Origin of the sequence: Burkholderia sp. BCC1996 (assembly GCF_905339955.1) — a bacterium.
GTDB lineage: Bacteria > Pseudomonadota > Gammaproteobacteria > Burkholderiales > Burkholderiaceae > Burkholderia.
In genome coordinates, this window is record NZ_CAJPHM010000027.1 from 1 (window position 1) to 54959 (window position 54959).

At 65.4% G+C, this 54959-nt stretch carries 54 protein-coding genes, 2 tRNA genes and 1 pseudogene; 31 read left to right on the top strand and 26 right to left on the bottom strand.

Going from position 1 to position 54959, the window contains the following annotated elements:
- Positions 1-235 (bottom strand): annotated as a pseudogene (locus U4Z64_RS30140) (MFS transporter); the annotation flags it as partial.
- 540 nt (positions 236-775) lie between these two features.
- Between U4Z64_RS30140 and U4Z64_RS30145 the strand changes: the two are divergent.
- Positions 776-1108 carry a YnfA family protein gene (locus U4Z64_RS30145; RefSeq protein ID WP_321821878.1) on the top strand — a complete coding sequence of 111 codons (333 nt, stop codon included), beginning with the start codon at positions 776-778 and terminating at the stop codon, positions 1106-1108.
- 40 nt (positions 1109-1148) lie between these two features.
- Here U4Z64_RS30145 and dnaQ read toward each other — a convergent pair whose 3' ends face one another.
- Genes dnaQ through U4Z64_RS30160 form a run of 3 tightly spaced genes read right to left on the bottom strand, consistent with a single transcriptional unit; the run spans position 1149 to position 3174 of the window.
- Positions 1149-1883 (bottom strand): DNA polymerase III subunit epsilon, encoded by a 735-nt coding sequence (dnaQ, locus tag U4Z64_RS30150; protein WP_321801422.1) that lies wholly within the window; start codon positions 1881-1883, stop codon positions 1149-1151.
- A gap of 38 nt (positions 1884-1921) precedes the next feature.
- On the bottom strand, positions 1922-2365 hold the full coding sequence (gene rnhA, locus U4Z64_RS30155) for a ribonuclease HI (protein ID WP_044844905.1): 444 nt from the start codon (positions 2363-2365) through the stop codon (positions 1922-1924).
- Positions 2362-3174, bottom strand: coding sequence for a class I SAM-dependent methyltransferase (locus tag U4Z64_RS30160; RefSeq protein WP_044844904.1), 813 nt, complete (start codon positions 3172-3174; stop codon positions 2362-2364). Before U4Z64_RS30160 ends, rnhA begins: the two co-directional genes overlap by 4 nt.
- Before the next feature lie 18 nt (positions 3175-3192).
- Here U4Z64_RS30160 and gloB point away from each other — a divergent pair, with 18 nt between their 5' ends.
- The 8 genes from gloB (at position 3193) to U4Z64_RS30200 (ending at position 13693) form a co-directional block, all read left to right on the top strand.
- Entirely contained in the window at positions 3193-3999 is an 807-nt protein-coding gene (gene gloB, locus U4Z64_RS30165; protein WP_321821879.1) for a hydroxyacylglutathione hydrolase, read from the top strand.
- Positions 4000-4150: 151 nt separating this feature from the next.
- Positions 4151-5719, top strand: coding sequence for a transglycosylase SLT domain-containing protein (locus tag U4Z64_RS30170; protein WP_124487579.1), 1569 nt, complete (start codon positions 4151-4153; stop codon positions 5717-5719).
- Positions 5720-5878: 159 nt separating this feature from the next.
- Positions 5879-7111, top strand: coding sequence for an MFS transporter (locus tag U4Z64_RS30175; protein WP_124523552.1), 1233 nt, complete (start codon positions 5879-5881; stop codon positions 7109-7111).
- A gap of 356 nt (positions 7112-7467) precedes the next feature.
- Positions 7468-8613 (top strand): glutamine-hydrolyzing carbamoyl-phosphate synthase small subunit, encoded by a 1146-nt coding sequence (gene carA / locus U4Z64_RS30180; RefSeq protein WP_044844900.1) that lies wholly within the window; start codon positions 7468-7470, stop codon positions 8611-8613.
- A 37-nt stretch (positions 8614-8650) separates the two neighbouring features.
- On the top strand, positions 8651-9310 hold the full coding sequence (gene leuE, locus U4Z64_RS30185; protein ID WP_321801431.1) for a leucine efflux protein LeuE: 660 nt from the start codon (positions 8651-8653) through the stop codon (positions 9308-9310).
- A 60-nt stretch (positions 9311-9370) separates the two neighbouring features.
- A complete protein-coding gene (gene carB, locus U4Z64_RS30190) occupies positions 9371-12625 on the top strand; it encodes a carbamoyl-phosphate synthase large subunit (protein ID WP_321821880.1) in 3255 nt (1084 codons plus the stop codon).
- Between the two features lie 118 nt (positions 12626-12743).
- Entirely contained in the window at positions 12744-13220 is a 477-nt protein-coding gene (greA, locus tag U4Z64_RS30195; RefSeq protein WP_021163362.1) for a transcription elongation factor GreA, read from the top strand.
- A 14-nt stretch (positions 13221-13234) separates the two neighbouring features.
- Positions 13235-13693: a DUF4149 domain-containing protein gene (locus tag U4Z64_RS30200; RefSeq protein WP_044844897.1), complete on the top strand. Its 459-nt coding sequence runs from the start codon at positions 13235-13237 to the stop codon at positions 13691-13693.
- 58 nt (positions 13694-13751) lie between these two features.
- Here U4Z64_RS30200 and U4Z64_RS30205 read toward each other — a convergent pair whose 3' ends face one another.
- Positions 13752-14279: a YhbY family RNA-binding protein gene (locus tag U4Z64_RS30205; RefSeq protein WP_044844896.1), complete on the bottom strand. Its 528-nt coding sequence runs from the start codon at positions 14277-14279 to the stop codon at positions 13752-13754.
- 193 nt (positions 14280-14472) lie between these two features.
- Between U4Z64_RS30205 and U4Z64_RS30210 the strand changes: the two genes are divergently transcribed.
- The 11 genes from U4Z64_RS30210 to phoR all read left to right on the top strand — a co-directional run bounded on the left by U4Z64_RS30210 (position 14473) and on the right by phoR (position 26711).
- Positions 14473-15135, top strand: a complete 663-nt coding sequence (locus tag U4Z64_RS30210) for an RlmE family RNA methyltransferase (RefSeq protein ID WP_124487584.1) — start codon at positions 14473-14475, stop codon at positions 15133-15135.
- 166 nt (positions 15136-15301) lie between these two features.
- Positions 15302-17197, top strand: coding sequence for an ATP-dependent zinc metalloprotease FtsH (gene ftsH, locus U4Z64_RS30215; protein WP_044844894.1), 1896 nt, complete (start codon positions 15302-15304; stop codon positions 17195-17197).
- Positions 17198-17225: 28 nt separating this feature from the next.
- The gene (gene folP, locus U4Z64_RS30220) at positions 17226-18167 is read left to right on the top strand and encodes a dihydropteroate synthase (protein ID WP_321821881.1); all 942 of its coding nucleotides are present in this window, start codon (positions 17226-17228) and stop codon (positions 18165-18167) included.
- Positions 18168-18203: 36 nt separating this feature from the next.
- The gene (gene glmM, locus U4Z64_RS30225; protein ID WP_044844892.1) at positions 18204-19559 is read left to right on the top strand and encodes a phosphoglucosamine mutase; all 1356 of its coding nucleotides are present in this window, start codon (positions 18204-18206) and stop codon (positions 19557-19559) included.
- Positions 19560-20011: 452 nt separating this feature from the next.
- Entirely contained in the window at positions 20012-21046 is a 1035-nt protein-coding gene (gene pstS, locus U4Z64_RS30230; RefSeq protein ID WP_124487586.1) for a phosphate ABC transporter substrate-binding protein PstS, read from the top strand.
- Between the two features lie 94 nt (positions 21047-21140).
- Positions 21141-22124 carry a phosphate ABC transporter permease PstC gene (pstC, locus tag U4Z64_RS30235; protein ID WP_044844890.1) on the top strand — a complete coding sequence of 328 codons (984 nt, stop codon included), beginning with the start codon at positions 21141-21143 and terminating at the stop codon, positions 22122-22124.
- Positions 22121-23014: a phosphate ABC transporter permease PstA gene (pstA, locus tag U4Z64_RS30240; RefSeq protein ID WP_321801445.1), complete on the top strand. Its 894-nt coding sequence runs from the start codon at positions 22121-22123 to the stop codon at positions 23012-23014. The genes pstC and pstA overlap by 4 nt, the downstream gene beginning before the upstream one ends.
- A gap of 15 nt (positions 23015-23029) precedes the next feature.
- Positions 23030-23878 carry a phosphate ABC transporter ATP-binding protein PstB gene (gene pstB / locus U4Z64_RS30245; protein WP_321821882.1) on the top strand — a complete coding sequence of 283 codons (849 nt, stop codon included), beginning with the start codon at positions 23030-23032 and terminating at the stop codon, positions 23876-23878.
- Positions 23879-23896: 18 nt separating this feature from the next.
- A complete protein-coding gene (phoU, locus tag U4Z64_RS30250; protein ID WP_044844888.1) occupies positions 23897-24601 on the top strand; it encodes a phosphate signaling complex protein PhoU in 705 nt (234 codons plus the stop codon).
- Positions 24602-24632: 31 nt separating this feature from the next.
- Positions 24633-25334, top strand: coding sequence for a phosphate regulon transcriptional regulator PhoB (gene phoB / locus U4Z64_RS30255; RefSeq protein WP_006750313.1), 702 nt, complete (start codon positions 24633-24635; stop codon positions 25332-25334).
- A gap of 57 nt (positions 25335-25391) precedes the next feature.
- Positions 25392-26711: a phosphate regulon sensor histidine kinase PhoR gene (gene phoR / locus U4Z64_RS30260; protein ID WP_257775172.1), complete on the top strand. Its 1320-nt coding sequence runs from the start codon at positions 25392-25394 to the stop codon at positions 26709-26711.
- Positions 26712-26826: 115 nt separating this feature from the next.
- Here phoR and ppk1 read toward each other — a convergent pair whose 3' ends face one another.
- Positions 26827-28890 carry a polyphosphate kinase 1 gene (gene ppk1 / locus U4Z64_RS30265; RefSeq protein WP_044844886.1) on the bottom strand — a complete coding sequence of 688 codons (2064 nt, stop codon included), beginning with the start codon at positions 28888-28890 and terminating at the stop codon, positions 26827-26829.
- Positions 28891-29169: 279 nt separating this feature from the next.
- On the opposite strand from ppk1, the gene ppx reads away from it, so the two are divergent.
- A complete protein-coding gene (gene ppx / locus U4Z64_RS30270; RefSeq protein WP_044844885.1) occupies positions 29170-30687 on the top strand; it encodes an exopolyphosphatase in 1518 nt (505 codons plus the stop codon).
- A 52-nt stretch (positions 30688-30739) separates the two neighbouring features.
- Here the strand turns inward: ppx and U4Z64_RS30275 are convergent, their stop codons facing one another.
- Positions 30740-31189, bottom strand: coding sequence for a hypothetical protein (locus U4Z64_RS30275; protein ID WP_321821883.1), 450 nt, complete (start codon positions 31187-31189; stop codon positions 30740-30742).
- 154 nt (positions 31190-31343) lie between these two features.
- A tRNA-Pro gene (locus U4Z64_RS30280) sits at positions 31344-31420 on the bottom strand.
- A gap of 163 nt (positions 31421-31583) precedes the next feature.
- Between U4Z64_RS30280 and sixA the strand changes: the two genes are divergently transcribed.
- Together sixA and U4Z64_RS30290 are read left to right on the top strand one after the other, a co-directional pair.
- Positions 31584-32045: a phosphohistidine phosphatase SixA gene (sixA, locus tag U4Z64_RS30285; RefSeq protein WP_044844883.1), complete on the top strand. Its 462-nt coding sequence runs from the start codon at positions 31584-31586 to the stop codon at positions 32043-32045.
- Positions 32046-32204: 159 nt separating this feature from the next.
- Entirely contained in the window at positions 32205-33011 is an 807-nt protein-coding gene (locus U4Z64_RS30290) for a GNAT family N-acetyltransferase (RefSeq protein ID WP_044844882.1), read from the top strand.
- Between the two features lie 208 nt (positions 33012-33219).
- On the opposite strand, the gene U4Z64_RS30295 is transcribed toward U4Z64_RS30290, so the two are convergent.
- Positions 33220-33390 (bottom strand): hypothetical protein, encoded by a 171-nt coding sequence (locus U4Z64_RS30295; RefSeq protein WP_014897413.1) that lies wholly within the window; start codon positions 33388-33390, stop codon positions 33220-33222.
- A 135-nt stretch (positions 33391-33525) separates the two neighbouring features.
- Between U4Z64_RS30295 and U4Z64_RS30300 the strand changes: the two genes are divergently transcribed.
- Entirely contained in the window at positions 33526-33711 is a 186-nt protein-coding gene (locus U4Z64_RS30300) for a hypothetical protein (protein ID WP_044844881.1), read from the top strand.
- Between the two features lie 25 nt (positions 33712-33736).
- On the opposite strand, the gene U4Z64_RS30305 is transcribed toward U4Z64_RS30300, so the two are convergent.
- From U4Z64_RS30305 to U4Z64_RS30325, 5 genes are all read right to left on the bottom strand, one after another.
- A complete protein-coding gene (locus U4Z64_RS30305; protein WP_321821884.1) occupies positions 33737-35107 on the bottom strand; it encodes an MATE family efflux transporter in 1371 nt (456 codons plus the stop codon).
- Between the two features lie 10 nt (positions 35108-35117).
- Positions 35118-35444, bottom strand: a complete 327-nt coding sequence (locus tag U4Z64_RS30310; protein WP_012363583.1) for a DUF2288 domain-containing protein — start codon at positions 35442-35444, stop codon at positions 35118-35120.
- 83 nt (positions 35445-35527) lie between these two features.
- On the bottom strand, positions 35528-37147 hold the full coding sequence (locus U4Z64_RS30315) for an acyl-CoA synthetase (RefSeq protein ID WP_321821885.1): 1620 nt from the start codon (positions 37145-37147) through the stop codon (positions 35528-35530).
- Between the two features lie 384 nt (positions 37148-37531).
- Positions 37532-38224: a peptidoglycan DD-metalloendopeptidase family protein gene (locus tag U4Z64_RS30320; RefSeq protein ID WP_257775166.1), complete on the bottom strand. Its 693-nt coding sequence runs from the start codon at positions 38222-38224 to the stop codon at positions 37532-37534.
- A gap of 133 nt (positions 38225-38357) precedes the next feature.
- The gene (locus U4Z64_RS30325; protein ID WP_321821886.1) at positions 38358-39269 is read right to left on the bottom strand and encodes an aldose epimerase; all 912 of its coding nucleotides are present in this window, start codon (positions 39267-39269) and stop codon (positions 38358-38360) included.
- A gap of 486 nt (positions 39270-39755) precedes the next feature.
- Between U4Z64_RS30325 and U4Z64_RS30330 the strand changes: the two genes are divergently transcribed.
- Both U4Z64_RS30330 and U4Z64_RS30335 read left to right on the top strand, forming a co-directional pair.
- On the top strand, positions 39756-40586 hold the full coding sequence (locus U4Z64_RS30330) for an undecaprenyl-diphosphate phosphatase (RefSeq protein ID WP_124487597.1): 831 nt from the start codon (positions 39756-39758) through the stop codon (positions 40584-40586).
- A 191-nt stretch (positions 40587-40777) separates the two neighbouring features.
- Positions 40778-40854: transfer RNA gene (locus U4Z64_RS30335), tRNA-Arg, on the top strand.
- Between the two features lie 83 nt (positions 40855-40937).
- Here the strand turns inward: U4Z64_RS30335 and U4Z64_RS30340 are convergent.
- Positions 40938-41402 carry a phage terminase small subunit P27 family gene (locus U4Z64_RS30340; protein ID WP_321821887.1) on the bottom strand — a complete coding sequence of 155 codons (465 nt, stop codon included), beginning with the start codon at positions 41400-41402 and terminating at the stop codon, positions 40938-40940.
- A 324-nt stretch (positions 41403-41726) separates the two neighbouring features.
- On the opposite strand from U4Z64_RS30340, the gene U4Z64_RS30345 reads away from it, so the two are divergent.
- Complete coding sequence (locus U4Z64_RS30345) at positions 41727-42353, top strand: homing endonuclease associated repeat-containing protein (protein WP_321821888.1); 627 nt, start codon at positions 41727-41729, stop codon at positions 42351-42353.
- A 67-nt stretch (positions 42354-42420) separates the two neighbouring features.
- Here the strand turns inward: U4Z64_RS30345 and U4Z64_RS30350 are convergent, their stop codons facing one another.
- The 10 genes from U4Z64_RS30350 to U4Z64_RS30395 form a co-directional block, all read right to left on the bottom strand.
- Positions 42421-43122: a hypothetical protein gene (locus U4Z64_RS30350; protein WP_321821889.1), complete on the bottom strand. Its 702-nt coding sequence runs from the start codon at positions 43120-43122 to the stop codon at positions 42421-42423.
- Positions 43123-43144: 22 nt separating this feature from the next.
- Positions 43145-43330 carry a hypothetical protein gene (locus U4Z64_RS30355; RefSeq protein WP_321821890.1) on the bottom strand — a complete coding sequence of 62 codons (186 nt, stop codon included), beginning with the start codon at positions 43328-43330 and terminating at the stop codon, positions 43145-43147.
- A gap of 57 nt (positions 43331-43387) precedes the next feature.
- Positions 43388-43819, bottom strand: coding sequence for a single-stranded DNA-binding protein (locus U4Z64_RS30360; protein WP_321821891.1), 432 nt, complete (start codon positions 43817-43819; stop codon positions 43388-43390).
- Positions 43812-44285 carry a hypothetical protein gene (locus tag U4Z64_RS30365; RefSeq protein ID WP_321821892.1) on the bottom strand — a complete coding sequence of 158 codons (474 nt, stop codon included), beginning with the start codon at positions 44283-44285 and terminating at the stop codon, positions 43812-43814. Before U4Z64_RS30365 ends, U4Z64_RS30360 begins: the two co-directional genes overlap by 8 nt.
- Before the next feature lie 154 nt (positions 44286-44439).
- Positions 44440-45582, bottom strand: a complete 1143-nt coding sequence (locus U4Z64_RS30370; RefSeq protein WP_321821893.1) for a helicase RepA family protein — start codon at positions 45580-45582, stop codon at positions 44440-44442.
- A complete protein-coding gene (locus U4Z64_RS30375; protein WP_060258679.1) occupies positions 45582-45761 on the bottom strand; it encodes a hypothetical protein in 180 nt (59 codons plus the stop codon). Before U4Z64_RS30375 ends, U4Z64_RS30370 begins: the two co-directional genes overlap by 1 nt.
- The gene (locus U4Z64_RS30380) at positions 45761-46081 is read right to left on the bottom strand and encodes a hypothetical protein (protein WP_321821894.1); all 321 of its coding nucleotides are present in this window, start codon (positions 46079-46081) and stop codon (positions 45761-45763) included. The genes U4Z64_RS30375 and U4Z64_RS30380 overlap by 1 nt, the downstream gene beginning before the upstream one ends.
- Entirely contained in the window at positions 46081-46287 is a 207-nt protein-coding gene (locus tag U4Z64_RS30385; RefSeq protein ID WP_060258674.1) for a DNA-binding protein, read from the bottom strand. Before U4Z64_RS30385 ends, U4Z64_RS30380 begins: the two co-directional genes overlap by 1 nt.
- Before the next feature lie 125 nt (positions 46288-46412).
- Positions 46413-47507, bottom strand: a complete 1095-nt coding sequence (locus U4Z64_RS30390) for a hypothetical protein (protein ID WP_321821895.1) — start codon at positions 47505-47507, stop codon at positions 46413-46415.
- A gap of 90 nt (positions 47508-47597) precedes the next feature.
- Positions 47598-48959, bottom strand: a complete 1362-nt coding sequence (locus tag U4Z64_RS30395; protein WP_321821896.1) for an integrase family protein — start codon at positions 48957-48959, stop codon at positions 47598-47600.
- 806 nt (positions 48960-49765) lie between these two features.
- Here U4Z64_RS30395 and U4Z64_RS30400 point away from each other — a divergent pair.
- From U4Z64_RS30400 to U4Z64_RS30410, 3 genes are all read left to right on the top strand, one after another.
- A complete protein-coding gene (locus U4Z64_RS30400) occupies positions 49766-50776 on the top strand; it encodes a zinc-binding dehydrogenase (protein WP_321821897.1) in 1011 nt (336 codons plus the stop codon).
- A 366-nt stretch (positions 50777-51142) separates the two neighbouring features.
- Positions 51143-51604: a (2Fe-2S)-binding protein gene (locus tag U4Z64_RS30405; RefSeq protein WP_321821898.1), complete on the top strand. Its 462-nt coding sequence runs from the start codon at positions 51143-51145 to the stop codon at positions 51602-51604.
- On the top strand, positions 51601-53925 hold the full coding sequence (locus U4Z64_RS30410; protein WP_321821899.1) for a xanthine dehydrogenase family protein molybdopterin-binding subunit: 2325 nt from the start codon (positions 51601-51603) through the stop codon (positions 53923-53925). Before U4Z64_RS30405 ends, U4Z64_RS30410 begins: the two co-directional genes overlap by 4 nt.
- Before the next feature lie 282 nt (positions 53926-54207).
- Here the strand turns inward: U4Z64_RS30410 and U4Z64_RS30415 are convergent, their stop codons facing one another.
- Positions 54208-54621, bottom strand: coding sequence for a hypothetical protein (locus U4Z64_RS30415; RefSeq protein ID WP_321821900.1), 414 nt, complete (start codon positions 54619-54621; stop codon positions 54208-54210).
- Between the two features lie 101 nt (positions 54622-54722).
- On the opposite strand from U4Z64_RS30415, the gene U4Z64_RS30420 reads away from it, so the two are divergent.
- The gene (locus U4Z64_RS30420; protein ID WP_044844870.1) at positions 54723-54917 is read left to right on the top strand and encodes a hypothetical protein; all 195 of its coding nucleotides are present in this window, start codon (positions 54723-54725) and stop codon (positions 54915-54917) included.
- Positions 54918-54959 lie beyond the last annotated feature (42 nt).

The following is a 54959-nucleotide window of genomic DNA, read 5'->3' on the forward strand; positions in this document are numbered from 1 at the left end:
GCTGCGCGGACGGGCTGCTGGACGGGAAGAACACCTTGCCGAGCGTGACGGCGATATAGCTGTAGACGCCGAAGTCGAACCATTCCATCGCATTGCCGATGGCCATCGCGCTGACGGCGCGCTTGAGCAGGCTCTGGTCGACGACGGTAATGTCGTCCGCGGCGAGCGGAGCCTCGCCGGACGACGTGGAGGAAGAAGCAGCGGTCGGGCTGACGTGTGTTGCGGTCAAGGTCATGCACTCCTTTGACTGCGCCGGAACGGGCGGGCCGTCCGACACGGTTTGCCGGCGAGCGCGATGTCGTGTGCTGCGCGTCGGGGCAGGCCATTTAAGCGCTTACTGCACATGAGGCGGTAAAGGGCCGTAAGGGACTGCTTCGACGCGGGCCCGATGGGCCGTCGCGACGGTGCGCTCATGAAGAATGGGCCGCGTGATGCGAGCGGCAGATGCCGGCGCGGACGGAGTCCGGCGTTCCGGCAAGCGCCCCGGAGGGGCAACGAAACGAGAAAAGCGGGCCTGTCGGGCGGGCTTTCCTGTGGATGCAATTTCGGTCGAAGCACCGGCCCGCAATGCGCGGACGGACTTCTTGCGAAATCGAATAGACAGAGATTGAATGTTGAAACAGGCGACATGATAGCACGATGACAGACGATCGTGCAAATTGCCGGGAATCCCCCGTCTGGCGGCGGTTCCGGCGGGGTCGGCTCCGGTATGATCGGCGGCGCGCGGCGGGGTCGCGCGGCCCGCCGAATGGGGGCCGAATCTGCGGGGAACCGGATGACCGAACTGATCAGGATTGCGGCGTTGTTCGCCGTCACTGCACTGGCCGAGATCGTCGGCTGCTACCTGCCGTGGCTCGTGCTGAAAGGCGGAAGGCCCGTCTGGCTGCTGGTGCCGGCCGCGCTGTCGCTCGCGTTGTTCGCGTGGCTGCTGACGCTGCACCCGAGCGCGGCAGGGCGCACGTATGCGGCGTACGGCGGCGTGTATATGGCGGTGGCGCTGATCTGGCTGCGGGCGGTCGACGGCATCGCGCTGACCCGCTGGGATGTGGCGGGCGCGATGCTCGCGCTCGGCGGGATGGCCGTCATCGCACTGCAGCCGCGCGCTTGAGCGCGGCTGCAGGCACGGCTTCGGCTCGTGAGACGCCGCGTCAGGCGGCTTCGGCGGCGTCCGCGTCGGCGGACTTGCGCCATACGCAGGCGCCCTTGACCGACTTGTCGAGTTCGTCGAGCTGGGCCTGGTGAGCGGCCAGTTCGTCGTCGCTCGCCGCGAGCACCGGCAGGTCGAGCGACGCGAGCGCCACGCGCTGGCCGTTCGCCGCGCCGCCGTCGGCGCCTGCGTCGTCGAGCATGTCGATCACGAGGCTGTCCTGGCCGCGCGTCATCGCGAGATAGACCTCGGCGAGCAGCTCCGAGTCGAGCAGTGCGCCGTGCAGCGTGCGGTGCGCGTTGCTGATGCCGAACCGGTCGCACAGCGCGTCGAGCGAATTGCGCTTGCCCGGGAACATCTGCTTGGCCTGCACCAGCGTGTCGATCACGCCGCCGCAATGCTCGGTGAACGGCGGCAGGTCGAGCCGCGCGAATTCTGCGTCGAGGAACCCGAGGTCGAACGGCGCGTTATGGATGATCAGCTCGGCGTCCTTCACGAAGTCGCGGATCTGGTCGACGACTTCCGCGAACTTCGGCTTGTCGCTCAGGAATTCGGTCGTGAGGCCGTGCACGGCCAGCGCGCCCGGATCGCTGTCGCGCTCGGGGTTCACGTAGATGTGCAGGTTGTTGCCGGTGAGCCGCCGGTTCAGCAGCTCGACGCAGCCGATTTCGATCAGGCGGTCGCCCGTGCGGGGGTTCAGGCCGGTGGTTTCGGTATCGAGAATGATCTGGCGCATGTCGGATAAATCAGGAAAGACGGTAGGGCGGCCTGCGTTCAGGCCGCGAGCGATGCGACGCCGCGGTTCGCGAGCGCGTCCGCGCGTTCGTTTTCGGGATGGCCCGCATGGCCCTTCACCCAGCGCCACTCGACCTCGTGCTGCGCGACGAGCGCGTCGAGCCGCTTCCACAGGTCGGCGTTCTTCACCGGGGTTTTCGCCGCGGTGACCCAGCCCTTCTTTTTCCAGCCGTGGATCCACTCGCTGATGCCTTTCTGCACGTACTGCGAGTCGGTATGGACGATCACGCGGCACGGCCGCTTCAGCGCCTCGAGCGCGGCGATCACGCCCATCAGCTCCATGCGGTTGTTGGTCGTGTTCGGCTCGCCGCCGAACAGCTCCTTTTCGCGGTCGCCGTAGCGCAGCAGTGCGCCCCAGCCGCCGGGGCCGGGGTTGCCCTTGCAGGCGCCGTCGGTATAGATGTCGATGGTGTCGGTGGTCATGAGTGTTCTTGATGGGTGGTCGGGGTGGCCGCCGGCGTCAGGCCCGGCGCGAGCACGGGCTTCTTCATCTTGATCGGGCCGACGAGACGCATGCCGCGCACGCGTTTGACGGCGGTGACCATGTAGACGGCGCCGAAGATCGGCCACCAGCGGTCGCCGGCGGCTTCCATGAAGCCGTAGCGGGCAAGCCATTTGTCGGTGACGAGCGGCGGCCGGTAGCAGCCGAAGCGGCCGCGCTCGAGATCGAAGCCGAGCAGCTTGATCCAGTCCTTGAGCCGGATGAACGCGATCTGGTCGCGTGCGGCCGGCACGAACGGGCGGTTGGCCATGCGCCCGAACGACTGCCGCATGCCCCACAGGCTCAGCGAATTGAAGCCGGTGATCACGAGCTGGCCTTCCGGCATCAGCACGCGTTCGGCCTCGCGCAGCAGGCGGTGCGGGTCGGACGTGAATTCGAGCGTATGCGGCATCACGATCAGGTCGACGCTCTGCGACTCGAACGGCAGGTCGAGCAGGTCGCACCAGGTCGTGCTGCGATCGGCCGGCGCATGCTCGGGCGCATGCGCCTCGCGCGCCCACGGATACTGGTAGGGCGCGCTCGCGCCGCTTGCCGGGTCGAGCACGAGGCCGCGATACGGCATGCGGTTCTCGCGCAGCGCGTCGAGCTGCGGCAGGCCGAGCTGCAGCGCGTGAAACCCGAAGACGTCGGACACGATCCGGTCGAGCTGCGCCTGCTCCCAGTCCAGCACGTAGCGGCCGGGCGGCGAGTCGGTCCAGGCGGGCCAGTCTATAATTTGACGATCGGACATAACGATGATTGCGTGCCCATGAACGAGCTGGAATATGTGCCGGTGCCGGCATTCGAAGACAACTATATCTGGCTCGTCTCGGACGGCCGCGATGCGATCGCCGTCGATCCGGGTGAAGCCGCGCCGGTACGCCGTGTTCTTGCCGAACGCGGCTGGCGCTTGACCGCTATTTTACTCACGCACCATCACGCCGACCACGTCGGCGGTGTCGCGGCGCTGCGAGATGGCCAACCGGACGATGTGCCGCTGGCCGTTTATGGCCCGGCGGAAGAATCGATCGACGTGGTCACGCGCCCGCTCGCGGGCGGCGATCGCGTGACGCTCGGCGCACCGGCGCTTGCGTTCGACGTGCTCGACGTGCCGGGTCATACGCGCGGCCACATCGCCTATTTCCAGGCGGCCGGGCAGGGCGCGGCCACGCCTCACGTGTTCTGCGGAGATACACTGTTCTCATGCGGTTGCGGCCGGCTGTTCGAAGGCACGCCCGCGCAGATGCTCGCGTCGCTCGACGCGCTCGCGGCGCTGCCCGGCGACACGCGCGTGCATTGCGCACACGAATACACGCTGTCGAACATCCGCTTCGCGCTCGCGTGCGAACCGGGCAATGCGGCGCTCGCCGCCTGGCGCGACGATGCGCAGGCGCTGCGCGCGCGCGGCGTGCCGACGCTGCCCACGACGATCGCGCACGAACGTGCCGTCAACCCGTTCATGCGGTCGGACAGCGCGGCCATCCATGCGACGCTCGAGGCCGAGCTGCACGAAACGGTGCCGGATCGACTGGCGGCATTCACGCTGATGCGCGAGTGGAAAAACCGGTTCCGATGACGATTTCGGGAGGACTCCAAACCTCAGGTAGCGTCTGTAAAAATTGCTGCAAATGTAGGATTTCGCTGAGTTTTCGGTGTTTTTATTGACGTGAAGCACGCACTTCCGTAGTATCGCCAGCAATTTCCAGCCGTCGGAAGCCGAGATTTTCATGCGACTTATATTGAGTGCGATGGTGGTCCTGCTGCTCGCCGCTTGCGCGAGCCAGGCCCCTGTCGCCAACAACGCCGCCGATTCGCAGGCGACGTCCAACTACCTCCGTAAATCAGCCACCGCCAAAGAAACTGTCGACGTCGACAAGCAATCCGTCGGCGACCTGACCAGTGCCGACTCCGATCTATGGGGCCGCATTCGCCGCGGCTTCCAGATGCCCGACCTGCAGAGCGACCTCGTCGACATGCAGACGACCTGGTACACGCAACGTCCCGATTACGTGCAGCGCATGACCGAGCGCTCGCAGAAGTACCTCTATCACATCGTCGAGGAACTCGAGGCGCGCCACATGCCGACCGAGCTCGCGCTGCTGCCGTTCATCGAGTCCGCGTTCAATCCGCAGGCGCTGTCGGTCGCGAAGGCGGCCGGCATGTGGCAGTTCATGCCGGGCACGGGCCGCACGTACAACCTGAAGCGCAACATGTGGCAGGACGAGCGTCGCGACGTGCTCGCGTCGACGAGCGCCGCGCTCGACTACCTGTCGCGCCTGCATGACATGTTCGGCGACTGGTATCTCGCACTGGCCGCGTACAACTGGGGCGAAGGCAACGTGCAGCGCGCGATCGCGCGCAACCAGGCGGCCGGCCTGCCGACCGACTACCAGAGCCTGCGGATGCCGAACGAGACGCGCAACTACGTGCCGAAGCTGCAGGCGGTGAAGAACATCATCGCGAATCCGCAGCAGTTCGGCCTGACGCTGCCGGAGATCCCCAACCACCCGTATTTCGTGACGGTCACGACGGCGCGCGACATCGACGTGGCGGTGGCCGCGAAGCTCGCGAACCTGTCGCTCGACGAGTTCCGCTCGCTGAACCCGTCGTTCGCGAAGCCGGTGATCCTCGGCGCGACCGAGCCGCAGATCCTGCTCCCGTTCGACAATGCGGCGGCGTTCGAGAAGAACCTGAAGGCCTACAACGGCCAGTTGTCGACGTGGACCACCTACACGGTGAGCGAGCGCGCGCGCCCGGCCGCGATCGCAGAGAAGATCGGCGTGGACGCCGACACGCTGATGTCGGTCAACAAGATTCCGGCCGGCATGCGCCTGAAGCCGGGCTCGACGATCGTCGTGCCGCGCGGCGATGACGACGACGAGGACATCAGCGCGGACGTCGCGGAAAACGGCGTGCTCGCGATGGAACCCGACGTGCCCGACACGCGCAAGATGCTGATCCGCGTGCGCCGCAAGCAGTCGATGGCGGCGATCGCCGGCCGCTACGGCGTGTCGGTCGCGCAGCTGAAGGCATGGAACCGCACGCATCGCGATCTCGCGATGCCGGGCCAGGCGCTCGTGCTGCACGTGCCGGTCGGCCGCGCGGTGCCGGCCGAGCCGGGGCCGGAGCGGATCGCGACGTCGACCGCCGGCGCGCATATCGAGCGCGCGAGCCTGTCTGTCGGCGGCAAGTCGCGCGGCGCGAAGCACGGTGCCGCGAAGCCGGCGGCCCGTGCGGCCAAGGCCGCGCCCGCGAAGGCTGCACCGAAGGCCGCTGCGCACAAGGGCAAGAAGTAACGCGGCCGCGATCGCGGCGCGGCGGCCCGACCGGGCCGCGCGATTGCGTTATCATCCGACGAAACGCGTAGCAACGCCGTCACCGAGGTGACGGCGTTTTCGTTTGTGCGCGGCAGCGCGGCCGCCGCTGCGCGCGGCCCGCAGTCACAAGGAGAAGCGATGTCGTCGGTGCAGGTGAGGGTGCTCGCGCTGTTTGCGATCGGATATTTCGTGTCGTACGTGTTCCGCGGCGTCAATCTCGGCTTCGCGCCGTTCGTCACGCACGAGCTCGGGCTGTCGGCCGCCGATCTCGGGCTGCTCACGAGTCTCTATTTCCTCGGCTTCGCCGGCGCGCAGATTCCGGCCGGCGTGCTGCTCGACCATTTCGGCCCGCGCCGCGTGGCGGCCGGGATGCTGCTGTTCGCGGCCGCCGGCGCCGCCGTGTTCGGTATCGCGCACGATCTCGGCACGATGATGGTCGGCCGGCTCCTGATTGGCGTCGGCGTATCGGTGTGCCTCGGCGCGGCGTTCAAGGCGCTCGCGCAGCATTTTCCGGTCGGCCGGCTGCCGCTCGTCAACGGCCTCGTGATGGCGGTCGGCGGCCTGGGCGGCGTCGCGGTCGGCTCGCCGCTGACCTGGCTGCTCGGCGTGACGAGCTGGCGCGTGATCTGCGGCGGCCTCGCGGTGCTGACGATCGTCGTCGCGGCCGCGATCGGCCTCGGTGCGCCGGAAGCCGAGCGGCCGCGTCAGCAGGGCGGGATCGTCAGTCAGTTCAAGGGCACGTGGCACATCCTGGGCAGCCGTGCGTTCTGGAAGATTTCGTCGTTCTCGATCGTCACGCAGGGCGTGTTCTATGCGATGCAGTCGCTGTGGGTCGGCCCGTACCTGCGCGACGTCGCGGGGTTCGATGCGCAGCACGCCGCGCGGCTCGTGTCGGTGCTCGGCTTCGCGATGATGGCGGGCTGCGTCGGCTTCGGCGCGGCGGCGCGCGTGCTCGAGCGCCGCGGGGTGTCCGTCCAGGCATTTTGCGGCATCGGCATGGCGCTGTTCGTCGCCACGCAGGGCGCGATCGTCGCGCGCGTGCCGCTGCCGCCGGCCGTGCTGTGGGCGGCCTACGGGATGTTCGGCGGCGTCGGGATCCTGACCTACGCGGTGCTGGCCGGTCACTTTCCGGCGCATCTGATCGGCCGCGCGAATACGACGCTGACGCTCGTGATCTTCGTGCTGATCTTTGCGTTCCAGATCGGCATCGGCGCGGTGCTGTCGCACTGGCCGGCCGTCGACGGCCATTACCCGGCCGCCGCGCACGTCACCGCGTGGAGCGTGCTGCTCGCGCTGCAGCTCGCGAGCGCGGTCTGGTGCGTGTGGCCCGCGCGCAGCGCTGGCAAGCACGTTGATCCGGCGGTACGCTGACGGGTAGGGCGGCTGCGGAAACGGGGCCGCAGCAACCAGTGTCGTGCGCGACCGCGCGCCGTCACGCGCATGCACGATCGGACGGCCATATCGATTGAAGATAAGGCCATTTTCGGGCTATAATTTGAAAGTTTGTGCTGATCAACCTCGCACCCTAGCGCCTACCTCACTCATCCCGTTCATCCGCCGCACGCCGCCTGTCGGGCGATGCCGCGAAGCCTCGTGCGCCACGCGCCGGGTTCGCGTCTCGACAACGCAGGTCGCGTCCAGCTAGCGATTCCGCGCGCCTACGCAGCGCGGCGCTCGCGCGGCAGGGTAAACAGGTCGGCAGCAGGGTGTTCCCCAAGGAGCCTCCCGTGTTGCCGTCTTTTTCTCCCGCCTTGCTTGCACTCGCCGACGGCACGGTCTTTCGTGGTTATTCGATCGGGGCCGAAGGCCACACGATCGGTGAAGTCGTGTTCAACACCGCGATTACCGGCTATCAGGAAATCCTGACCGATCCGAGCTACGCGCGTCAGATCGTCACGCTCACCTACCCGCATATCGGCAACGTCGGCGTCAACGCCGAAGACGTCGAAGCCACGAAAGTCCATGCCGCCGGCCTGATCATCCGTGATCTGCCGACGCTCGCATCGAACTTCCGCATGGACCGCACGCTCGGCGATTACCTGCGCGACGAAGGCGTCGTCGCGATCGCCGGCATCGATACCCGCAAGCTGACCCGGATCCTGCGCGACAAGGGCGCGCAGAGCGGCTGCATCCTGGCCGGCTCGGACGACGAGGCGAAGGCGATCGAGCTCGCGCGCTCGTTCGCGGGCCTCGCGGGCATGGATCTCGCGAAGGTCGTGTCGACCACCAAGCCGTTCGAGTGGAAGCAGACCGAATGGCGCCTCGGCAGCGGCTACGGCATGCAGGAAGCGCCGAAGTACCGCGTCGTCGCGTACGACTTCGGCGTCAAGTACAACATCCTGCGCATGCTCGCGGAGCGCGGCTGCCACGTGACGGTGCTGCCGGCACAAGCGAGCGCGGAAGATGCGCTCGCGCTGAATCCGGACGGCATCTTCCTGTCGAACGGCCCCGGCGATCCGGAACCGTGCGACTACGCGATCGCGGCCACGAAGCAGTTCATCGAGCGCGGCGTGCCGACCTTCGGCATCTGCCTCGGCCACCAGATCATGGGCCTCGCGGTCGGCGCGAAGACGCTCAAGATGAAGACGGGCCACCACGGCGCGAACCACCCGGTGAAGGATCTCGGCGACGGTCGCGTGGTGATCACGTCGCAGAACCACGGCTTCGCGGTCGACGCGGATTCGCTGCCGGCCAACGCGCGCGTGACGCACGTGTCGCTGTTCGACGGCACGCTGCAGGGCTTCGAGCTGACCGACAAGCCGGCATTCTGCTTCCAGGGCCACCCGGAAGCGTCGCCCGGCCCGCACGACATCGGCTATCTGTTCGACCGTTTCACCGCACTGATGGACGCGGCGAAGCAGCGCAACGCCTGACGCAACTGAAGCAACCGAAGAACGGGAGATTCGCATCATGTTCGGCCACGCACTCGGCATCACGGATATCTGGACCTACGTGTTCGGCGTGATCTTCATCATCCTGCTGCCGGGGCCGAACTCGATGTACGTGCTGTCGCTCGCGGCGCAGCGCGGCGTGAAGGCCGGCTATCGCGCGGCCTGCGGCGTGTTCGTCGGCGATACGGTGCTGATGGTGCTGTCCGCCGCGGGCGTCGCGTCGCTGCTGAAGGCGAACCCGCTGCTGTTCTCCGTCGTGAAGTACGGCGGCGCCGCTTACCTGCTGTACATCGGCACCGGGATGCTGCGCAGCGCGTGGCAGAAGCTGCGCGCGCGTGGCGATGCGCCGGCCGAGGCAGCGCCCGCGGTCGACGGCGAGCGGCCGTTTCGCAAGGCGCTGATCGTGAGCCTCCTGAATCCGAAGGCGATCCTGTTCTTCATCTCGTTCTTCATCCAGTTCGTCGACCCGGCCTTCCCGCATCCCGCGCTGTCGTTCGTCGTGCTCGGGGCGATCGCGCAATGCGCGAGCTTCCTGTACCTGAGCACGCTGATCTTCGCGGGCGCACGGCTCGCCGAGCATTTCCGCCGCCGCCGCAGGCTCGCGGCGGGCGCGGCGAGCAGCGTGGGCGGCCTGTTCATCGGTTTCTCGGTGAAGCTCGCGCTCGCCACCATGAGCTGAGCGCGGCCTGCCGACCGACGACAACGCCACGACAAAGATTACTTACTGAATTCACAAGCCATGCCAAAACGCACAGACATCAAAAGCATCCTCATCATCGGCGCCGGCCCGATCATCATCGGCCAGGCTTGCGAGTTCGACTATTCGGGCGCGCAGGCTTGCAAGGCGCTGCGTGAAGAGGGCTACAAGGTCGTCCTCGTGAACAGCAACCCGGCGACGATCATGACCGACCCGAACACGGCCGACGTCACGTACATCGAGCCGATCACGTGGGAAGTGGTCGCACGCATCATCGAGAAGGAGCGCCCGGACGCGATCCTGCCGACGATGGGCGGCCAGACCGCGCTGAACTGCGCGCTCGACCTGCACCACCACGGCGTGCTCGAGAAGTTCGGCGTCGAGCTGATCGGCGCGTCGCCGGAAGCGATCGACAAGGCGGAAGACCGCCAGAAGTTCAAGGAAGCGATGACCAAGATCGGTCTCGGTTCCGCGAAGTCGGGCATCGCGCACTCGATGGAAGAAGCGACCCAGGTGCACGCCGAGATCATGGCCGGCACCGGCGGCAGCGGCTACCCGGTCGTGATCCGTCCGTCGTTCACGCTCGGCGGCTCGGGCGGCGGCATCGCATACAACCGCGAAGAGTTCGAAGAGATCTGCAAGCGCGGCCTCGACCTGTCGCCGACGCGCGAACTGCTGATCGAGGAATCGCTGCTCGGCTGGAAGGAATACGAGATGGAAGTCGTGCGCGACCGCGCCGACAACTGCATCATCGTGTGCTCGATCGAGAACCTCGACCCGATGGGCGTGCACACCGGCGACTCGATCACGGTCGCGCCGGCGCAGACGCTCACCGACAAGGAATACCAGATCCTGCGTAACGCATCGCTCGCGGTGCTGCGCGAGATCGGCGTCGACACGGGCGGCTCGAACGTGCAGTTCTCGATCAACCCGAAGGACGGCCGCATGGTCGTCATCGAAATGAACCCGCGCGTGTCGCGTTCGTCGGCGCTCGCGTCGAAGGCAACCGGCTTCCCGATCGCGAAGGTCGCGGCGAAGCTGGCGGTCGGCTACACGCTCGACGAGCTGAAGAACGAAATCACCGGCGGCCAGACGCCGGCGTCGTTCGAGCCGACGATCGACTACGTCGTCACGAAGATCCCGCGTTTCGCGTTCGAGAAGTTCCGCGAAGCCGATTCGCGCCTGACCACGCAGATGAAGTCGGTCGGTGAAGTGATGGCGATCGGCCGCACGTTCCAGGAATCGTTCCAGAAGGCGCTGCGTGGCCTCGAAGTCGGCGTCGACGGTCTCGACGAGAAGTCGACCGACCGCGACGAGATCGCGATCGAGATCCACGAGCCGGGCCCGGACCGCATCTGGTACGTCGGCGATGCGTTCCGCATCGGCATGACGGCCGAGGAAATCTTCGCGGAAACCGCGATCGACCCGTGGTTCCTCGAGCAGATCGAGCAGATCATCCTGAAGGAAAAGGCGCTCGCGGGCCGCACGCTCGCGTCGCTGACGTTCGACGAGTTGCGCTTCCTGAAGCAGAGCGGCTTCTCCGACCGCCGCCTCGCGAAGCTGCTCGGCGCGACGCCGGAAGACGTCCGTCGCCGCCGCGTCGAACTGAACGTGCGCCCGGTCTACAAGCGCGTCGACACCTGCGCGGCCGAGTTCGCGACCAAGACGGCCTACATGTACTCGACCTACGAGGAAGAGTGCGAGGCGCAGCCGACCACCAACAAGAAGATCATGGTGCTGGGCGGCGGCCCGAACCGGATCGGCCAGGGCATCGAGTTCGACTACTGCTGCGTGCATGCGGCCCTCGCGATGCGCGAGGACGGTTACGAAACGATCATGGTCAACTGCAACCCGGAAACGGTGTCGACCGACTACGACACGTCCGACCGCCTGTACTTCGAGCCGCTGACGCTGGAAGACGTGCTCGAGATCGTCGACAAGGAAAAGCCGGTCGGCGTGATCGTCCAGTACGGCGGCCAGACGCCGCTGAAGCTCGCGCTCGACCTCGAGGCGCACGGCGTGCCGATCGTCGGCACGTCGCCGGACATGATCGACGCGGCCGAAGACCGCGAACGCTTCCAGAAGCTGCTGCAGGACCTCGGCCTGCGCCAGCCGCCGAACCGCACCGCGCGCGCCGAAGACGAAGCGCTCGCGCTGGCGGCCGAAATCGGCTACCCGCTCGTCGTGCGTCCGTCGTACGTGCTGGGCGGCCGCGCGATGGAAATCGTCCACGAGCCGCGCGACCTCGAGCGCTACATGCGCGAGGCCGTGAAGGTGTCGAACGATTCGCCGGTGCTGCTCGACCGCTTCCTGAACGACGCGATCGAATGCGACGTCGACTGCATCTGCGACGGCGAAGCCGTGTTCATCGGCGGCGTGATGGAGCACATCGAGCAGGCGGGCGTCCACTCGGGCGACTCGGCATGCTCGCTGCCGCCGTACTCGCTGTCGAAGGAAACCGTGGCCGAGCTGAAGCGCCAGACGGGCGCGATGGCGAAGGCGCTGAACGTGGTCGGCCTGATGAACGTGCAGTTCGCGATCCAGCAGGTGCCGCAGGCGGACGGTTCGAAGCAGGACATCATCTACGTGCTCGAAGTGAACCCGCGCGCGTCGCGCACGGTGCCGTACGTGTCGAAGGCGACCAGCCTGCCGCTCGCGAAGATCGCGGCGCGCGCGATGGTCGGCCAGAAGCTCGCGCAGCAGGGCGTGACGAAGGAAGTCGAGCCGCCGTACTTCAGCGTGAAGGAAGCGGTGTTCCCGTTCGTCAAGTTCCCGACCGTCGATCCGGTCCTCGGGCCTGAAATGCGTTCGACCGGCGAAGTGATGGGCGTCGGCCAGACCTTCGGCGAAGCGCTGTTCAAGTCGCAGCTTGCGGCCGGTTCGCGCTTGCCGGAGTCGGGCACGGTGCTGCTCACCGTGATGGATGCCGACAAGCCGAAGGCGGTCGAAGTCGCGCGCATGCTGCACGACCTCGGCTACCCGATCGTCGCGACCAAGGGCACGGCTGCCGCGATCGAAGCGGCCGGCGTGCCGGTGAAGGTCGTGAACAAGGTGAAGGACGGCCGTCCGCACATCGTCGACATGATCAAGAACGGCGAGATCGCACTCGTGTTCACGACGGTCGACGAGACGCGCCAGGCGATCGCCGATTCGCGTTCGATCCGCATGAGCGCGCAGGCGCACAAGGTCACGTACTACACGACGATGTCCGGCGCGCGCGCGGCCGTCGAAGGCCTGCGCTACCTGAAGGATCTGGAAGTCTATGATTTACAAGGTCTTCACGCTCGCCTAAACTAAGCAGTCAGTTACCTGTCGAAGCAACACGTGCCGCGATTAAGCGGTGTTTCCGGTTCACCGGAAATACGTTTAATCGCGGTGATTTTTTTTATAGCCGTTTTTAGCGATTGAGCCGTTTATGAGCACCATTCCGTTGACAAAGCGTGGCGCAGAGCAACTGCGCGATGAATTGCAGCGTCTCAAGTCCGTCGAGCGGCCGGCCGTGATCAACGCGATCGCGGAGGCCCGCGCACAGGGCGATCTGTCCGAAAACGCGGAATACGACGCTGCGAAAGAAAAACAGGGCTTCATCGAGGGTCGCATCGCGGAAATCGAATCGAAGCTGTCGGCCGCGCAGGTCATCGATCCCACCGTGCTCGACGCCGAAGGCCGCGTGGTCTTCGCATCGACGGTCGAACTCGAGGATCTCGAGTCCGGCGACACCGTCAAGTACCAGATCGTCGGCGACGACGAAGCCGATATCGATCACGGCCTGATCTCGGTCAGCTCGCCGATCGCGCGCGCGCTGATCGGCAAGTCCGAAGGCGACGTCGCGGCCGTGCAGGCGCCGAGCGGCGTGCGCGAGTACGAAATCATCTCGGTCAGCTATATCTGAAGCGGGGCGACGTGATGCCGCATCGCGTGTTCCGCCTGCTGTCGGCCGTGTGGGTCGGCAGCCTGCTGACGATCGGGTATGCGGTCGCGCCCGTGCTGTTCAGGACGCTGGAGCGGATGACGGCCGGCTCGGTCGCCGCCCAGCTGTTCCGCATCGAGGCGATCCTCGGTGTCGTATGCGGCGTGCTGCTGCTCGCGCTGTCGAACCAGCAGGTGCGACGCGGCAGCGGCGATTATCGTCGCGTGCGCTGGATCGTCGCGGCGATGGTCGCGTGTGTGCTGGTCGGGTATTTTGCGTTGCAGCCGTTCATGAACGCGCTGCGGGTGGCCGCGATGGAGGCGGGCACCGATATCGCGAACTCGCCGTATGCGAGCCGCTTCGGGATGCTGCACGGCGTCTCGAGTCTGTTCTATCTCGTCGAGAGCGTGCTGGGGCTGATGCTGATCTGGCGTCTGCCGGCGCAAGACGCCTGAATGGCCTGAGCGCCGCGCGGGCAACGCGGCACGGGGTGCCCCGTGCCGCGCGGCAGGATTACTTGCCCTGGTGCGGCCGCTTCGTGCTGGCCTGACGCTTTTTCGCGCGCTTCACCGTGCCGCCTGCCGTCACGCGCTCGTTGCCGCGCACCGTGACCTTCACCGGCCGCGGACGGCGCACCGGGCTCGCGTTCGGCGACACCTTGACGACCTTGACGGTGCGCGGTGCACGGCCTTTCTTGTCGTCGACGGCTTCGGCTGCGCTCGGCAGCGCGCCGGCACGACGGCCGCGGGCCGGGGCCGCCACGGCAGCCTCGGGCTTCCAGATCACCAGCAGCTTGCCGATGTGCTGGATCGGCGCCGCGTTCAGGCGGTCGCAGATCTCGTCGTAAATGGCGACGCGCTCGTCGCGCTCGTCACCGAACACACGGATCTTGATCAACTGGTGCGCAGCGAGGTGCACCTTGATTTCCTTCAGCACGGCGTCGGTGAGCCCTTCGGCGCCGATCAGCACGACGGGCTTGAGCGCATGGGCCTGGGAGCGCAGCGCGGAGCGCTCGGCGGGGGAAAGCGAAAGGGCGGGCATGGAAATGTCGAAATCTAAATAGGGGCGCGCTGCGTCAGAAGCGAATCGCGGGAAGTTACCGCATCAGCCGCGCGCCGAAACCACGTAAAATCGCGGCTTGGGCCCGGAAGGGGCCGCAGCCGCGCGAAGAAGACGCGTATTATCCGCCAAAAGCACGGCTTCACGAAGCAAATAGCAGCAATCTCTCTCTCGAATGGCAAAAAACCGCTTTAACCAGCACTGGCTGCACGACCACATCAACGACCCGTACGTCAAAATGGCGCAGCGGGAGGGCTATCGCGCGCGCGCCGCGTACAAGCTGAAGGAAATCGACGAGCAGGACAAGCTGATCCGTCCGGGCCAGGTGATCGTCGACCTCGGTGCGACGCCGGGCAGCTGGAGCCAGTATGCCCGCAACAAGCTCGCGCAGGGCAAGAAGCGCGACGCGGAGCGCGAAGGCGGCATCGACGGCACGATCGTGGCGCTCGACATCCTGCCGATGGAGCCGATCGCGGACGTCCACTTCCTGCAGGGCGATTTCCGCGAGGACGACGTCCTCCACCGGCTCGAAGAAGTGCTCGAAGGTCGCGCGGTGGACCTTGTTATTTCCGACATGGCCCCCAACCTCTCCGGCGTGGCCTCGGCGGACGCGGCGCGCATCGAGCATCTGTGCGATCTGGCGCTCGAATTCGCGCAGAATCATCTGAAGCCCGACGGTGCGCTGCTCGTGAAGTGCTTTCACGGCAGCGGCTACAGCCAGATCGTCGAAAAGTTCAAACAGCAGTTTAAGACTGTCGCGCCGCGCAAGCCGAAGGCGTCCCGCGACAAATCGTCCGAAACGTTCATTTTGGGTCGGCATCTGAAGCATCCGCGCTGACGCGCAGCGGTGTGCCGCAAACGGGCTCCGGCCCTTGCCAGACAAGCGAAGCGCTATCGCGGCGGTTGTCAATCCTTATGGCAGGGGTGGTCGGACTGGATTAGAATGACCGAGGAGCGCCGCAAGGAAAATGTAGGCGCTCGTCTACGAGTGAAGGAGTGGTGCTTTGAACAACAATATGTTTTCGAAGGCAGCAGTGTGGCTGGTGATCGCACTGGTGCTGTTTACGGTGTTCAAGCAGTTCGACAAGCCCCGCGTCCAGGAAGGTGTGTCCTATTCGCAGTTCATGGACGACGCCAAGAACGGCAAGGTCAAGAACGTCATCGTTCAGGGGCGCAACCTCACCGTCACTCCGGCTGATGGCCAGAAATACCAGATCGTGTCGCCCGGCGACATCTGGATGGTCGGCGATCTGATGAAGTACGGCGTGCAGGTCAGCGGCAAGGCCGACGACGAGCCGAACGCGCTGATGTCCGCGCTGTACTACCTCGGGCCGACGATCCTGATCATCGTGTTCTGGTTCTACATGATGAGGCAGATGCAGGGAGGCGGCAAAGGCGGCGCATTCTCGTTCGGGAAATCGCGCGCGCGGCTGATCGACGAGAACAACAACGCGGTGAACTTCTCCGACGTCGCGGGCTGCGACGAAGCGAAGGAAGAAGTGTCCGAGCTCGTCGACTTCCTGCGCGACCCGCAGAAATTCCAGAAGCTGGGCGGTCGCATTCCGCGCGGCGTGCTGCTCGTCGGCCCTCCGGGTACCGGCAAGACGCTGCTCGCCCGCGCGATCGCCGGTGAAGCGAAGGTGCCGTTCTTCAGCATCTCGGGTTCCGACTTCGTCGAAATGTTCGTCGGCGTCGGCGCGGCCCGTGTGCGCGACATGTTCGAACAGGCGAAGAAGCACGCACCGTGCATCGTGTTCATCGACGAAATCGACGCGGTCGGCCGTCATCGCGGCGCCGGCATGGGCGGCGGCAACGACGAGCGCGAGCAGACGCTGAACCAGATGCTGGTCGAGATGGACGGCTTCGAAGCGAACTCGGGCGTGATCGTGATCGCCGCGACCAACCGTTCCGACGTGCTCGACAAGGCGCTGCTGCGTCCGGGCCGTTTCGACCGCCAGGTCTATGTCGGCCTGCCGGACATCCGCGGCCGCGAGCAGATCATGCGCGTGCACCTGCGCAAGGTGCCGATCGCGAACGACGTCGACGCAGCGGTGATCGCGCGCGGCACGCCGGGCTTCTCGGGCGCCGATCTCGCGAACCTCGTGAACGAAGCGGCGCTGTTCGCTGCCCGCCGCGGCAAGCGCATCGTCGAGATGCAGGATTTCGAGGACGCGAAGGACAAGATCTTCATGGGTCCGGAGCGCAAGTCGGCGGTGATTCGCGAGGAAGCGAAGCGCGCGACGGCTTACCACGAGTCGGGCCACGCGGTGATCGCGAAGCTGCTGCCGAAGGCCGATCCGGTACACAAGGTCACGATCATCCCGCGCGGTCGCGCGCTGGGCGTCACGTGGCAGCTGCCGGAGCACGACAACGAGACGTATTCGAAGGATTACCTGCTCGACCGCCTGGCGATCCTGTTCGGCGGCCGCGTGGCCGAGGAGCTGTTCCTGAACCTGATCAGCACCGGCGCGTCGGACGACTTCAACAAGGCGACGCAGACGGCACGCGCGATGGTGGCCCGTTTCGGCATGACCGACGCGCTCGGGCCGATGGTCTACGTCGACGACGAGAGCGACAACGGCCCGTTCGGCCGAGGCTTCACGCGCACGATCTCGGAAGCGACGCAGCAGAAGGTCGACGGCGAAATCCGCCGCGTGCTCGACGAACAGTACGGCCTTGCACGCCGCCTGCTCGAAGAGAACCGCGACAAGGTGGAGGCAATGACGGCCGCGCTGATGGAGTGGGAAACGATCGACGCCGATCAGATCAACGACATCATGGAAGGGCGTCCGCCGCGCTCGCCGAAGAGTTCGCCGGCTGTCGGCGGCGATTCGTCGGGCGGCGGCACCACCGCCGAAGTGAAGCCCGGCAACGCGCCGGCGCCTGCTTCGCCGGCCTGACCTTCGTCGTAGCACCGTTCACGGGCTGGTGTGGCTTCACACCGGCCCGTTTTGCATTCATCAACGCCTCCCGCCCGTGCCCGATTCCGCTGTTTCAGCATCCATTCCCGCGCCGCTGCAGTGCGGCCGTTTCTCCCTGACGTTCGAGCGCCCGCTCGTGATGGGCATTCTGAACGCCACCCCCGATTCGTTCTCCGACGGCGGCCGCTTCCTCGCGCGCGACGATGCGCTGCGCAAGGCCGAGCGGATGATCGCCGAAGGCGTCGACCTGATCGACATCGGTGGCGAGTCGACGCGTCCCGGCGCGCCGCCCGTGCCGCTCGACGAGGAACTCGCGCGCGTGATCCCGCTGGTCGAAGCGTTGCGGCCGCTGAACGTGCCGCTGTCGATCGACACCTACAAGCCGGCCGTGATGCGCGCGGCGCTCGCTGCCGGCGCGGACCTGATCAACGACATCTGGGGTTTCCGTCAGCCGGGCGCGATCGATGCGGTGCGCGAGGGTAACAGCGGGCTGTGCGCGATGCACATGCTCGGCGAGCCGCAGACGATGCAGGTCGGCGAGCCCGATTACGGCGACGTCGTGAGCGACGTGCGCGATTTTCTCGCCGCGCGCGCGCAGGCGCTGCGCGACGCGGGCGTCGCGCCGGAACGGATCTGCGTCGACCCGGGCTTCGGGTTCGGCAAGGCGGTGGTCGACGACAACTACGCGCTGCTGGCCGCGTTGCCGGATACGGCGCCGGCGCGGCCCGACGGGCGCGCGTATCCGATTCTCGCGGGCATGTCGCGCAAGTCGATGCTCGGCGCGGTGATCGGCGGCAAGCCGCCGATGGAACGCGTCGCGGCGAGCGTGGCGGCCGCGTTGTGCGCGGTCGGGCGTGGAGCTGCGATCGTGCGCGTGCACGACGTCGCGGCGACGGTCGATGCGTTGAAGGTCTGGAACGCCGTGCGCGAAGCCGCGCGGCAACGATAAGTCAGAAATCAGAAAGACGAAGGAGGAAGGTTCGCCATGGGACGTCGATATTTCGGCACGGACGGCATTCGCGGCACGGTGGGCGAGGCGCCCATCACGCCTGATTTCGTGTTGCGTCTCGGCTATGCAGCCGGCAAGGTACTGGCCGGTGCGGCCGACGTCGCGGCCGGTGCACGGCCGACGGTACTGATCGGCAAGGACACGCGCGTGTCGGGCTACATGCTCGAGGCCGCGCTTGAGGCCGGCTTCTCGGCGGCCGGCGTCGACGTGATGCTGGCCGGCCCGATGCCGACGCCGGGCGTCGCGTACCTGACGCGCGCGCTGCGCCTGTCGGCCGGCGTCGTGATCAGCGCATCGCACAACCCGTACCAGGACAACGGGATCAAGTTCTTCTCCGCCGACGGCAACAAGCTGCCCGACGAAACGGAAGCCGAGATCGAGGCATGGCTCGACAAGCCGCTCGAATGCGCATCGTCGGACCGGCTCGGCAAGGCGCGCCGCCTCGACGATGCGGCCGGCCGCTACATCGAGTTCTGCAAGAGCACGTTCCCGGCCGCCTACGATCTGCGCGGGCTGAAGCTCGTGATCGACTGCGCGCACGGCGCCGCGTACCAGATCGCACCGCACGTGTTCCACGAGCTCGGCGCGGACGTGATCCCGGTCGGCGTCGCGCCGAACGGCTTCAACATCAACGACGGGGTCGGCGCGACGGCGCCCGACGCGCTGATGCGCGCGGTGCGGGCGAACCATGCGGACCTCGGCATCGCGCTCGACGGCGATGCGGACCGCCTGCAGGTCGTCGATTCGACCGGCCGGCTGTACAACGGCGACGAGCTGCTCTACGTGCTCGTGAAGGACCGCATCGCGACCGTTGGCAAGGTCGACGGCGCGGTCGGCACACTGATGACGAACCTCGCGGTCGAAGTTGCGCTGCAGCGTGAGGGCGTCGAGTTCGTGCGCGCAGCGGTCGGCGACCGCTATGTGCTCGAACAGTTGCGCGAGCGCGGCTGGCAGCTCGGCGCGGAAGGCTCGGGCCACATCCTGTCGCTCGACCGCCATTCGACCGGCGACGGCATCGTGTCGGCGCTGCTCGTGCTGGCCGCGCTCAAGCGCAGCGGCCGCACGCTCGCGCAGATGCTCGACGGCGTCACGCTGTTCCCGCAGAAGCTGATCAACGTGCGGATGAAACCGGGTGCCGACTGGAAGGGCAACGCATCGATTCGCGCGGCGATCGACGCGGCCGAAGGCGCGCTGGCCGGTCACGGCCGCGTGCTGATCCGCGCGTCGGGGACCGAGCCCGTGCTGCGCGTGATGGTCGAGGCCCGGCATGCGGCCGACGCGACGCGTCACGCGGAAGCGATCGCCGACGCGGTGCGCGCGGCGACGGCCTGAACCGGCTCGGCGACGGCGCGCGACGGTCCGGCCGTATGCGCCGCCGCTCCGGTGATTTGACATGCGGCGTCTGCGGGCGCCGCAATTCGTCAGACGCAAAGGTTTGCGCTATTAAATAGAGGGCGCTTTCGACGCGGATTTCGTCTGATCAAAGAATTCCTCCGTCCCTGAATCGTGACAGCCGCGGCAAGGGGCTTTCCGGCCCGCGCGCGCTGCGATACGATCCGCTCGCAACCCGCATCGGCGGGCGCGGATCTGCCTCTTCCCGGCCGGCAATTCTTGCCGCCAACCCCGCCACGCCGCGCTTGTGCGGCTGCCCGAACCGGGCCCGCTACACCCTTTCAACCAGTCATGTTACTGTCACGCCAGTTTCATCGATTGTCACATTATCGTCATGAGGAGCCCCTAACCTTCGCGGTGCCGTAGTCATCCGCTCACACACTGGAGGTCTCATGAAATTGATGCAAACCGCGATTGCCGGCCTGGCTGGCGCGCTTTTCGCAGTCGCCGCGCAAGCTGCCGACATCACGGGCGCAGGCAGCACGTTCGCGATGCCGATCTATACGAAATGGGCTGCGGACTACCAGCAGTCCGGCGGCGCGAAGGTGAACTACCAGGGTATCGGCTCGTCGGGCGGCCTGAAGCAGATCGTCGCGAAGACGGTCGATTTTGCCGGTTCGGACGCGCCGCTGAAGGATGACGAGCTCGCGAAGGAAGGCCTGTTCCAGTTCCCGACGGTGGTCGGCGGCGTGGTGCCGGTGATCAACGTGCCGGGCGTGAAGGCCGGCGAACTGACGCTGTCGGGCCCGGTGCTCGGCGACATCTATCTCGGCAAGATCAAGAAGTGGAACGACCCGGCGATCGCCGCGCTGAACCCGAAGGTCAAGCTGCCGGATACGGACATCGCGGTCGTTCGCCGCGCTGACGGCTCGGGCACGAGCTTCATCTGGACGAACTACCTGTCGAAGGTCAACGACGAATGGAAGTCGAAGATCGGCGAAGGCACGACGGTCAACTGGCCGACGGGTACGGGCGGCAAGGGCAACGACGGCGTCGCGGCGTTCGTGCAGCGCCTGCCGGGCGCGATCGGCTACGTCGAGTGGGCGTACGCGAAGAAGAACAACATGATCTACACGGCCCTGAAGAACTCGACGGGCACGGTGGTCGAGCCGAAGACCGAAACGTTCAAGGCCGCTGCTGCAGGCGCGAACTGGTCGAAGTCGTTCTACCAGATCCTGACGAACCAGCCGGGCAAGGAAGCATGGCCGGTCGTCGGCGCGACGTTCGTGCTGCTGCACGCGAAGCAGGACAAGCCGGAGCAGGGCGCCGAAACGCTGAAGTTCTTCAGCTGGGCGTTCAAGAACGGCGAGAAGGCTGCCGACAGCCTCGACTACATCTCGCTGCCGGCATCGGTCGAGACGGAAATCCGCAAGCAGTGGAAGACGAAGGTGACGGACGCATCGGGCAAGCCGGTCGCCGCAGAGTAAGCCATCCAGCGGTTCGCTGCCCGGTCGTGCCGGCCGGGCAGTGTGTGCGGTAAGGCCGGGCGTTACGGCGCCCGGCGATCCAGAACAGGCGCCCATGTCTGATATTTCGTACACGTCCTCCCGGTCCGATGCCGCGCAGCAACGCGCGCCGAGCCGTCTCGGAGACGTTCTGTTCGGCGGCCTCGCACGGCTCGCCGCGATCGTGACCCTGCTGCTGCTGGGCGGGATCATCGTTTCCCTCATCATTGCGTCGCTGCCGACCATCCAGAAGTTCGGCCTCGGCTTCCTGTGGCAATCCGAGTGGGATCCGAACTCGGATGTCTACGGCGCAGTCGTGCCGATCTACGGCACGATCGTGACGTCGTTGATTGCACTCGTCATCGCGGTGCCGGTCAGCTTCGGCATCGCGCTGTTCCTCACCGAACTGTCGCCCGTATGGCTGCGCCGCCCGCTCGGCATCGCGATCGAACTGCTCGCCGCGATTCCGTCGATCGTGTACGGCATGTGGGGCCTGCTCGTGTTCGCGCCGATCTTCGCCGAATACTTCCAGAAGCCGATCGGCCATCTCTTCAAGGACGTGTGGGTGCTCGGTCCGCTGACGGCCGGCGCGCCGATCGGCATCGGCATTCTCGCGGCCGGCGTGATCCTCGCGATCATGATCATCCCGTACATCGCATCGGTGATGCGCGACGTGTTCGAAGTCACGCCCGTGCTGCTGAAGGAATCGGCGTACGGGATCGGCTGCACGACGTGGGAAGTGATGTGGAAGGTGGTGCTGCCCTATACGAAGACCGGCGTGATCGGCGGCGTGATGCTCGGCCTCGGCCGCGCGCTCGGCGAAACGATGGCCGTGACCTTCGTGATCGGCAACACGAACCTGCTCGACAGCGTGTCGCTGTTCGCACCGGGCAACAGCATCACGTCGGCGCTCGCGAACGAATTCGCGGAAGCGCAACCGGGCCTGCATACGTCCGCCCTGATGGAACTGGGCCTGATCCTGTTCGTGATCACGTTCATCGTGCTGTCCATCTCCAAACTGCTGCTGCTTCGTCTCGAGAAGGGAGAGGGCAAGAAATGAGCGAGCCCATCATGAATTTCCCGGGGCCGAACGGCGCCGCGCTCGACGCGATGCGCAACCGCCTGCAGCGCAAGCGCAAGGTGACCAACGCGATCGCGCTGACCGCGTCGCTCGCCGCGATGGCATTCGGCCTGCTTTGGCTCGTGTGGATTCTCTACACGACGGTGCATCTCGGTGTCGGCGGCCTGTCGCTGCAGCTGTTCACCGAATCGACGCCGGCACCGAACACCGAAGGCGGCGGCCTGGCGAACGCGATCGTCGGCAGCCTGCTGCTGTGCGGTTTCGGCACGCTGGTCGGCACGCCGATCGGTATCCTCGCGGGCGTCTATCTCGCCGAATACGGCCAGAAGAACCTGCTGGCGAGCACGATCCGCTTCATCAACGACATCCTGCTGTCGGCGCCGTCGATCGTGATCGGCCTGTTCGTGTACGCGATCGTCGTCGCGAAGTCGGGGCGCTTCTCGGGCTGGGCCGGCGTGATCGCGCTCGCGCTGCTGCAGATTCCGATCGTGATCCGCACGACCGAGAACATGCTGAAGCTCGTGCCGAACGCGCTGCGCGAAGCAGCCGTCGCGCTCGGCACGCCGAAGTGGCGCATGGTGCTGAAGATCACGCTGCGGGCGTCGGTCGGCGGGATCGTGACGGGCGTGCTGCTCGCGATCGCACGGATCGCCGGCGAAACGGCGCCGCTGCTGTTCACGGCCCTGTCGAACCAGTTCTTCTCGGTCGACATGAGCCAGCCGATGGCCAACCTGCCCGTCACGATCTACAAGTTCGCGATGAGCCCGTTCGCCGAATGGCAGTCGCTCGCATGGGCGGGCGTGTTCCTGATCACGCTCGGGGTGCTCGGACTCAACATCCTGGCGCGCTCGATCTTCTCGAAAAAGTAACGGCGGAGCAATCCGATGAATATGGCAGAAAGCCACCTGAATCCCGTCGAGCGCGCCACCGCGCCCGCCGGCACGCACGATGCGGCGCATGGCCGTCCGCTGGCGCCGCTGAACGCGAAGATCGAGGTCAACAACCTCAACTTCTTCTACAACAAGTTCCACGCGCTGAAGAACATCAACCTGCGCATTCCCGAAGGGAAGGTGACGGCGTTCATCGGCCCGTCGGGCTGCGGCAAGTCGACGCTCTTGCGCACGTTCAACAAGATGTTCGCGCTCTATCCGGAGCAGCGCGCCGAAGGCGAAATCCTGATGGACGGCGAGAACCTGCTGACCACCAAGCGCGACATCTCGCTGCTGCGTGCGCGGATCGGCATGGTGTTCCAGAAGCCGACCCCGTTCCCGATGTCGATCTACGACAACATCGCGTTCGGCGTGAAGATGTTCGAAAAGCTCACGCGCTCGGAGATGGACGATCGCGTCGAGTGGGCGCTGACGAAGGCCGCGCTGTGGAACGAAGTGAAGGACAAGCTGAACCAGAGCGGCTACGGTCTGTCGGGCGGCCAGCAGCAGCGTCTGTGCATCGCGCGCGGCATCGCGATCCGTCCGGAAGTGCTGCTGCTCGACGAGCCGTGCTCGGCGCTCGACCCGATCTCGACGGGCCGCATCGAGGAACTGATCGCGGAGCTGAAGAGCGACTACACGGTCGTGATCGTCACGCACAACATGCAGCAGGCCGCGCGCTGCTCGGACTTCACGGCCTACATGTACCTGGGCGAGCTGATCGAATTCGGCGAAACCGAAAAGATCTTCATCAAGCCGGTGCGCAAGGAAACGGAAGACTACATCACCGGCCGTTTCGGCTGATGACGGAGAATCACAACCATGTCGGATAAACATCTGTCGAGCCAGTTCGACGCGGACCTGAATGCCGTGTCGTCGAAAGTGCTGGAAATGGGCGGGCTCGTCGAGTCGCAGATCGTCGGCGCGATGCACGCGCTGAACGAATTCGACCGCGATGCGGCCGAGAAGGTGATCGCGGCCGAGGAAACGCTGAACGCGATGGAAGTCGACATCGACCAGGAGTGCGGCAACATCATCGCGCGGAGGCAGCCGGCCGCGCGCGACCTGCGTCTTCTGATGTCGATTTCGAAAACGATTACGAACCTCGAGCGCGCCGGCGACGAGGCCGAGAAGATCGCGAAGCGCGTGCGCCGCCTGATCGAAGAACCGGCCGCGCGTGCGGTGAACATCGCCGAGATCAAGGTGTCGGGCGAGATGGCCGTGACGATCCTGCGCCGCGCGCTCGACGCGTTCGCGCGCCTCGACACGGTGGCGGCCGCGCAGATCGTCAAGGACGACAAGGAAATCGACCTCGAATTCCGCGCGTTCGTGCGCAAGCTCGTGTCGTACATGCAGGAAGATCCGCGCACGATCTCGGTCGGCCTCGAGTATCTGTTCATCGCGAAGGCGATCGAACGGATCGGCGACCACGCGAAGAACATCGCCGAATTCATCATCTACATCGTGAAGGGCACCGACGTGCGGCACCAGCCGCGCGACACGCTCGATCGCGAAGCCAACAGTTAATCGACTCCGTATAGGAAGAACAGAGGTGCCGATGCCCAGCAACATTCTCGTCGTCGAAGATGAGCCAGCGATTTCCGAACTGATCTCGGTGAATCTCCAGCATGCCGGTCACTGCCCGATCCGCGCGTACAACGCGGAGCAGGCGCAGAACCTGATCAGCGACGTGCTGCCCGATCTCGTGCTGCTCGACTGGATGCTGCCGGGCAAGTCCGGCATCGCGTTCGCGCGCGACCTGCGCAACAACGAACGGACCAAGCACATCCCGATCATCATGCTGACCGCGCGCGGCGACGAGCAGGACAAGGTGCTCGGCCTCGAGATCGGCGCGGACGACTACGTGACGAAGCCGTTCTCGCCGAAGGAACTGATGGCGCGCATCAAGGCCGTGCTGCGCCGCCGCGCGCCGCAGCTGACCGAGGACGTCGTGTCGATCAACGGGCTGCGCCTCGATCCGGCCACGCATCGGGTCGCCGCGCACGGCGACGGCAGCGAGATCAAGCTCGATCTCGGCCCGACCGAATTCCGCCTGCTGCATTTCTTCATGACGCATCCGGAGCGCGTGCACAGCCGCACGCAACTGCTCGACCAGGTCTGGGGCGATCATGTGTTCGTCGAGGAACGCACCGTCGACGTCCATATCAAACGATTGCGCGCGGCCTTGAAACCGGCCGGCTGCGATGCGATGATCGAGACCGTGCGCGGCAGCGGCTACCGGCTCGCCAAGCACGCGTAACGTATCCGGGCATGCCGTGTGCCGCGGCATGCCGTTCATTCTTTCGGACGCTGAATCATGAACATCATCTGGGCGCGCTTTCTGGTGTCGCTCGTGCTGCTCGTGCTGATCAGCGTATTGGTCGGCGTATTCGCCGGCCCGACCGCGGCCCTCGGGTTCGCGGCCGTGATGCTGGTCGCGCAGGGCTTCTTCAGCACCTTCCATACGCAACGCCTGTGGCGTCTGCTCGATGCGCCCGTCTATGGCGAGGTGCCGAGCGCACCGGGCATCTGGGGCGAAATCTACTACCGGCTGCACAAGCTCGCGAAGCAGTGGCATGCGCAGGTGCGCCAGGTCGAGCAGCAGCATTCGCGCTTCATCCAGGCGATCCAGGCGTCGCCGAACGGCGTCGCGATGCTCGACGACCATGACCAGATCGAGTGGTGCAACGCGATCGCCGAGGTGCACTTCGGCCTCGATGCGAAGCGCGACCTGCGCCAGCACATCACGAACCTGGTGCGTCATCCGGAGTTCGTCCGTTACCTGAACGCGCAGCATTACGACGAGACGCTCGTGATGCGCGGGATGGGCGACTCGCGGCAGAACGTGCTGGAAGTGCAGGTGTTCCCGTACGGCGAGAACCGCAAGCTGCTGCTCACGCAGGACATCACGGAGCTCGAGCGGACCGACGCGATGCGGCGCGACTTCGTCGCGAACGTGTCGCACGAACTGAAGACGCCGCTCACCGTGCTGTCGGGCTTCCTCGAGACGATGCGCGAACTGCCGCTGAACGAGGAAGATCGCGCGCGCTATCTCGAGATGATGGAGCAGCAGGCGTCGCGGATGCGGCACATCGTCACCGACCTGCTGGTGCTCGCGAAGCTCGAGGGCGAAAGCAAGCCGCCGATGGATCACGCGATCGACATGCGTGCCGTGTTCGACCATCTGAAGGAAGATGCGCAGACGCTGTCGAACGGGCATCACGAGATCGCGTTCGCGATCGACGAGACGCTCGGCGTCACGGGCGCGCAGACCGAAGTGTTCAGTGCGTTCGCGAACCTCGTGACCAACGCGATCCGCTATACGCCGGACGGCGGCAAGATTTTCGTGTCGTGGCGGCGCGAGGGCGCGCAGGGCGTGTTCTCCGTCACCGACAGCGGCTTCGGCATTCCGGCCGCCGACCTGCCGCGGCTGACCGAACGCTTCTACCGCGTCGACCGCAGCCGCTCGCGCGATACGGGCGGCACGGGGCTCGGTCTCGCGATCGTCAAGCACGTGCTGCAGCGGCACGACTCGCACTTGTACGTGCAGAGCGAGGAAGGGCGCGGCAGCACGTTCACCGCGCGCTTCCCGGGCTCGCGAATCATCGCGATCCGGCCGGCCGCGTTCGAGGCGTGAGCGCGTCACGCGAAGCGGCGCCTCACGTCGGCACCCCGGCGGAATGAAAAAAGCACAGCCCTCGGGCTGTGCTTTTTCGTTGGGTGCGCGGCACGCGAAACCGTGCGCCGTGTGCCTACGAACAGAACTTCGCGAGCAGCCCGAGCTGTGCGTTGCGGATCGTCTTGCCCGCGCGCCGCCGGCGGTAGTGGCCGTCGCTGAGCATCTGCCAGGCCGACTGGTTGTCGCCGAGACAGACCGACAGCCCTTCGGCGATCACGCGGCGCTTCAGCTTGCGCTCGCGGATCGGGAACGCGACTTCGACGCGGCGGAACAGGTTGCGGTCCATCCAGTCGGCGCTCGACAGATACACGTCCTCGGCGCCGCCCGCGTGGAAATAGTAGATGCGGTGGTGTTCGAGGAAGCGCCCGACGATCGAGCGCACGGTGATGTTGTCCGACAGCCCCGGCACGCCCGGCTTCAGCGCGCACACGCCGCGCACGATCAGGTCGACCTTCACGCCGGCCTGCGACGCTTCGTACAGCGCGGCGATCACCGACGGCTCCAGCAGCGCGTTCATCTTCGCGACCACGCGCGCGCGCTTGCCGGCGCGTGCATTGTCGATCTCCGCGCGGATCGATTCGATGATGCGCGGATGCAGCGTGAACGGCGACTGCCACAGCTCGTGCAGCGTGAGTTCGCCGCCGATCCCGGTCAGCTGCTGGAACACGTGGTGGACGTCCTCGCAGATCTTCTGGTCGGCCGTCATCAGCCCGAAGTCGGTGTAGAGGCGGGCGGTGCGCGGGTGATAGTTGCCGGTGCCGAGGTGCACGTAGCGGCGCAGCGACGCCTTGCCGTTCTGCACGACGCGCCGCACGATCAGCATCATCTTCGCGTGGCACTTGTGGCCGACCACGCCGTACACGACGTGCGCGCCGACGGCTTCGAGCTGCGACGCCCAGTTGATGTTGGTTTCCTCGTCGAAGCGCGCGAGCAGCTCGACGACGACGGTCACTTCCTTGCCGTTGCGCGCGGCTTCCATCAGCGCGTCCATCAGCGGCGAATCCGTGCCGGTGCGGTAGATGGTCTGCTTGATCGCGACGACGCTCGGGTCCTTCGCGGCCTGCTGCAGTAGTTCGAGCACCGGCTGGAAGCTCTCGTACGGGTGATGCAGCAGGATGTCGCCGTCGTCGATCGCGTCGAACATCGTCGGCGCGTTCGCGATCGCGGGCGGGATCGATGCGGTGAACGGCGCGAACTTCAGGTCGGGTCGATCGACGAGATCGGGGATCTGCATCAGCCGCACGAGGTTCACGGAGCCGGACACGCGGTAGCAGTCCTTCTCGCCGAGCAGGCTTTCCTCGAGCAGGCGTCGCACGATATGCGCGGGCGTATCGGCCGACACTTCGAGCCGTACCGCATTGCCGAGGTGGCGCGCGGGCAGTTCGCCCTGCAGCGCGACGCGCAGGTTGGTGATTTCGTCCTCGTCGACGAACAGTTCGCTGTTGCGCGTGATGCGGAACTGGTTGCAGCTCTTCACGACCAGTTGCGGGAACAGTTCGCCGACGAAGCGCTGCATGAACGAGCTGAGCAGCACGAAGCCGTGCTCGAAGCCCGACAGCGCCTGCGGCATGCGCACGACGCGCGGCAGCGCGCGCGGCGCCTGCACGATGCCCATCACCGCCTGGCGGCCGAACGCGTCGCGGCCTTCGAGCTCGACGACGAAGTTCAGGCTCTTGTTCAGCACGCGCGGGAACGGATGCGCGGGATCGAGGCCGATCGGCGTCAGCACCGGCAGCAGTTCGTCGAGGAAGTAGCGGCGCGCCCATTCGAGCTGCTCGTCGTTCCACGAGTCGCTCGCGTGGAAGTAGATGCCTTCCTGTTCGAGCGCGGGGAGCACGGTTTCGTGCAGCATCGTGTACTGGCGGTGCACGAGCCGTTGCGCGCGCTCGACGACGAGATCGTAGGCGTGCTGCAGCGACATGCCGTCGGGCGTCAGGGCGCCGGGGTTGTCGCGGATCTGTTCCTGGAGGCCGGCCATCCGGACCTCGAAGAACTCGTCGAGGTTGCTGCTGGTGATGCAGATGAAGCGCAGTCGCTCGAGCAACGGAATGTGCGGGTCGGCCGCCTGGGCCAGCACGCGCTCGTTGAAGCCGAGGATGCCGAGTTCACGATTGAGAAGCGGATAGCGGACGGACATCGGCAGAGTAGGGGGTGATTCGGGCGATGATTCGAAAGGACGCTCGGAAACTCTCACGGTACGATGACGTGCTGATGACAATAATGTATTTATATCGGGAAATTCTACGCTTGAACCGATTCGTCTCATAAATGTTTCGGCCATATACTTTCTACCCGAGTACATGCCCGTGAAGCGTGGCAATGGCAAGCGTTCCACGCTTAAAATATCGCCTTTGATTGATCGTCCAGCGAGGCCGGAGCGGCTGCCGCGGGCGAGCGCGCACGGAGCCCCCTTCTGATGGTTACATCCCCCCACTTGCTGGCTGCCGTGGATCTCGGCTCGAACAGCTTCCGGCTGATCGTCGGGCGCGTCGAGGAAACGCCGGCGGGCAGCCAGATCTATCCCGTCGATGCGCTGCGCGAGCCGGTTCGACTGGCCGCGGGGCTGTCGAGCGACAAGATGCTCGATCGCGCGTCGCAGGAACGTGGCTGGGAGGCGCTCAAGCGGTTCGGCGAGCGCCTGCGCGATTTCCATCCCGATCATGTGCGCGCGGTGGCGACCAACACGCTGCGCGTCGCGAAGAACGCGGGCGAATTCCTCGGCGAAGCCGAAGCGGCGCTCGGTTTTCCGATCGAAGTGATCGCGGGCCGCGAAGAGGCGCGCCTGATCTATGCGGGTGCCGCGCATTCGGTGCCGGCGAGCGCGGGCAAGCGGCTCGTCGTCGACATCGGCGGCGGCTCGACCGAATTCATCATCGGCTCGCACTACACGCCGCTCGTGATGGAGAGTCTCTACATCGGCTGCGTGAGCCATAGCCGGGCGTTCTTCCCGGCCGGCAACGTCGACGAATACACGATGCGGCAGGCCGAACTCGCGGCCAAGCGCGAGATCCAGATCATTTCCAGCGAGTACAAGAAGGCCGGATGGGACCAGGCGATCGGTTCGTCGGGCACCGCGCGTGCGCTCGCGGAGCTCGTCGAGGCGAACGGCTTCAACGACGCCGGCATTACGCACGGCATTTCGCGCGGCGGGCTCGAACGCCTGAAGCGCGCGCTGATCAAGGCCGAGAACGTGAACCGGCTGAAGCTGATCGCGCTGAAGCCCGATCGCGTGCCGGTGCTTGCCGGCGGCCTCGCGATCATGCTCGCGGTATTCGAGGAACTGGGTGTCGACTACGTCGACACCACCGACGGCGCGCTGCGTCTCGGCGTGCTGTACGACCTGCTCGGCCGGGCCCAGCACGAGGACATGCGTGCGGTGACCGTCGAGGGTTTCACGCGCCGCTACGGCGTCGATCGCGCGCAGGCCGAGCGGATCGCCGCACTGGCGGTGCGGTTCTACGACGAGCTCGAGGCGTCCGACGACGAAGAAGCGCGCGAGGAAGGCCGGATGTTCCTCGGCTGGGCCGCCGCGCTGCACGAGATCGGCCTGTCGATCTCGCACAGCTCGTATCACAAGCATTCCGCGTATATCGCCAGCAACGCCGACATGCCGGGCTTCTCGCGCACCGACCAGGCGCGTCTTGCCGCGCTCGTGCTCGGGCATGCGGGCAAGCTCGGCAAGCTGTCGCAGGCGCGCGACGTCGAATGGCCGCTGCTGTTTTGCCTGCGGCTCGCTGCGCTGCTGTGCCGGCGCCGGACCGATGCCGGGCTGCCGGACATTTCCGTGTCGCAGATGAAGAAGGGCGGGTATGAAGTGCGCCTGCCGAGCGCATGGGTCGAGCAGAACCCGTTGACCGACTACAGCCTCAGCCAGGAAGCGGCCGAGTGGGAGAAGGTCGGGATTCCGTATCGCGTGGTTTATACGGGCGCGTAACGAGACGCTACCGAGGGCGCGGCGCGCTCGCGCGGCTTACCTCGCGGTGTGCTCAGTCGGAGCACACGATCGCGGTCAGGAACGGGAACGCCTGCTTGACGGTTGCGTCGCTGCCGGCATTGCGAACGGCCTGCTCGACCGCACTCTTCGTGCCGCGTACCACGACGCCGTACGCCCATTTGCCGATCGGCGTGCCGTCGCCCGGCTGGAAGATCGGATCGTTCGCCTGGTAGCCGAGCACGACGTAGACGCCGAAGCCATAGGCGGTCAGCGGATGGTTCGTGCGAAACGCGTTCACCGAATTTGCTTCGACGTGCATCGGCTCCGACTCGATGTCGCCGGCCGCGAGCAGCGGCGCGACGAACTTGTGGCCGTTCGAATGGCAGTCGAGCGCGTCCTCGAGCGACTTGGCCGACGCGGCGCCGGACGCGCCGAGGGTGCCGAATGCGCCGATTGCGAGCAGCGCGCCGAGCAGGGCGGTCTTGAAAACTTGGTTTTTCATGCGCGGTTGCGGGTTGGGTCGCGGACATTATCGCGTGTTCCCGCAAGATTCGTGCGCGGGCTCTGCATGGGGCGGCAGCGGTTGAGAAGGCGCACGGCGGAGCAAACGAAAAAGGGCTGCAAGCGCGATGGCTTGCAACCCTTATCGTGTATCGTGGTCGGAGCGAAAGGATTCGAACCTTCGACCCTCTGATCCCAAATCAGATGCGCTACCAGGCTGCGCTACGCTCCGACGAGCCAAAGATTCTATCGTCTAATGGGTGGCCGGGTCAATCACGTTTTGCATACGGCGCACATCATCACGAACCGCTCGCGATTGGCGACAATTCGAAGTGTGATCGTCCGGCCCGCGGGTGGTCGGCCGAACCATTCGTCGAAGCATGGAGGGAGACATCATGATGAACCTGATCCTGTGGCGCCACGCCGAAGCCGAAGACTACGCGGCAAACGACCTCGCACGCCAGTTGACGGCCCGCGGGCGCAAGGAAGCGCAGGCCATGGCCAAATGGCTGCGCAGCCGCCTCGAGTCGAACAGCGTGATCCTCGCGAGCCCGGCGGCGCGCACCGTGCAGACGGTCGAGGCGCTGACCGACCAGTACCGGACCGTCGATGCGCTCGCGCCGGGCGGTAGCGTCGACGACGTGCTGGCCGCCGCCGGCTGGCCGGACGGCATCGCGCCGACGGTCGTGATCGTCGGACACCAGCCGACGCTCGGCAGCGTCGCGGCGCAATTGATGGCCGGCAACGACGACAGCTGGAGCATCAAGAAGGGCGGCATCGTGTGGCTCGCGAGCCGCACGCGCGACGGCAACCATCAGGCCGTGCTGCGCGCGGTATTGACGCCGGAGCTGGCCTGAAGGGGTTTGCGGGCTTTGATCATACGGTTTCGCAAGCTTTCTGCTAAAGTCAATTCGGCGACACGTCATTGAAAGGACACGGTCGTGCCACAGAACGGTAACGACCGGTTACTACATTGGCTGGCATGTCGTCCTATTCCTTACGATCAGGAAAGCCTAATGCGAGAACTGCCGACGCCTACGCTCCCTTTTGCCTCGCTTCCCCTCGACACGACGCGGCGTCACCTGCCGCGCGCTGCTGAAACCGTCACATCCGAGTACCGTCTGCGTGCCGCCTGGGCGCGCACGGAAGACGAACTGCGCGAGGCCCAACGCCTGCGCTACACCGTGTTCGCCGAAGAGATGGGCGCGCAGGTCAGCGGTCCGTCCGGTCTCGACGTCGATCCGTTCGATGCCTACTGCGACCACCTGCTGGTGCGCGATCTCGACACGCTGAAGGTGGTCGGTACGTACCGCGTGCTGCCGCCGCACGAGGCCGCGCGGGTCGGCCGCCTGTATGCCGAGGGCGAATTCGACCTGTCGCGCCTCACGCACCTGCGCGGCAAGATGGTCGAGGTCGGCCGCTCGTGCGTGCACAGCGACTACCGCAGCGGCGCCGTCATCATGGCGCTGTGGGGCGGTCTCGGTGCATACATGATGCAAAACGGCTACGAGACGATGCTCGGCTGCGCGAGCGTATCGATGGCCGACGGCGGCCATTACGCGGCGAACCTGTATCAGTCGCTACCGGCGAACGCGCTGACGGCGCCGGAATACCGCGCGTTCCCGCACACGGCGCTGCCGGTCGACGAACTGCAGACGGGCACCGTCGTCGCGCCGCCGCCGCTGATCAAGGGCTATCTGCGTCTCGGCGCGAAGATTTGCGGCGCGCCGGCGTGGGATCCCGATTTCAACTGCGCGGACTTCCTGACGCTGTTCCGGCTGTCGGACATCAACGCCCGCTACGCCCGGCACTTCCTGGGCTGAGCCATCCCGATCGCGGCGCGCTGCTCCGGGCGCGCGCAAGCGAACGCCGTCGCGCGGCAAGTTGTCGCGCGACGGCGTTCGACCATTCCGGGGATGTTGTCTTATCGGACCCTGTTAATTCGAGCGATATGCGCCGACCACCGTGCGGGTGGGCGCACGTTCGGAGCGGGCCCCGCGCGCGGCGGCCCGGACGACACGGCGGGCTTGCCTAGTGCTTGCGCCGCCAGTCGAGCAGATGGTGTTCGGCCATCCAGTGATGGATCATCCCTTCGCCGCCATGGTTGCGCTTGTATTCGCGCGACTCGAAATAGGACAGGGCGACGAGCACCATCAAGCCGATGAACAGGCCGATCAGGCCGGCAATCTCTTCAGACGACATGGCTGCCTCCTTTCAACGGCACAGCGCCATGGATTCATATTAGGACACGCGCGGGACGATCCCTAACCCGGAATTCCGCTAGACTCGGCGCGGTCCTGGCGCGCGATGGGCGCGCCGTCTTACGGAGCCTTCCCGATGACCCGTTTCATGCTGGCCGTGCTGGCCGCGTCCATTCTTGCCGGCTGTGCCAGCGATCCCCGCCAGGCCCGTCGCGGCCACCCGCCGCAAGATCCGGCCGATTACCATGGTGTGCCGACCGACATGACGCCGCCGTCGATGCTCGGCGAGCCGGCGTCGTCGGCACCCGCAGCCGTGCAGTGACGATGGCGGCAGGCCTTCGCGGCCGTCAGGTGCCGGCCGCGGCCGCGTCGGCGCCGATCCGCCGCGTCAGCGCCGGCAGGTAGCGCGCGAGCGTCGCGCCGCGCGCGACCATGAACAGCAGCAGCGCGAACCACAGCCCGTGATTGCCGAACGGGCCGACGGCCGCCAGCGTCGCGGCGATGAAGATCGCGAACGACGCGACCATCGCACGCATCAGCGATTGCGTCTGCGTTGCGCCGATGAACACGCCGTCGAGCAGGAATCCCCACACGGACACGATCGGCGAGACCGCTGCCCAGGGCAGGTAGCGCAGCGCGACCGCGCGGATCTCGGCCTGGTCGGTCAGCCGCGCGACGATCCAGCCGCCCGCGACCCAGTAGACGAGCGCGAACAGCAGCGCGCCGAGCGCGGACCACAGCAGCGTGACGCGCACGGCCTGCCGGAAGGCGGCGCGGTCGCGCGCGCCGGCGGCGGCGCCGACGAGCGCCTCGGCCGCATGCGCGAAACCGTCGAGTCCGTAGGCCATGAAGGTCTGGAAATTCAGCAGCAGTGCGTTGGCCGCGAGCGTCGCGTCGCCCTGTCTGGCGCCGAGATGCGCGAACCAGCCGAACGCGCCGAGCAGGCACAGCGTGCGCAGGAAGATGTCGCGATTGAGCGCGATCAGCCGCTTGAGCGCCGCACGGTCCGCGAGCGCCCGCGCGGCAAGCGACGCGAGGCCGCGCGGCCGCAGCCGCCACAGCATCCAGGCGCCGAGCGCGAAGCCGCATGCGTCGGCGGTCGCGGTCGCCGCACCGATTCCGGCGATGCCCCAGCCGAAGCCGTACACGTAGAGCAGCACGGCCCCGATATTCACCGCATTGATGAAGACCTGCGCGACGAGCGCGAGCCGCACGCGTTGCACGCCGAGCAGGTAGCCGAGCACGACGTAGTTGGCGAGCGCGAACGGCGCGCTCCAGATCCGTGCGTGGCCATAGGCCAGCGCCGTCGTGCGCACGGCCTCGCTGCCGCCCAGTGCGGTCAGCGCGAACGACAGCAGCGGCACCTGCAGCGCGAGCACGGCGGTGCCGAGCGCGAACGCGACGATCAGCGCGCGCAGCACGTTCAGCCGGATGCCGGCGGCGTCGCCGGCGCCGTGCGCCTGCGCGACGAGGCCGGTCGTGCCCATGCGCAGGAAGCCGAAGCCCCAGAACACGAAATTGAAGAACAGCCCGCCGAGCGCGACGCCGCCGAGATACTGGGCGCCGTCGAGGTGGCCGGCGACGGCCGTGTCGACCGCGCCGAGGATCGGCTGGGTCAGGTTTGCGAGGACGATCGGGAAGGCGAGCGCAAGGACGCGCCGGTGCGAGACGGCGGCCGACCCGGTGCCGGCCCCGTGCGGTAATGCGGATTCGGACATGGCGAACGCGTCAGGCGCGTTCCTGCACGCAGACCCACGGCGACACGACGACCGCCCACAGCTCCGGATTGCGCGCCGCGAAGTCGGCGGCGGTTTCCGCCGGCATGCGTGCGACGAGGCCGGACGACAGCCAGCGCGTGACCTGTTGCGCGTCGTCGCCGGCGATCGCTTCCGCGACGCTCACGAGATCGAGATCGCGTGCGACCGACAGCAGCTTGCCCTGTGCGAAGAAGCGCTCGAGATCGCACCAGTCGATCTTGGCGGTTTCGCCGAGGAGTTTGGCGTAAAGCGGGCTGTGCGACGCGCCCGCGGCGGATTCGTGTTGGTGGGAGGACATCGGTTGTGTGCTGGAAAGACTGCGTGGCGCCACTATAAACCATCCGGGCGCCCGGCCGGCCGCCCGGTACGGCCACGACCGTTTCAGGCGTCGCGCAACGCGCGCCGCACGATCTTGCCGGTCGCCGTCATCGGCAGGCCGTCGACGAACGCGATCGCGCGCGGGTACTCGTGCGCGGCCAGGCGCGTGCGCACGTGCGCCTGCAGCGCCTGCACGAGCGCGTCGTCGCCGACGTGGCCGGGGTTCAGCACGACGAACGCCTTGACGATCTCGGTACGCGTCGGGTCGGGCACGCCGACGACGGCCGCCATCCGTACCGCCGGATGCGTGAGCAGGCAGTCCTCGATCGGCCCCGGGCCGATCCGGTAGCCGGCGCTCGTGATCACGTCGTCGTCGCGGCCGACGAAGCGCACGAAGCCGTCGGCGTCGATCGTGCCGGTGTCGCCGGTGAGCAGGTAGTCGCCCGCGAACTTGTCGCGCGTGGCGGCGGGATTGCGCCAGTATTCGATAAACATCACCGGGTCGGGGCGGCGCACCGCGATGCGCCCCTCGACGCCGGGCGGCAGCGGCGTGCCGTGCTCGTCGACGATCGCGACCACGTGGCCGGGCACGGCCTTGCCGATCGCACCGGGCTGCGCATCGAACAGCGCCGCGCACGACGACAGCACCATGTTGCATTCGGTCTGTCCGTAGAACTCGTTGATCGTCACGCCGAGCGCGTCGCGCCCCCAGGCCGTCAGCCCGGTGCCGAGGGATTCTCCACCGCTCGCGACCGATTTCAGCGCCAGCGCGTGGCGCTCGCGCGGCGCCGGCACCGCACGCATCAGCTTCAGCGCGGTGGGCGGCAGGAACGCGTGGGTCACGCCGTGCCGCGCCATCAGCGCGAACGCGGCTTCGCCGTCGAACTTCTCGAAGCGGCGCGCGAGCACGGGCACGCCGTGATGCCATGACGGCAGCAGCACGTCGAGCAGCCCGCCGATCCAGGCCCAGTCGGCGGGCGTCCAGAACAGGCGTGCGTCGCGCGGGAAGCATTGCTGCGACATCTCGACGCCCGGCAGATGGCCCAACAGCACGCGGTGCGCATGGAGCGCGCCTTTCGGCTTGCCGGTCGTCCCGGACGTGTAGATGATCACCGCCGGATCGTCGGCCGCGGTGTCCGCCGGCACGAAGTCCGGCGATTCGGCGGCGAGCGCGGCGTCGAAGCGCAGCACGCCGGGGGCGTCGGGTGCATCGTCGCCGATGCAGTAGCACGTCCGCAGCATCGGCAGTTGCGCGCGCAGCGACGCGATCTTCGCGTAACCGGCTGCGTCGGTGACGAGCGCGGCGGCTTCGCTGTTCGCGAGCCGGTATTCGAGTGCGTCGGCGCCGAACAGCGTGAACAGCGGCACCGCGATCGCGCCGAGCTTGTACGCGGCGAGATGCGCGATCGCTGTTTCCGGGCCCTGTGCGAGGAAGATCGCGATCCGGTCGCCGCGTTGCAAACCTGCCCGCGCGAGGCTGTTCGCGAAACGGTTAGAAGCATTCTTCAGGTCGTCGAACGTGAGGCGCGACACGTCGCCTTGCGCCGTTTCGTGGATCAGCGCGAGCCGTCCGCTGCCGTCGGCCCACTTGTCGCAGACGTCCACGCCGATGTTGTAACGGGCCGGAACGTCCCACCGGAAGCGGGCGAGCAGGTCGTCGTAGCGGTCGGCGGCGGGCAGCATGCGAGTCTCCTTGGCGTCGATCGTCGGCATCGGTCGATGGATTACATCGGCATTTCACGCGACCGAAACCACAATGGCGTCTGATAGATAGGGAATGTGCGGACTCGTGCAACCGGTGCGGCTCAGTGCACGATTCCGTCATGACGCATAAGATCACGACAAAACAGTGATATGACCATGGATTTGCTTCTGATAGCTGCGGGGTTCAGCCTCTTCGGAATCGGGGCGCTGGTGGCGTTCGCCAGCCGCGTCGATCCGCTGTCCGGCCGGTTCACCGGCCGTCTGCGCAAGCGCTGACCCAACCTTCCCGTTCTCCCTCGCGACGACATGCGATGCGTGCCGGCATCGCGTGTCGTCCGTCGCCTGCCGTCGACGCTGGCGCGCTCAGCGCGCCGGCAGGTAGCGTGCCGGATCGATCGAGCGGCCACCGTAGCGCAGCTCGAAGTGCAGCGCGGTGCGATCGCTGTCGCTGTTGCCCATCTCCGCGATCGTCTGCCCCTGCGTGACCGGCTGGCCTTCCTTCACGAGCAGCGCACGGTTGTGCGCGTAGGCCGTCAGGTAATCGGCGTTGTGCTTGAGGATGATCAGGTTGCCGTAGCCGCGCAATCCGTTGCCCGCATAGACGACGGTGCCCGGCGCGGCGGCCAGCACCGGCGTGCCCGCAGCGTTCGCGATATCGATGCCCTTGGATTTCGAGCCGTCGAAGCTGCGCACCACGTTGCCGGCGGCCGGCCAGATCAGCGCGATGCTGCTGGCCGGCTTGACCGCCGATTCGACCGGCGCGGAAGGCGCGGGGCGGCTGCGGCCCGCGCTGCCGGTGCCGGTGGTCGACGCGGTCGTCGTGCCGGGCGGCGGCGCGACCCGCAGCACCTGGCCGACCTCGATCGCGTCGGGGTTCGTGATCTGGTTCCAGCGCACGATGTTGGCCGTCGACGTGCGATTCTCGCGCGCGATCTTGTAGAGCGTGTCGCCGCGCTCGACGCGGTAGTAACCCGGGCCGACGGGAGCGGAGCCGCACGCGACGAGCAGCGCGGCGCAGGCGGCCGCGAAGAGCCGCTTCGTTGTTGTTCCGATCATTGAACCTCGCAAAACCCTGCCGCGCGCGACGCGGCAGGCGATACAAAACGTCCGATTTTAACGGGTTCGACCCGCGCACCGCAGTTTCGGGCCGCGGGCGCGGCCGGCGCGCACCGGTTCGGCGCGGCCGGTGTCAGCCGGCGAGCGGCAGCACGCGAATCTGCAGCGTGGCCGTTTCCGTCGCGCCCGGCGCGAGCATGCGCAGCCCGAGGCCGTTGTGGATCGCGTCCGGCAGGCCGAGCCAAGGCTCGACGCAGTAGAAGTCCGATTCCGGTTTTTCCGTCCAGGTCGTGACCGCGTACCACGGGATCGAGCCCGGTACGTCGAGCGCGATCTCGATCGTGCGGCGGCGGCCCGGCATCACGATGCGTACCGGCGTGGACGGCGCGCCGTCGAGACAGTGGAAGCGGTCGAGGATGTCCGGATCGCCGAGGCTGTACGACGCTGCGCCGGGCTCGAGCGGGCTGATCGAGCCGTCGGCGCGCTGCATGCGGCGGCGCGTCGGCGGCAGCTCGAGCGTGGTTTCTGCACGTTCGCCGTGCGGCAGCGCGAAATAGAAATGATGGCCCGCGTAGTAGGGCAGCGGCGTGTCGCCGCGGTTGGTCGTGGTGAGCGCGACGTCGAGCGTGTGCGCATCGGCGAGCCGGTAGGTCGTCTCGAACCGGAAATCGAACGGATAGCTGTCGCGCAGCGCGTCGTTCGAATCGAGCGTCATCGACAGCGCGGCGCCGTCGGCCGACGGGCGTGCCGCGAACGGCAGGTCGCGCGCGAAGCCGTGCATCGGCAGGTCGCGGACCACGCCGGCGGCATCGCGCCAGCGGCCCAGTTCGCCGTCGACGCGATGGCGGCCGAGGAACGGAAACAGCAGCGGATTGCCGCCGCGCACGCGCGCGAGGTTGCTCCAGTCGGCCGCGTCCGGCCAGAAGATGACCGGCTCGCCGTCGACGTGCCACGACAGCAGGCGGCCGCCGAATTGCGGGGCGACCCGAACGAGCGACGGGCCGGCGTGGAGTTCATGAATGTCGTGCTGCTGGAAGATCGGCATGGCGAATCGGTATGAACGGGTGGGCGGGGTGCGCGATGGCGCGCTCCATTATCGGGTTGCGAGGCGGTCGGGGAAAACCCTTCTCGGGGAAATTGCGAGTTTTTCAACCTGCCGACGGTCTGGATAATGCCTCTAAACCGGTGATGTTGCCGGGTCATGACACTTCGTGGAGGGGGCCATGGATCTGGCAATGGCAATGGGAATCGCACTGTTCGGCATGTTCACCGGCAGCACGGTATTGTTTTTCTATCAGCTCGGCCGCTGACGGCAATTTCTGCCGGAATCGCAAGGCCCGCCATGCAAATGGCGGGCTTTTTGCTTTCTGCGCGCTTACAAATTGCAAGCGTTTGTGTGCATTGCCGCAATAACCAGTCAAATGCCTTGGCGCAGTAATCTGGGCTGGGCATAATCGGGGCGCGTTTTTTCGGACGCGCGATGCGTCGTCCGCTCTTCTTCCCGACTGATCACCACCAAAAGGACCGACGCGTGAGTCTCTGGTTTCTGGTATTCCTGAGCGTCCTGCAGGGCGTTACCGAACTCTTCCCCGTCAGCAGTCTCGGCCACACGCTGCTCGTGCCCGCGCTGTTCGGCATGCACATCGACAAGCATGCGCCGCAGTTGCTGCCGTTCCTCGTCGCGCTGCACCTCGGCACCGCGCTCGCGCTGCTGTGGTACTTCCGTGCGCGCTGGATCGCGCTGATCAGTGGCTTCTTCGCGCAGCTCGGCGGCCGCAAGAACGACGACGGGCACCTGATGTGGGCGCTGATCATCGGCACGATCCCGACCGGGATCGTCGGCCTGCTGCTCGAGAAGCGCATCGAGCGCGTGTTCCACGACCTGCGGATCGTCGCGATCGCGCTGATCATCAACGGCGTGCTGCTGTGGATCGGCGACCGGATCCAGCGCAGCCGTGCGCATCAACCGCCCGAGAAGATGACGTTCAAGCAGGCGTTCTTCGTGGGCCTGGCGCAGATCGGCGCGCTGATCCCGGGTTTCTCGCGCAGCGGGCTGACGATGATCGCCGGTAACGTGGCCGGGCTGACGGCGGAAAAGGCCGCGGAGTTTTCGTTCCTGCTCGGCACGCCGATCATTTTTGCCGCGGGCGTGCTCGAACTGCCGAAGCTGTTCCATGCGCGCGACCAGCTCGCCGATGCGCTGCTCGGCGGCGTGCTGACGGCGATCGCGGCTTATCTGAGCGTGCGGTTCCTGATGCGCTATTTCGAAGGGCGCGGGCGGCTGGCTTCGTTCGGCGTGTATTGCGTGATTGCCGGGGTGTTCTGTCTCGGCTGGTTCATGCTGCATCCGCAGCCGGTTTGAGGGTTGCGGTGCCGCCGGTCGCGCGTCGCGCGTGATGTGACGCGATGATCGGGTATAATTTCGGGCTCGGCTTCATGCCGGGCCCGTTTCGTTTCGGGGTTTCGAGTTTTGGGGTGTGGTGGTGGTGCTCGAAGCCTTTCGCGTGGAATGCGGTCCGGGTTTTGTCTTGTCGCCGTGTCTTTTCCCCTCGACCGCCCTTAGCTCAGTTGGATAGAGCAACGGCCTTCTAAGCCGTAGGTCACACGTTCGAATCGTGTAGGGCGGGCCAATGGAATCAATGAGTTAGCCAGGTATTGTTGCCGGGCTTTTTGCTTTCTGATTCCCATGTAGGCATGGTGTAGGCGTTTTCAATCAACGTGGACTACGCGCCCGCTTAACGAACGCCGTATAGGGATTCTCCGTGGGCAAGGGCGGCGGCGCGTCGATGGCTTGCCGACCGCGCGGACTCAGGCCGAACGCATCGAGCAAACGGGCCGCTTGGGCGCGCGCGTCGCTCAGCGCGCGCAACGCCGGATGCGCCTTGCTTCCGCCGGTCCCGGTCGCAATCGTCAGCCCTTCACGGTCCAACGTCTCGCGTAACTGCGCCTCCGTTGCCAATGTTTCGGCCAGCAGTTCGAGCGCGCGTAGGTCGGAAGCGCTCAACAGACCCAAGCTCACGACGAGCGGCGCGACGCGGTCCCATTCCGCAGCCGCACGCGATGACATGCCGTCCGGCGGTGGCGGCGCAACGGTCAATTGATCGGCCGCGATGCCCTTAAGCCGGTCGGCACGCAACGTACCCGAAAGCGCCTTCGCGGCGTTCGATTTCTGCGGCATGATTCGCTCCCGAAAAATGGTTTTGGTGCTGGCGTTGCAAAAATTCGCGTTGCGCCACGATCATCGGCGCGGTCCCGCTAGAGATTGCCTACCCCCTACCCATCCTCATGCGGGTGCGCGGACGGCCCGCAAAGCCTGTCCACCCGCGCCGCGTGCGTCTACATCGACGCACACACCGACCGCTCAGAGTGCCTACAATCGAACTGCATCGTGGCATGCTCGGTTGCCGTCCGCGAAGGCGACGCCAAAGCTTCCTGATTAACTGTTAGCCCACTCAAAGACCGTATGACGCGCGATCCGTTCATAGTCCGACGTGTTTCCGGCATGCCCGTTTCCGACGAGGAATTGCTTGCCGACCTTCGATCCACAGCCACCGATATGGGGAAGCTAACTATCGGTCAAAAGGACTATCTCCGGCTTGGAAAATACGACGTTTCAACAGCGATCAGACGCTTTGGTTCGTGGAATGAGGCTCTAATCCGTGCTGGCCTCGCGGTTTCGAACGAGGTTGATATTTCAGATCAACGGTTGTTTGAAAATATCCTCGCGCTCTGGCAGCACTTTGGACGCCAGCCAAGGCGAAGTGAGCTTGCGCAGCTTCCGTCAACTATCTCGCAAAGTCCATACAACCGCCGTTTCGGTTCTTGGTCCGCAGCGCTTCACGCTTTTGTTGAATATGCAAACGACAGTGATGAGGCAGTAGCGCCTGTCGCTCTCGATTCATCTACACCACGTCGCAGAACCGGCCGTGACCCATCGTTAAGGCTTCGCTGGCATGTTCTCCAGCGAGATCATTTCACTTGCCGGGCGTGCGGCGCGAGCCCTGCTCTTACCCCCGGCGTTGAACTTCACGTTGACCATATCGTTGCTTGGAGCAATGGCGGCGATACGGTGTTCGAAAACCTACAAACGCTTTGTTCAGTATGTAATCTTGGCAAGTCGAACGTCTAGCGAGTGTCCGAATACGGGCGGCATGCAGCAACGGCAAACGCCGCCGATGCACGCCGCCTGTCTGCAGCTAGTCCCCGTAGCCTGCGACTTCGGCCAACAGGTCGCTATGCGGTCGCGAACGGCGAGTTTCCCACTTCTGACGCGACACGAAGCTGAACAGCGGTTCCAGCGCCGAATCTACGTGCATCCGCGCCCGCGATACCAGTTCCTCGCTTGAAATGGAACCGTCATGAACAAGAGCGCGAACGCCGCGTTGTGCCTCGGCGATTTTCTCGCGAGCCGCCTTGATTTCGGGCATGTTCGTCGTGACGTTGCCGACGCGAACGCCAAGCCAGTTTTGCGCCGTGAATACGTCGGTCCGAACTGCGGCGCGCAACAAATCATCGGCGCTCGACAATTCGTCGAGCGCCTCGCCGACTGCGGGCGGCGCGGTGCATTCGAGTTCGGTCAGGATGCGTTCGCGCGCGCCGTTATCGGCCATCGTCCAAACCGCGAGGCGACCGCGCGTTTCGAGCATCGTTTTTTCAGCTTCATAGCATGCAGCTTTCGCGGCAGCGAAGGCAGCCGCCGCGCGTTCGGCCTCATTGGTCAACGCGGACCGTTCGCTTTTCCGGTCCGGCAGCGACTTGAGTTCGTGCGCCAGTTCCGCTCGGCGCTGGTCAACCTTGGCGCGCTGTTTCGCCTCAAGTTCGCCGGTGAGGCCGGCATCGTTAGCGAGCGCTTCAAGGGCTTCGAGGCGTTCGGGCAGGGGACGCTTCAACGGATTCATAGCCATTCTCCAAAAAGGCGCGTTAGCGCGGGATCAAGACGATGTAACCTTCGGGACGAATTTCGACGCGGTATTTCACGGGGCCGGGCTTTACGACTCGATACAGCGGCTGGCCGTTCGAACCGGGCCAAATGAAAGCACTGTATTCGCCGCGTGTCTCGTCAAAATGCAGATGCTCCAGAAGTCGTTTCGGTACAGACATTTCCATGATTTCGCACTCCTATTTACTGAAGTAAAACGCCTTCACATTGCGGCTGCCCCGTACCTACAAATCGTCCTGCATATCTGACGTATCGCCGCTGTAGAACGCCGCAGCTTGTCGGGAACCATCCACAGACGGGCGTCCGCCCCGGTGCTCGTCGCAGTCGTTTGAACCTTGCATAGCGACCCGCTTGCGCTTCACGTGGTAAGCGGTCAGCACCGCGTGCGCGACCATGTCGAGCGCCGGTTTAGCGTCGCCGTTTCGGTCCGTCCAAACCTTCGGGGTCAGCGTACCGGCCAGCGCGACGGAATCGCCGTCATCGAGCGCCAACAGGCCGACCTTCACGCCGTCCGAGAACGCAATCACGCTCACGAACAGCGCGTCACCGTCGCCTACGGGTACGCGCACCTTCGCGACGACGAACGCCTTGCCGCTCGGGCCGACACGCTCCGTCGCCTTGTTGTACATCTTCCCGCTTATGAGGCCATCAATCATGTGTGCCTCTCGTCGCCCATTCCTCGAACGTCCCGCCGAACGCCTCGCGCATTGCGGCATCTACGCCAGGCTTGGCTTCGTCCGTAGCCATCCAGTCGAGCATCACGAAGCTGACTGCCCAATACAACGGCGCGCAGTCGAACGCGTTGCGCTCATCGCCCCGGCGCATGGCCGACCATTCGAGACTGTACCCCCACAGCAAATGCAACATCGAATCACGCCCCGGCTCTACATCCCGCGCATCAGCGGAGTTCGCACCGATTAGCATCAGGCGCTGTTCCAGCGTTGTGCGTGCGTCGATTTCGTCGAAGGCGCCAATCAGCCGCTCACCGACTAAGGTGAGCCGATAACGCATATGTGGCCCGCCTCCGGCGATGATTCGCCGGGCATCGCGGCGGCACCGCGCCATCAGGTTGCCGAAACGGGGTAGGTTGGATGCTCTGCCATTGATGAGACCGTCAATCATTTAGTACCTCGCACCGTGAAAAGGACGCTTTCCCGAAAACGCCCGAAATTTCCCGAAACGGGAATTCCCGGGCCGGTCCGCTTTTCCCGAAATTTCCCGCCGCCCCTATAAGGGGCACGGGATTTCGGGAAGGATGGCCGGGACGGTAGGCAGGTCACGTGCGCCATAACCAACCATCCTTGGCGGCGTAAATGCCGCGAGTCACAAGCCCGGTAATCGCCTTTCTGGCTCGCTCGTTCCGCCGCTTCGGTTCACACGTCAAACGCGCTGCGACAATCGCTACGGCGGGTTCAATTTCGAGGCAGGGGCGGCCGAACGGCGCGTCGCCCTTGTTGAATTCGCGCGAGTCGCGCAGCGGTTGCGCGAGCGCATCCATCGCGATGCGCTGATTGCCGCCTTGCGGCAGCTTCACGTGCTCCACCCCGGCGACACTGTCGTCCGGCGCGACGACGCAGGACGTAATCGGCTCGCCGGCTTCATCCTCGCCGAGGTCCACAACGCGAAGCGCGAACGCGTAACGCTCGCCGTCGGCATCGTCCTTCGATTTCGCGACGGTCCATTCTCGGCGGCCATCGATACGCGTCACTTCGAGGGCGGCGTCCAGCGCCGCGAACAGCGACGAATGCCCGCGCAATCCCTTGGCCGCATCTTTCCCTGTGTGATGCACGACGAGAACCGCGCCGCCGATACTGTCTTGCAGGATTTTGAGCTTCGCGATGATTTCGCCCATATCCTTCGAGCTATTCTCGTCCGCACCGGGCGCAGCGCGATTCAACGTATCGATTACCAGCAACCCCGCACCGCCGCCGGCCTGAACGGCTTCCAACAGGTCGGATACATCCGCCAGGTTGCGGACGTCGAAGGGTTGCGTAACGAAGTGCAACCCTTCCGGCAGCGGGCGATGGTTGCGTGCGCTCCACGCCTTGGCACGTTTGCTCAGGCCGGCTTCACCTTCGAGGGCGATATAGACAACAGGTGCCGGCGTGACGCGGTAACCGAACCAATCTTCACCGCCCGCGATTGCAGCGCAAAGGTCGAGCACGAGAAACGACTTACCCGAGCCGCTCGGGCCATACATCGCAACCGTCCCCTGCGCTGGAATCACGCCTCGCACGAGCCATCGCTGCGCCGGTGCGTTCATCAAGTCATTTGCCGTTTGGAGCCTGTAGCCCTGTGCTGCGACAGGTGCAGAGCGCTTAACGAGGAAGTCCGCACGAGCTACTTCAGCGGCATGCTGCTCGCGCGAGCGCCGAATTGCGTCGTCGGTCACGGTATCGCCGATATAGTCGGTGCCCATTAGAAGCGGCCCTCCCGCAACTGAGCAAAAATCCATTCCTTTGCGGAGGCAACAATGTGTTCCGTAACCCATGCCTCGTGCTGCGCCCACGCTGCATCACCCATCCGCCGGCGGCATCGTTCGCGTTCGGTCTGAATCATCTTGTTGATGCGAGTTTTGATGGCTTCGGCTTCGCTCATTACGCCCCCCGCTTCTTGAGCCAGCGGGCGACTTTGCGGCGGTCGGACGTGGTGAGGTAATAGACGCCGCGCAGCACTTCGATTCCGTAACGGTCGGTGCACGCGACTCGCACGCACGGCAAAGCGAGTCCTTTTGCACGCAGGCCCGCAACGAGGTCGGGCGCGTTGCTACAGCCGACAACGGTGTCCAGTTCCTCACGCGGCATCGGACGGCGTTGCAGCACAGTCAATGCGCGAAGCTGACGGGGGTTGGCGGTTCCGGTAAACTCGTGTTGACGTTTTGCGCTCGATTCGGCTTTGCTGGGTCGGGCGTTTTTCATTATTGGCCCCCGGTCAGCTTTTCGAAGGAATCAGCCGGCCAGAACAGCCGACCGTTCTGCGCCTTCACCGGGCGAATGGAGAAGTAAGCGCCGGTTTGACAGTAGCGCTTGCGGATGGATTGCGGCCGGATCGAAAGGAGCTCGGCCAGTTCCTCCGTCGTGAGCGGGCGGCGCGCCTGAGTCGCCGTGAGAGGGGTTGTTGTCATTTCCGTATCACCATCCCGCCGTCATGTACGGCGTTGAGTTGAGGTGATACGTATTGGATTAGCGGAACTATCCTCCCCCGCAAGACTGCCCCGTTACCCCAAAATGGGGGAGTGCTGCTACGAAGTTACGCGTCGGCAATCTCGCCGTCGCGCCTTAGGCGATCCCACGCTTTATCGAACACGCTGCCCGTGAATTCAGGGAGCAGTGCGCGAACCGCACTTTTAACGCCAGCTTTGCCGGGCGTTTGTTTCGGCAGCGATACTGGGTTATGGCCGAGATCACGGATTACCCGCAGAATCTCGTTTTCCTGATGGCGTTGCCGGGCGAGCGGCTTCATCGCTGGGTCCGCCGGCTGTGCCGACTCGGCATGCGGTCGTGGAAATCTATAGGAAGTACGCGGCTCATGCGCCGCCAGCCACGCGTTCAAATCGTCCCAATACGCTTCCTCATAGAACGAACGCGCGCGTGTTCGCGACGAGTATTGATACTTCGCCCGTTCCCCCGGGCCATATGTGGCAAGGTCGCCGCGCTCGGCCGCAGCAATGAGCTTCACAACCATTTGTTCAACGCGTTCATCCGTGCCACAGATGGCTTCGGCGGCTTCCTGCAGTGTGAACCGACCGGCCGCCTTTTTTTCGGCCTCTTGCTGTGCGTATTGCTCATTGAGCGCCGACGTGCTTGCGACATGCTCAAGAGTGGTGCCTGTTTCCGATATCGTAGCTACGACACGCGCAGCGAATTCTTGCAGGTCGGCCGAGTTCATTCCGATTGACGAGATGCCGACCTTTTGGCCCAACTCCAACGGCTCGACGAATACATATTCGCCCGGCCGTCCATAATCGTCTTCGGGGCGTTCCGCTATCGAAATAGCGGCTTCGCCCGTCTTCAGTAGGTCGTCTACCTGAGCCGGATAGAGGGCCACGGTTTGATACGGTGCGGGGCACACATACACGAACGGATTACTCGGCGTCCCGTTTTCGGCATCCCATTTGTACCGGGCGAACTTGGTACTGCGCGGCGGCGCGCATCGTAGGCAGGTCGGCGGCTGGGTCTTGCCTTGCGGAATGCGATACCCGTCTAGCACGTCGCTCAGGATGCGGCGCGGCGTCCATGCTTCGCCGGTCAGAGCCGAAAGCAACGACGCGGCATCGTCGAGCGTATTCCAGCGCAATACCTTATCGAGCGGACGCGTGCCGCTTGTAAAATCGAACGTAGCCATGCTGCGCGCCTCCCTGAAGGCCGTTCGTGGTTAGGCGGGTTCGATGCGCGAACATCGTTCCCCGCCGCTTCGTTCGATTCTAACGGCTACTCACTGAGCGATGCGCAAGCCTTGCGGTTCGGCCTTCGCATCGAATTCGATTCCGGCCTGTTCCAACATCCACGCTTCGATTTTGTCGTGCCACTTGCGTAGCAGGTCGAGCGGGCGGCGGCGGTAGTGCTTTTCCGCGATAGCGGATGGCTTGTGACCTTGAATTTGGGCGATGACGCCGACCGGAACCTCGACCCACTCGGCCAGCGTCCCGAACGAGCGCCGAAGGCCGTGCAGGCTCAGATGAGGAAGGCCGGCTACTGCTAGCGCTTGGTTATGCGCGATGCGCGGCTCGGCGATTTTTCCATCGGCCGATTTTTTGCTCGCGAAAACCCAAGGGGAGGGCGACCATGATGCGCCCTTCTCGGTCAGGTCGCGTATTTGACGGACGTTCGGTGGCGTGTCATTCAAGCGTTTGAGTTCCCGCAGGATGCTCGCGAGGTACGGCGTAAGAGGGATGACGCGCGAACCTTCGACCTTGTCGGCGATGAACAGACTGCGCCACTGGAAATCCACGTCGGCCCACTTGAGCGCAGCCATTTCTTCGCGGCGCGCGCCCGTAATAAGCAGCGCTTGCAGGTATGTCGCAATCACCGGATTTCCGAGCGTGCGGACGGCGTCGAACCATGCCGATAGCTGTTCTCGTTGCAGGCAATCATCTTTAGCCTTGGTACGCGGTACGGCGCTTCGAACGGCGCGTGCATTGTATGCGTTTGACGGAATGATGCCGCTGTACTCCGGCCGGTCGTCACACCAGCGGATGAACGCACGCAGCTTGCGATAGCTCTGCTCGGCGTTGGTCGGGCGCGTCAGCGATTCCGATTCGAGCCATGCGGCGACAGCGCCAGCGGTCAAGTTGGATAGCTTTGACTCCATCAACGCGGCGAGCGGTCCGGCTACCGTCACGCCTTTTCCCCGCTTTCTCGGTTCACCGCCAGCGTGGGCGAGATTCTTATGGTCGGATAGATGGCGCTCGCTCCACCGCGACCGGTTCGCTTCAAGATAAGCCGTCCACGCGTCGCGCATGGTCGCATCTTGCCGCTTGGCTTCGGCTTTCCGCGCTTCATAGGCGGCGCGCTGCTCGGCTTTCACCTCGCGCGGGTCCTGCCCGTCGTCGATAAGCGTCCGCAGTCCGCTCGCCTCGGCGCGCGCCTTGCCCAAGTCCCACGCCTTTGCGTCGCCTATCGTGATGCGCACCGTTTTCCCGAAGAGGCGCGACTCGAAGATATAGGAACGAGCCCCGGCTTCCGTCACGCGAAGGCCGAAGCCGGCTGTCTTCGCGTCCCAGTAGATGCTCTGCTTTTTGCCCGGCTCGCACTTGAACGCCGCGACGCGTTCCACCGTGAAGTTCGTCTTGCTCATCCGCCGCCTCCATAGGGCCGCATTCGTGTAGGCACCATGTAGGCAAATTATTTCATCGCGGATCGCTCAAAGTCAATCAGCTTATCTTCGGAATAAACGTGCAAGTGATTGATTTTTAATAAGTATAGTTTGGTTAGAATGGAGCGGAATGGAAATGGATTGACAGGAAAATAGAATTTTTCGGCCTTCTAAGCCGTAGGTCACACGTTCGAATCGTGTAGGGCGGGCCAGTCAAATCAAGTACTTGCATCCCGTATCTCGCCGCATCAAGCTATCAAGATATTGTCCGTGTAATCATGGTGTAACCGGATTTGGTTAATCAATGGGGATTCGCAACGATACCCGCTTGACGAGGCAGTTTCTCACTGGTGCCAAAGTTCAAGTCCGCCGAGGATGATGGCACTCCACCAAAGTTGCATGGAAAGGGCCGCCACTTGGTCCTGGGCGTTAGTGACCGTCGCTGCAACTTTGTCGAGCATTGCGGCATCCGTCAGCGGCGTTGACTCTGCCGTCTATCCTGTCGCGTCACGGGATACGCGTGCGCCCCCGGTGCATCGCACATCCTGCAGAAAATGCGAATGTCCCCCCGGATTCAAAAGTGTTTTCGCGGAATGGCCCTTCCGCGACACAGCGTCGGCCACGGATACTGACGGCCATACACGTTCCGCATCCGCGGACGCCACACCGATCCCTGCATGACCGATGCCGCGGACATCCGGCGTCCTGGCCGGTCGTCCTCACGGCGCATCCGGCATGACCGCCATGCCGCAGGCATCGCCGCGCACTCGAACCACAAACCCCCACCCATGACCCAACTCCACCACCACGAATCATTGCCGACCCGCTATCGCGCATGGACCTGGCATGGCTGCGGGCATCCCGAACAACTGCGTCTCGAACAGATCGCGATGCCGGCGCTCAAGCCCGGCCAGGTGCTGGTACGCAACCACGCGATCGGCCTGAACCCGGTGGACTGGAAAGTGCTCGGCGGCGCGCTGGTGAACTGGTCCGACGGGCATGTGCCGGGCGTCGACGGCGCCGGCACGGTCGTCGCCGTCGCGGACGAGCACGCGCGCCATCTGCTCGGTCGCCGCGTTGCGTACCACCAGGGCCTCGACGGACACGGCAGTTTCGCGGAATACACGCCGATCGCCGCGTCCGTGCTGCTGACGGTGCCCGACGCGCTCGATTTCGAAACGGCCGCGAGCGTGCCGTGTCCCGCGCTGACCGCGTGGCAGGCGCTCGAGAAAGTGCCGTGCCGCACCGCGCGCGAAATTCTCGTCAGCGGAGCAGGGGGCGCGGTGGGCAACTATCTGGTGCAGATCGCCGCCGACCGCGGATTCGAGGTCACGGTATCGTGCAACGAGCGTCATTGGGCGCGTCTGCGTGCGCGAGGGGCGACCCGTTTCGTCGCCGGCCCGATCGGCGAGACCATCGACGCCGGGCACGAACTGGCCCGGCGTTTCTACGCAGTGTTCGACAGCGTCGATGCGCAAAGCGCGGCCCGCTGGACTCCGGCGGTGTCCGCCAACGGGCATGTCGTGTGCATCCAGGGCCGGTTCGACGCACAGCCGCTGCCGCCGTTCACGACGAGCGTATCGCTTCATGAAGTCGCGCTGAATGCACTGCATACGTACGGCGATGCGGCGGCGTGGCTCGAGACGACCACCGCGGGCAGCATGCTGCTGGCCGGTATCGCGAACGGCACCCTTCAACCCGAAGCGCGTGTCACCGGCGATTTCGAGCATTTGCCCGAGCAACTGGAAGGGCTGCGGCATCGCCGGTTCTCCGGCAAACCGGTGGTGCTCGTCGGGTGAAGAGCGCACGACGGACGGAAGCATGCCGGTTGCACGTCCGTCGGCGAGACCGGCATCACCGCGTCACGCGCCGAAGCGATTCAAGCGCGTTGATAACCCGGCTACCCGAATCCCCCCGATCCGACGAAAAACCCGAATTCGTCTGATAATACGAGCGGCGATCCCCGCGAACGAGCAATCGTCCGAATCCCGCCGAACCGTTGCAGATGCAACCAGACGGCAGCATTGCCCCGATTGCGTCGTTCTCCGACGCAATCCGGAAATGAAACGGCGTCAGGCCCACCTGGTCGTTCGGAATGTGCCCAGCGCCGTTCAAATCCCCACTCGACGCCCGCGCGATACGGCGCCGACCACAGGAGGTGAACGATGATCACGCTGACCGTCAACGGTAGCGAACAGCATTTCGACGGCAATCCCGACATGCCGTTGCTCTGGTATCTGCGCGACGTCCTCGGCCACACGGGTACCAAGTTCGGCTGCGGGATGGCGCTGTGCGGCGCGTGCACCGTGCATCTCGACGGCACGGCGATTCGCGCGTGCATCACGCCGGTCGCGGTCGCCGCCGGCAAGCGCGTGACGACGATCGAAGGCTTGTCGACCGACATGACCCACCCGCTGCAGCAGGCCTGGCAGGAACTGAACGTCGCGCAATGCGGCTACTGCCAGTCCGGCCAGATCATGCAGGCCGCGTCGCTGCTGAAGACGAACCCCCATCCGAGCGATGCCGACATCGACGACGCGATGTCCGGCAACATCTGCCGCTGCGGCACCTATACGCGCATTCGCGCGGCGATCCGGCTGGCGGTGCGCCGCGGAGGTGCCGCATGAACGCGCCGGAACTCTCCGTCCACAACGAAAGCCGCCGCGCCTTGCTGCTCGGTTTCGCCTCCGGCGGGCTGCTGCTCGCATTCGGCATGCCGTCGCTCGCGCGTGCGGCCGTGGCGGTGCAGCCGCCGGTCAGCCCGAATCCGCAGTACGGCGGCGCGGGCATGCCGCACGGCTTGCGCGACGATCCGAACCTGTTCGTCGCGATCGCGCCGGACGGCACGGTCACGGTGACCTGCATCCGCTCCGAGATGGGGCAGGGTGTGCGCACGAGCGTCGCGCTCGTGGTCGCCGACGAACTGGGCGCGGACTGGGCGCGCGTGAAGGTCGCGCAGGCGGTCGGCGACGAGCCGCGCTACGGCAACCAGAACACCGACGGCTCGCGTAGCCTGCGGCAGAGCTTCGCGGCGCTGCGCCGCGCGGGCGCGGCCGCGCGCACGATGCTCGAGCAGGCCGCGGCGGCGACGTGGGGCGTCGACGTGCGTCAGGTGAAGGCGACGGTGCACGAGGTCGTCGATACGAAAACCGGGCGCAAGCTCGGCTTCGGCGAACTGGCCGCGAAGGCGGCCGCGCTGCCGGTGCCCGATACGAAAAGCGTGCCGTTGAAGGCGCCGGCCGAGTTCCGCTATATCGGCAAGGGCGAGACGTCGTTGATCGACGGACGCGACATCGTCGGCGGCCGCGCGCGCTACGGGATCGATACGCGGCTCGACGGGATGCTCTATGCGGTCGTCGCGCGTCCGCCGGCTTATGGCGATACGGTCGCGTCGTTCGACGCGTCGGCAGCGGAGAAGCTGCCGGGTGTCGTCAAGGTCGTGCAGCTCGCGTCGACGCCGCTGCCGTCCGGGTTCCAGCCGCTCGGCGGCGTAGCGGTGATCGCGCGCGACACGTGGACGGCCATCCAGGCGCGCGCACAGCTGAAGATCGACTGGAAACACGGACCGCACGCAGGCTACGACTCGGCCGCCTACCGCAAGACGCTCGAAGCGGCGGCCGCGCAGCCGGGCGACGTGATCCGCAACGACGGTGATACGGCCGCGGCGCTCGCGAGCGCCGCGAAGCGGGTGCGCGCGACGTACTACATCCCGCATCTCGCGCACGCGACGATGGAGCCGCCGGCGGCGGTCGCGCGCGTGGCCGACGGCCGCTGCGAAGTGTGGACCTGCACGCAGGCGCCGCAAACCACGCGCGACGAGATCGCGAAGGCGCTGGCCCTGCCGGCCGAGCGGGTGACGGTCAACGTGACGCTGCTCGGCGGCGGCTTCGGCCGCAAGTCGAAGCCCGACTACGTGGTGGAGGCCGCGCTGCTGTCGAAGGCGGTCGGCGCGCCCGTCAAGCTGACCTTCACGCGCGAGGACGACATCGCGCACGACTATTTCCACGCGGTGTCGCTGGAAGCGTTCGAAGGCGGCCTCGACGCGGCGGGGAAGGTGGTCGCATGGCAGCATCGCACGGTCGCGCCGTCGATCCAGTCGACCTTCAGGGCCGGCGTCGTGCACGAGCAGCCGGGCGAGCTCGCGCAAGGCATCGCGGATCTTTCGTTCGCAATCCGAAACGTGCGGATCGAGAATCCGGCCGCGGACGCGCACACGCGGATCGGCTGGTTTCGTTCGGTGTACAACATTCCACACGCGTTCGGGATCCAGAGCTTCGTGGCGGAGCTCGCACACGCGGCGGGCCGCGACCCGAAGGACTTCCTGCTCGACCTGATCGGGCCGGCGCGACGCTTCGAGCCGCACATTGCGGTGAAGAACGTGAACTACGGCGAGGATCCGGCGTTGTATCCGGTCGATACGGGACGGCTGCGGCGCGTGATCGAGACGGTCGCGCGCGAAGCCGGCTGGGGGCGCAAGCTGCCGAAAGGGCGGGGGCTCGGCATCGCCGCGCATCGCAGCTTCGTGTCGTACACGGCGGCCGTGTGCGAAGTGCAGGTCGGCGCGGATGGCGCGATTACGGTGCCGCGTGTCGACATCGCGATCGACTGCGGGCCGCAAGTGAACCCGGAGCGCGTGCGCTCGCAGCTCGAAGGCGCGGTGGTGATGGGGCTCGGCATCGCGCTGCACGGCGAGATCACGTTCAAGGACGGGCGCCCGGAGCAGAGCAATTTCAACGGCTTCCAGGTGCTCCGGATGAACGAGGCGCCGCGTGAAATCCGCGTGCACCTGGTCGCGCCGGACGACTATGCGACGCCGCTCGGCGGCGTCGGCGAGCCGGGGCTGCCGCCGGTCGCACCAGCGCTGACCAACGCGATCTTCGCGGCGACGGGCACGCGCATCCGCAGCCTGCCCGTCGCGGACCAGCTCGCGAAGCCGAAAGCGGCGTGATGCCGTGCTGCGCACCGGGCCGTCCGCAAGGCCCGGTGCGTATATTCGCCCGCGCGCCCGCCGTTGCGTGCGGCCCGTTCATGCATTCTGTTTGCATATCAATTCGACGGATTCCATCGGGCCGATCGGCCGCCACGACAATCGCTTTCCGGCATCAACTGCGGGAATTCAATCTCCATATTTGCGCCCCGAATTCCACCTGAAAATAGAATCAATAGCCCGCTGATATCGGGTTTGCCCGATGGTGCGGTATCGTACAAAGAGGGGCCGGAAAGTGTCGGATCATTGGCCCGTGAATTCATTTTTTGTAAGAAATTCATTGAGCAAAGCCTGACGCGGCTCAATCATTTCTTGAGGGTTGATTGGGCGGCTGGTAATCGGTGAGTATCTGATTTTTTGCTGATTATCGGGCAAGTATTCATTCGCGTTTTCATTCTTTTGTTCCGCGACGTGCATGGTGCCGTGAGGTCCACGCATGGGGTGTCTGCTCGTCTGCAGATTGAAGTCGTCGAACCGGATGCCGGGCGGCGCGAGGATTAATTGCATATCGACAAACAGCCGGTTTGTCGAATGCTGAGCGATCGTGAGGGTGTTGCGAAAGAATTCATCGCGATATTCGATCCGATAGGACGTCGCACGCCATCTGGCTGGAATGATCGATGAAATATAAACGGGTGATGGAGTCGTTTCGTTCATAAATTTAACATATTTAACGTATTGATCTACGTCGCGATTCGCGGCGTGGTTCGATGCCCCGCTAGATGGGTTATCTAGCATTCTCAATCTGGAGAAACGCAATGCAAGAACTGAATCAGCAGGAAATCGCACAAGTTTCCGGCGGCTACTACGGCGGCGGCTCGATTTTCGACACGCTGGGCAACGTGGTCGAGCTGTACGGCCAGACGCTCTACAACGTCGGCGAAGCGCTGACGACGGCTGTCGTGGGCACGGGCAACGCACTGCTCGGCCTACTGGGCGGTCAGCACGCGTAAGCCGAACGCGATTTCCTTGCGATGGCGCGCGCTGCGCCGCCA

Excerpts from the sequence above, each read along its gene's own strand:
- U4Z64_RS30345 (WP_321821888.1), top strand. The coding sequence starts at position 41,727 with ATGCCCGTTTCCGACGAGGAATTGCTTGCCGACCTTCGATCCACAGCC.
- leuE (WP_321801431.1), top strand. The coding sequence starts at position 8,651 with ATGTTCGGCCACGCACTCGGCATCACGGATATCTGGACCTACGTGTTC.
- U4Z64_RS30405 (WP_321821898.1), top strand. The coding sequence starts at position 51,143 with ATGATCACGCTGACCGTCAACGGTAGCGAACAGCATTTCGACGGCAAT.
- pstA (WP_321801445.1), top strand. The coding sequence starts at position 22,121 with ATGAGCGAGCCCATCATGAATTTCCCGGGGCCGAACGGCGCCGCGCTC.
- greA (WP_021163362.1), top strand. The coding sequence starts at position 12,744 with ATGAGCACCATTCCGTTGACAAAGCGTGGCGCAGAGCAACTGCGCGAT.
- U4Z64_RS30310 (WP_012363583.1), bottom strand. The coding sequence starts at position 35,444 with ATGTCCTCCCACCAACACGAATCCGCCGCGGGCGCGTCGCACAGCCCG.
- U4Z64_RS30400 (WP_321821897.1), top strand. The coding sequence starts at position 49,766 with ATGACCCAACTCCACCACCACGAATCATTGCCGACCCGCTATCGCGCA.
- pstB (WP_321821882.1), top strand. The coding sequence starts at position 23,030 with ATGAATATGGCAGAAAGCCACCTGAATCCCGTCGAGCGCGCCACCGCG.
- ppx (WP_044844885.1), top strand. The coding sequence starts at position 29,170 with ATGGTTACATCCCCCCACTTGCTGGCTGCCGTGGATCTCGGCTCGAAC.
- U4Z64_RS30290 (WP_044844882.1), top strand. The coding sequence starts at position 32,205 with ATGCGAGAACTGCCGACGCCTACGCTCCCTTTTGCCTCGCTTCCCCTC.
- gloB (WP_321821879.1), top strand. The coding sequence starts at position 3,193 with ATGAACGAGCTGGAATATGTGCCGGTGCCGGCATTCGAAGACAACTAT.
- U4Z64_RS30340 (WP_321821887.1), bottom strand. The coding sequence starts at position 41,402 with ATGCCGCAGAAATCGAACGCCGCGAAGGCGCTTTCGGGTACGTTGCGT.
- U4Z64_RS30275 (WP_321821883.1), bottom strand. The coding sequence starts at position 31,189 with ATGAAAAACCAAGTTTTCAAGACCGCCCTGCTCGGCGCGCTGCTCGCA.
- U4Z64_RS30300 (WP_044844881.1), top strand. The coding sequence starts at position 33,526 with ATGACCCGTTTCATGCTGGCCGTGCTGGCCGCGTCCATTCTTGCCGGC.
- dnaQ (WP_321801422.1), bottom strand. The coding sequence starts at position 1,883 with ATGCGCCAGATCATTCTCGATACCGAAACCACCGGCCTGAACCCCCGC.
- phoB (WP_006750313.1), top strand. The coding sequence starts at position 24,633 with ATGCCCAGCAACATTCTCGTCGTCGAAGATGAGCCAGCGATTTCCGAA.
- U4Z64_RS30175 (WP_124523552.1), top strand. The coding sequence starts at position 5,879 with ATGTCGTCGGTGCAGGTGAGGGTGCTCGCGCTGTTTGCGATCGGATAT.
- U4Z64_RS30375 (WP_060258679.1), bottom strand. The coding sequence starts at position 45,761 with ATGAGCGAAGCCGAAGCCATCAAAACTCGCATCAACAAGATGATTCAG.
- U4Z64_RS30295 (WP_014897413.1), bottom strand. The coding sequence starts at position 33,390 with ATGTCGTCTGAAGAGATTGCCGGCCTGATCGGCCTGTTCATCGGCTTG.
- carB (WP_321821880.1), top strand. The coding sequence starts at position 9,371 with ATGCCAAAACGCACAGACATCAAAAGCATCCTCATCATCGGCGCCGGC.
- U4Z64_RS30200 (WP_044844897.1), top strand. The coding sequence starts at position 13,235 with ATGCCGCATCGCGTGTTCCGCCTGCTGTCGGCCGTGTGGGTCGGCAGC.
- U4Z64_RS30305 (WP_321821884.1), bottom strand. The coding sequence starts at position 35,107 with ATGTCCGAATCCGCATTACCGCACGGGGCCGGCACCGGGTCGGCCGCC.
- U4Z64_RS30415 (WP_321821900.1), bottom strand. The coding sequence starts at position 54,621 with ATGAACGAAACGACTCCATCACCCGTTTATATTTCATCGATCATTCCA.
- pstS (WP_124487586.1), top strand. The coding sequence starts at position 20,012 with ATGAAATTGATGCAAACCGCGATTGCCGGCCTGGCTGGCGCGCTTTTC.
- U4Z64_RS30360 (WP_321821891.1), bottom strand. The coding sequence starts at position 43,819 with ATGATTGATGGCCTCATAAGCGGGAAGATGTACAACAAGGCGACGGAG.
- U4Z64_RS30370 (WP_321821893.1), bottom strand. The coding sequence starts at position 45,582 with ATGGGCACCGACTATATCGGCGATACCGTGACCGACGACGCAATTCGG.
- U4Z64_RS30170 (WP_124487579.1), top strand. The coding sequence starts at position 4,151 with ATGCGACTTATATTGAGTGCGATGGTGGTCCTGCTGCTCGCCGCTTGC.
- U4Z64_RS30410 (WP_321821899.1), top strand. The coding sequence starts at position 51,601 with ATGAACGCGCCGGAACTCTCCGTCCACAACGAAAGCCGCCGCGCCTTG.
- ppk1 (WP_044844886.1), bottom strand. The coding sequence starts at position 28,890 with ATGTCCGTCCGCTATCCGCTTCTCAATCGTGAACTCGGCATCCTCGGC.
- glmM (WP_044844892.1), top strand. The coding sequence starts at position 18,204 with ATGGGACGTCGATATTTCGGCACGGACGGCATTCGCGGCACGGTGGGC.
- sixA (WP_044844883.1), top strand. The coding sequence starts at position 31,584 with ATGATGAACCTGATCCTGTGGCGCCACGCCGAAGCCGAAGACTACGCG.
- U4Z64_RS30385 (WP_060258674.1), bottom strand. The coding sequence starts at position 46,287 with ATGACAACAACCCCTCTCACGGCGACTCAGGCGCGCCGCCCGCTCACG.
- U4Z64_RS30325 (WP_321821886.1), bottom strand. The coding sequence starts at position 39,269 with ATGCCGATCTTCCAGCAGCACGACATTCATGAACTCCACGCCGGCCCG.
- U4Z64_RS30205 (WP_044844896.1), bottom strand. The coding sequence starts at position 14,279 with ATGCCCGCCCTTTCGCTTTCCCCCGCCGAGCGCTCCGCGCTGCGCTCC.
- U4Z64_RS30380 (WP_321821894.1), bottom strand. The coding sequence starts at position 46,081 with ATGAAAAACGCCCGACCCAGCAAAGCCGAATCGAGCGCAAAACGTCAA.
- U4Z64_RS30420 (WP_044844870.1), top strand. The coding sequence starts at position 54,723 with ATGCAAGAACTGAATCAGCAGGAAATCGCACAAGTTTCCGGCGGCTAC.
- U4Z64_RS30355 (WP_321821890.1), bottom strand. The coding sequence starts at position 43,330 with ATGGAAATGTCTGTACCGAAACGACTTCTGGAGCATCTGCATTTTGAC.
- U4Z64_RS30390 (WP_321821895.1), bottom strand. The coding sequence starts at position 47,507 with ATGGCTACGTTCGATTTTACAAGCGGCACGCGTCCGCTCGATAAGGTA.
- phoR (WP_257775172.1), top strand. The coding sequence starts at position 25,392 with ATGAACATCATCTGGGCGCGCTTTCTGGTGTCGCTCGTGCTGCTCGTG.
- U4Z64_RS30365 (WP_321821892.1), bottom strand. The coding sequence starts at position 44,285 with ATGATTGACGGTCTCATCAATGGCAGAGCATCCAACCTACCCCGTTTC.
- U4Z64_RS30395 (WP_321821896.1), bottom strand. The coding sequence starts at position 48,959 with ATGAGCAAGACGAACTTCACGGTGGAACGCGTCGCGGCGTTCAAGTGC.
- U4Z64_RS30160 (WP_044844904.1), bottom strand. The coding sequence starts at position 3,174 with ATGTCCGATCGTCAAATTATAGACTGGCCCGCCTGGACCGACTCGCCG.
- rnhA (WP_044844905.1), bottom strand. The coding sequence starts at position 2,365 with ATGACCACCGACACCATCGACATCTATACCGACGGCGCCTGCAAGGGC.
- pstC (WP_044844890.1), top strand. The coding sequence starts at position 21,141 with ATGTCTGATATTTCGTACACGTCCTCCCGGTCCGATGCCGCGCAGCAA.
- U4Z64_RS30210 (WP_124487584.1), top strand. The coding sequence starts at position 14,473 with ATGGCAAAAAACCGCTTTAACCAGCACTGGCTGCACGACCACATCAAC.
- U4Z64_RS30315 (WP_321821885.1), bottom strand. The coding sequence starts at position 37,147 with ATGCTGCCCGCCGCCGACCGCTACGACGACCTGCTCGCCCGCTTCCGG.
- U4Z64_RS30145 (WP_321821878.1), top strand. The coding sequence starts at position 776 with ATGACCGAACTGATCAGGATTGCGGCGTTGTTCGCCGTCACTGCACTG.
- U4Z64_RS30320 (WP_257775166.1), bottom strand. The coding sequence starts at position 38,224 with ATGATCGGAACAACAACGAAGCGGCTCTTCGCGGCCGCCTGCGCCGCG.
- phoU (WP_044844888.1), top strand. The coding sequence starts at position 23,897 with ATGTCGGATAAACATCTGTCGAGCCAGTTCGACGCGGACCTGAATGCC.
- U4Z64_RS30350 (WP_321821889.1), bottom strand. The coding sequence starts at position 43,122 with ATGAATCCGTTGAAGCGTCCCCTGCCCGAACGCCTCGAAGCCCTTGAA.